The sequence below is a fragment of the Aquabacter spiritensis genome (assembly GCF_004346185.1).
GTDB classification, from domain to species: domain Bacteria; phylum Pseudomonadota; class Alphaproteobacteria; order Rhizobiales; family Xanthobacteraceae; genus Aquabacter; species Aquabacter spiritensis.
Map to the genome: position 1 here is coordinate 112,095 of NZ_SMAI01000010.1, position 56,655 is coordinate 168,749.

Below are 56,655 nucleotides of genomic sequence, written 5' to 3' on the forward strand. Positions count from 1 at the left end.
GCCGCCGAGAAAGCCACGGCTCGCACTGTAGAGGAGAGGAGAGAGGCCGGAATCGAGGTCCGCGGGGGTGATGCCGTCGGGGGCGAAGAAGGTGAGGTCGTCGGGCAGGTCGCCGAACAGCGTGAAGCCGTTCTGGATCAGGAAGAAGCCGACGCGCGCGCCGTCTTCGGGAATGCCGAGATCGACCTGCGTGCCCGGCGCCGCGGCATCAAGGGTGTTGTCGAAGGCGAGATGGACGTCGGAAATCGTGCCGTCCACCGTGATGCTGTAATAGCCGAGGATGTTGGCGAAGGCCGAGGTCGCCGAACTCAGCTCCATCGCATAGGTCACCGTGCCGTCGCCGGTCAGATAGGCCTGATTGGCGATCCCGTTGATGGCCGCGAGATCGACCGAGACCGCTTCTGAGAGGGTCGGCAGATAGGTCACGAACGACATCTGGGTGTGCGCGTCGGGGCCGGTACCGCGCGCCGCCGCCATGATGTCGCCGCCGCTGAAATCGCCGTTGAGCACGAGCGTGGTTCCGCCGATCTCGATCGTCGCCACCTCCGGCGTCGCTGCGAACAAGATGTTCGCACGCCCGACGAGGGCGTCGGCAATCTGGAGCGTGCTGGTCAAGGTGAAGCTGGTGACGACGTCGCCGTCGAGATCGGCGAGCAGGTCGCGCAGCGTGTCGTCGCCGGTGCCGAAATCGATGAGATCCGCGCCCGCGCCGCCGCTGATGACGTCGTCCCCGGCTCCGCCGAAGATCGTGTCGGCGCCGGCATTGGCGATGAGGAGGTTGCCGAGGTCGTTGCCGGTTATGGTGTCGTTGCCGCTGCCGGTGATCAGATTGCTGATCATGGACCGGGCGTCGCCCTCATAAAGCAGGGCATTATAGATGTTGCCCTGCGCCCGGTAGGCGAGAGTGCCTTGGGGGGCGGCATTGTTGAGGTCGGCGAGCTGGGCGTAGGAGAAGGTCAGCCAATAGCCCGGCCGAAGGTCGTTCACCTGATCGTCGCCGAAGGCGCTCAGATCGTAGGTCGTCAGCGCGCCCTGGGTCCAGACGGTGGAGAAGATCTTGCCGGTGGCCGAGGGTCCGGTGAAGGCGGCGGGCACGCCGTTGATGGATTGCTGGCCGGTCGCCGGGTCCCAGGTGTAAACCGCCTCGGTTCCGACTTTGCTGAAATCGGCACCGTAATAGGCCTGCAGCGCCGCGATATCGAACATCATGTAGCTCTGCGGCGCGGACCCGACCCAGGCCTCCGTCGCGCCGCCCGTGTCGGCACCGAAATAGCTCGCATAGGTCATGACCGAGAATTCGTTGTCGTTGAATTCCGGCGCGAGCGTGCCGTTATAGTCGGGATCGTGGCCGTGCTTCAGGCCGAAGGCATGCCCCATTTCATGGATGATCGTGTTGAAATGGTCGGTGCCGAAATAGCTGGCGGGCACATTGCCGTTGCCGCCGAGAAAGGTGTCGCCGGACATGCGGCTGTCGGTCGGGGCATAGGCGGCGCTGTTGGCCGGAAAATTCGATTCCGATCCGGTGTCGCTGTAGCGCGCGAAACGGAAGGCGGCATCGGCCGGTAGCGCCGAGTCGACCTCGCTGAAGGTCAGCGACGTGTAGGACGAGACCAGCCCGAACGCGCTGCGCACCGCGTCCTTCTGCTCCTCGGTGACCGGCGCGAAGGTGCTCACCAACGCCGGATCAGGATATCCGCCCTCGACACTGGTGTAATCGGTGGCCGAAGTGGCGAAGGCGAAGGGGATGACGCTCGCCGCCTCGGACCCGCCGAACACGGTGGTCCAGCGATTGTCCATCATCACGGAGCGGGTATTCGGGTCGAGGCCGGAGGAATCGAACGGCCCGCCATACAGGCCGCCTTTGGGGGTGGAATAGACCGCACCGCCGGAGGGTGCCGGCGTGTCGTCGACGTCGCTCATGGATGGTCCAGCTCCGCAACCGCCTGACATCGGCGTTGAATTCCACTCAAGACGGGAAAATTCCCCGCGCCGCAAGCAGTGTCAATGTGTGGGGGCGTGTGGAGGGCGAAAACAGACCGGCTGTGCCATATATGTAGAATCTATAGCTTGAGTATAAATGCTCTCTGGGTCCGGAAGTATTTTTTAGAGTGTTGAGATCGCTGATTGAAGGATCTCTCGGATCCGGGTTTTGACGCGAAGTCGGCAGGTATCCTGTGCGGGTCTACGTAATCCGGCCCGGCGCGGCTGCGCACTCCGGTCTCAGACCGGCAGCCGCAGCGTCGCGCGTAAGCCGCCCATCGGGCTTTCGGAGAGCAGGATGTCGCCGCCATGGGCGCGCGCTATGTCGCGGGCGATGGACAAGCCGAGGCCCGTGCCGCCGGCATCCTGGTTGCGCGCATCGTCGAGCCGCAGGAAGGGGCGGAACACCTCCTCGCGCATGTCGGGGGGAATTCCCGGCCCGTCATCGTCCACCGACACGAGCAGCCAGCGGGCATCGCGGGTCCCGATGATTTCGAGCGCACGGGCATAGCGCACGGCATTGCTGACCAGATTGCCGAGGCAGCGGCGCAGCGCATCCGACTTCACCTGAACCAGCGGCGGCCCCATGAAGCTCGCCGTCGCCGCGGCGCCGGAGCGTTCGGCATTGGCGCGAAGATCCTCGATCACCTGCGCCATGTCGGTGAGGGCGGCCTGCTCGCCGGGATCGCCGCGGGCGAAGGCGAGATAGGCTTCGAGCATGCCCTGCAATTCGTCCACGTCCTTGCGCAGGGCGTCGACTTCGGGCCCCTCCGGCAGGAAGGCGAGCTCCAGCCTGAAGCGGGTGAGGATGGTGCGCATGTCGTGGGAGACGCCCGCGAGCATGGTCGTGCGCTGCTCGATCTGCCGCTCGATCCGCCGCTTCATCTCAAGGAAGGCGACGGCCGCGCGCCGCACCTCGCGGGCCCCACGGGGACGGAAATTCTCGACGTCGCGGCCCTTGCCGAACGCTTCGGCCGCGTCGGCGAGATTCTCGATCGGCCGGATCTGGTTGCGCAGGAACAGGATGGCGACGGTGAGCAGGACCAGAGACGTGCCCACCATCCAGAGCAGGAAGATGTGCGAATTGGAGGCATAAGCGGAGTTGCGCGGAGCGAAGATGCGCAGCACCGCGTCGGACAGCTGGACCCGCACCTCGATGAGGTCGGAGCGGCCGACCGTGTCGATCCAGAACGGCTGCTTCACCCGCTCACCGATTTCCCCGGAAAGGAAGGTGTCGAGGATCGAGAAGAAGGGGCGCGATCCCGGTGCGGGCAGGGGACCCGGCGGCAGCACGTCGACCGCGAGATCGAGGTCCTGCCAGGCGATGCGCCGCAGCGCGGCCGCCTCCTTCTCCTGCGGCAAGACGGTGTAGAGCGACACCACCGCCCCGATGTCCCGGCTGATCGCCGCAGAAAGCCGGCGCGTCACCATATTGTAGTGGCGCTCCATGAAGACGAAGGCGACCACCGACTGAAGCAGCACCATCGGGACGACGATGATCAGCAGCGAGCGGGGATAGAGGCCCTTCGGGGTGATGCGGTTGAACCAGGCGCCGATCCGGCCGTTGAGGTCGACGAGGCGCGCCCCGAAGCTGCGCAGGCCGGCAAGGCTATGCGGCATGGTCACGGCGTCACCACCAGCCGGTAGCCGATCCCGCGCACGGTCTGGACATAAATGGGATTGGCCGGATCGCGCTCGATCTTGCGACGCAGGCGGTTGACCTGGACGTCCACCGCCCGCTCGCTGGCAGTGCCGTTGCCGGCGAGGGCCAAGCGGGGGACGGTGTCGCCCGGCGCCTCGGCGAGCGCGCGCAGCATGTCGCGCTCGCGCTCGGTGATGCGCACCGGGTCGCCGTTGCGCAGCAGCTCGCCGCGGCCGAGATGGAACAGGAATTCGCCGAACCGCACCTCTTCGATCGCCTTTTGCGCCGCCGGCTGGGCACGCTTCAGGATCGAGGCGACGCGCAGCAGCAGTTCGCGCGGCTCGAACGGCTTGCCGAGATAATCGTCGGCGCCGACTTCGAGCCCGGCAATGCGGTCCTCCGCCTCCGAGCGCGCGGTCAGCATTAGTATAGGCACCCCGGAGGTCCGCCGCAGCGCGCGGGCGAGGTCGAGCCCGCTTTCGCCGGGCATCATGACGTCGAGTACCAGGAGGTCGAACGACAGGCCGTCGAGCCGCCCGCGCGCTTCGGCCGCCGAGGCGGCCGTGGTAACGCGGTAGCCGTGCTCGGTGAGGAAGCGCGAGAGGAGCGAGCGGATTCGGTTGTCGTCGTCGACGACCAGGAGATGCGGCGCATCGTCGGCGAGAGGCGGGGCGGGGAGGGGCGCGGTCATTGGTCGGACTTCACGGGTTCAGCGGCTGCGCCGGTCGCGTTCGGCACGCTGGATCAGCCGCTCCACGCCGGCGCGATCCTCGGCGTCGATCATGGCGACAAGAAAGCGGCGCGCGGCCTCGCGCGCGCCGGCGCCGCACTCATCCAGGGCGCCTGCGATCCGCCGGCTCTGGAGGGCGACGAATTCATGCGCCAGGGCCTCGCCCCTGGGGGTGGGATAGAGCAGCCGCTGGCGCCGGTCGGACGGGCCAGCCCGGCTCTCGATGAAGCCCTGGTCAACCAGCTCCCGCAGCACTCGCCCGAGGCTCTGTTTGGTGATGCGCAGGATGTCGAGCAGATCGGTCACGCGCATGCCGGGGTGGCGGTTGACGAAATGCAGCACCCGATGGTGCGCCCGCCCGAATCCGAGCGGCGCCAGAATCTCGTCGGGATCGGCGACGAAATCGCGATAGGCGAAGAAGAAAAGTTCGATCAGTTCGACCAAAGGGGCGTCGGCCGACGCCGGGCGGGGCCCGGCCGGCTCGGGACGCAGCGTCGTCAAGGAAGGATTTACGTCAGCCATGTTGACTTTTTTCGGTCCGATCGTTACTCACATGGCCGTTGGCGCGAAAGGATCGGTCTCCGGGAGCCTATCGGGAGTTCGATCGTTGCGCGGCAGCGGGCTGTGCGTCATATCTCAGCCGTGAACCTATTCCGTAGCGGGCGCGACTGCAAAGGTGCGGTCGTCGTGGGGGACCAAGGGCCGCCTTGAAGACGGTCCCGAGAGGAGCGAAGACCATGAGTGGAGAGCCCTTCGACAAACGAGACGGCTGGATCTGGTACGACGGCGCATTGGTGCCGTGGCAGGATGCCAAGCTGCACGTGCTCTCCCACGGCCTGCATTATGCAAGCTGCGTGTTCGAAGGCGAGCGCGCCTATGGCGGCGAGATCTTCAAGTCCACCGCCCATTCCGAACGCCTGCGCTATTCCGCGGAACTGCTGGACTTCACCATCCCTTATTCGATCCAGGAGATCGACGCGGCCAAACGCCTGACCCTGGAGAAGAACGGCCTCGTCAACGCCTATGTGCGCCCGGTCGCGTGGCGCGGCAGCGAGATGATGGGCGTCTCCGCTCAGTCGAACCAGATCCATCTGGCGATCGGCGTGTGGGAATGGCCGAGCTATTTCGATCCCGCGCAGCGGCTGAAGGGCCTGCGGCTCGACCTCGCCGAATTCCGCCGGCCCGATCCCGCGACCATTCCGTGCAAGGCCAAGGCGGCGGGTCTCTACATGATCTGCACCATCTCCAAGCACAAGGCGGAACGCCGCGGCTATGCCGATGCGCTGATGCTCGACTATCGCGGCCTCGTCGCCGAATGCACGGGCGCCAACATCTTCTTCGTCAGGGATGGCGTGATCCATACCCCGACTCCCGACTGCTTCCTCGACGGCATCACCCGCCGCACGGTGATCGAGCTGGCGCGGCGCCACGGCATTGAGGTGGTGGAGCGGCAGATCCGGCCCGAGGAATTGTCCGACTTCTCGGAATGCTTCATTTCCGGCACCGCGGCCGAAGTCACCCCGGTCGGGGAAATCGCCGACTGGCGCTTCGCGCCGACCGGCATCACCCATCAGCTGATGGATGCCTACAGCCAGGAAGTGCAGCCCAAGAAGGCCGCGGCCTGACCGCGACGGGCCTCTCACCGGGCTGCGCCCGGCGACGGAGAGCCCCCTGCAGAGCCGGCGCTCGAGGCCTTGTGGTCTCGGAGCCGGCTTTGTTCAATTCGGCTCCCGCAGATGCCAGTCCGTGGCCACCTGGTAGAGATGGCCGACCTTCAGAAGGCTGGGCTCGGCGAGCGGGCGGCCGATGAGCTGGAACGATGTCGGCAGGCCGTTTCCGGTCACGCTGCACGGGATGTTGATCGCGGGAAGCCCGAGATAAGGCACCACCTTGGTGTCGCGGGCCGGCGCGACCACCGTGTCAAGATGGTCCTCTCCCCCGCTTCGCTATGGTCGCGGAAATCCGGGGCGCCGGAATTCCGTGAGCGGTGGGCATGAGAAGGTTGACCTTCGAAAACGCCGCAGCTGCGAACGAACGACATTGTTTCGGACGCTGACGAGTATTCGGTCGGTGTTCGTCACAATGGCGGTCGATGATAAAGCATGGGGCGACCTTCACCTGCGATGCAGGCGCCTTCCCCTTACCTGCACAGCCGGCGCATCTTTTCAACGTCGTCGGCGCCCGCCGGATTGTAGATCATCAGCTTGAGGTCCGGCCGGCCGTCGATCGCGAAGGATGAAAATTCGAAGGTGATCTCTCCCACCGCCGCATGGCGGATGGTCTTTGCGCCTTCCCCGGTCGTCCGCACGTCGATCTCCGCCCACATGCGCGTGAAGGCCGCGCTTTGGCCGGCGAGTTCGGCGATCAGGCCGGCCGCCCGCGCGTTCTCGCCGATGCGCGCGGTCTCCGCGCGAAAGGTCGCGACCAGAAACCGCGCCACGGCCTCCCAATCGCTTTGGGCGGCGCGCGTCGCTGGATCGAGAAACATCCGCCGCAGGATGTTCCGCTCCTCCGGTGCCAGCGCTTCGTAATCCGTGAGGGCGAGCCGCGCGGCGCGGTTCCAGCCGACAATGTCCCAAGTCGCGGTGGCGATGGTCGCGGGGATTGTCGGCATGGCGTCGAGAAGGCGCTGCAACCGCCCCGAGATTCCCGCGCGCGGCGTGGTGCGCGCCTTCGGCGGATGGCCGAGGCCGACCAGGAACAGATGCTCCCGTTCAGCTTCCGTCATCATGAGCGCGTCGGCGAGGCTGTCGAGCACGCGCGGCGACGGCGCGCCCCCGCGTCCCTGTTCCAGCCACGTATACCATGTCGTGCTGATACCGGCCCGCTGGGCCACTTCCTCGCGCCGCAGGCCCGGCGTCCGGCGCCGTCCCGCGAAACCGAGCGCGGCGGCATCGAGCCGCTGCCGCCGGTCCTTCAGGAACGCTCCGAGGCGCTGGCCGTCGTCTCCCCCATCCTGACTGTTGGTCATGATACCGGTATAACGTCTCATCTTTAATTAGATCGAAGGTGACCGATAGTCTCCGCATGGGCAAGACGGAGAACGGTCATGAAAGTGTTTGTCACCGGCGCGACGGGATTTGTCGGAACGGCCGTGACCCGGGATCTTCTCGCCCATGGGCACCACGTCCTGGGACTGGCCCGATCGGAGCGCAGCGCGGATCACCTGGCAAGAATGGGCGCGCAGGCCCTTCGCGGCGATCTCGAGGCGCCGGAAACGCTGCGCCGGGGTGCGGAATTGTCCGATGCGATCGTGCATACCGGTTTCATCCACGACTTCTCCCGCTTCGCCGCAGCCTGTGCGGTCGACCGATGCGCCATCGAGGCCCTCGGCGCCGCGATCGAAGGCACGAAGAAGCCCCTCGTCGTCACGGCGGGCGTCGCGCATCTCGATGCGGCCGGACCCGTCGCCGTCGAGACGGATCCGGGCCTCCCGCCGTCGGACAGGTATCCCCGCGCATCCGAGGCGGCGGCGCGGGCGCTCCGGGACCGCGGAATCGCGGCGAGTCTTCTGCGCCTGCCGCCGTCCGTCCACGGCAGGGGGGATCACGGTTTCGTCCCGATGCTGATCGACATGGCCCGGCAAAAGGGTCGATCGGCCTATATCGGTGACGGCGGCAATGCCTGGCCGGCGGTGCACGTGAACGACGCCGCCCGCGCTTTCCGGCACGTTGTCGCGCGGGGTGCGGACGCCGGAACCTTCCACGCGGTGGCCGAACAGGGCGTACCCTTCCGCCGGATCGCGGAAGCCATTGCGCGTGGCCTCGATCTGCCTTGCGTGTCGCTGTCCGACACGGAGGCCCGCGATCATTTCGGCTGGTTCTTCGGCTTCGCGTCCCTCGATCAGCCGACCTCCAGCGCTCGGACCCGGGCCACGCTCGGCTGGGCGCCCAGCGGTCCGGATCTTCTGAGCGACATCCGGGAGGCCGGCTATTTTTCGCCGGAGCGGGCGGATGCCGAAACACCGTAGTCGGACGTATGGCGTGCTAGGCAAGGCCCGGCGGCGAATTGAACGGGCGCGGGTCGCCACCGCGGGGGGATTGGCGACCCGCCGGATCAGGGAACGGGGGCGGTGTTCCCTGGTCCGATCTCGACCGGCGCGCTTCGACGGGGTTTCAGCGACGTCGAAGCACGCCGGCAACCCGCCGATCGGCGACCAGCAAGGCGATGGCGCTCAGGATGCTGGCGACGGGCACGATCAGCAGACCGAGCGCAAGGCCGCCGGGAATCTGCGCCGCGCGCGCCGCGTCGCTGATCATGCCGACGATCAAAGGTCCGAAGGCCGGGCCGAGGAGGCCGGAACCGATCATGACGAGGCTCGACGCCATCGCTTCCTTGCCGGTGCCGGCCACCAGATGCGCGGTGCCGAAGCCCCAGGGCAGCAAGAAGGCGAAGGACAGCATGCTTGGCACGAGCAGCATCACCGTCAACCATCCCATCGGGGCGAACAGAGCGCCGGTCGTCGTCACGCTGGCGACCAGGAAGACGAGGCCGGGCGGTCCGAGCAGGCGGCCGGTCCCGGATTGAACGGCGCGATCGAACATGCGCCCGCCGAGCAGCGTCCCGACGATGCCCATCAGGCCCTGCAGGAGGCCGAATGCCAATCCCGCTTCACCGGCGCTGAACCCATGGGTGCGAATGAGAAACGGCACCGCGAAGGCGTAGAATGGCGCTGCGGCGAAGCTGCTGGCGACCGCGCCGATGAACAGCCAGCGGAACGCCGGGGTGGCCAGAAGCTCCGCGCTCGACCGCAGAAACGAGTCGCTGCCGGCCGTGGGCCGTTTCAGCGGCGCGGTCGGTCCGATGACGAATATCGCCAACAGGCCGAGCACACCCCCGATGAGTCCCGCACCGATCAGCGCCGTGCGCCAGCCCAGTGCGTCGCTGATCGCGCCGCCGGCGGCAAATCCCGTCATGGTGCCGAGCGGGATGCCCATGGCAAAAAGTCCGATGGCGAGGCCGCGGCGCTCGGGTCTGATCTTTCGCGCGATAATGGCATGGGCCGAGGGGAGTCCGCCCGCCTCGCCGAACGCGACGCCGAACCGCGTGAAGGCCAGAACCAGGAAACTCGCGGCGAGGCCGCCTAGCGCCGTCATCGCGCTCCAGCCGAGAATGCACGCCGCAAGGACCAGCCGGGGCGAGCCGCGATCGGCGGCGCGGGCGAGCGGCAGGGACAGCAGCGTGTAGCAGACGGCGAACGCGACCCCCGTGAGCAGACCGATCTGCGTGTCGCTGAGTGAAAGCTCTGACTTTATCGCTTCGGCCATCACGAATGGCAATATTCGATCGACCTGCGAGATCGCACTCACCAAGAAAAGGACGAACAGGATGGCGAAAACATGCCATCCCTCCGCATATTCATTTTTTGATGTTGGGGTCGCATAAGGTTTCGCGATGGGAGCGTCTCTTGATTCAGCGGAAATATCTGCCATTCTATGCTGGCTCCTCACCGTGGTTGGCGCCATCAAGGTAGAAGGAGAGCCCCATGATCCGAATGCCCGATACCCCAATAAATTTGCCTAATTCTACAAATGACGCTAGGTCATCGGCCGAAGGCTGCCCGGTGCGTCGGCCTGGGCATCAGGCGGAGGGTCGCGTGTCGTCGGCGCTACTTGCAGCGGTCACCGATCACATCGAGGGACAGGGTGGCGGCCAGGGCCTGTTTCCGACACGGATCGACGCCGTTCACATCCTCCGCTCCTTCCAGGCCCGGTTGCCGATGCGCCAGATCTACCGGCCGTCGCTCTGCGTCGTGCTTCAGGGGGCGAAGGAAATCCTGTTCGGGGAGTCCACGCTTCGCTACGGCACGATGGAGTGTTTGGCCGTCGGCATGGCGCTGCCGGCGACCGGGCGGATCGTCGAGGCAAGCCCGGAGGCGCCCTATATCGGCGTCACCATCGAACTCGATGTGGCGATGCTGCGCGACGTGCTGCAACAGCTCGATACGCCGCCGAACCCGCCCGTCAGCCCGGGTCCCTGCCTGTTCGTGAGCCGGGTCGACGACCCCTTGGCCGATTGCGTCCTGCGCCTGCTCCGGATGTCCCAGACGCCGAACGCGATAGCGATCCTCTCTCCGTCGGTTATGCGCGAGATCTGCTACTGGCTGCTGACCAGCCCCGGTGGCGGCGAGCTCTGCAAGCTGGCTTTGCCGGACTCGAATGTCGAGCGGGTCGCCAAAGCCATCACTCTGCTGCACGCCAACTTCGCCCAGACACTGCGCGTGGAGCAAATGGCCGAGGCGGCGCGCATGAGCCCCTCTTCGTTCCATCAGCACTTCAAGGCGCTGACCTCGATGACGCCGCTTCAGTTTCAAAAACAGCTGCGTCTTCTCGAGGCGCGGCGCTTGATGCTGGCGGCCGCCGCCAGCGTGGCGGAGGCGGCCTATCAGGTCGGCTATGAGAGCGCCTCGCAATTCAGCCGGGAATATTCACGCATGTTCGGCGCCGCCCCGAAGCGCGACGTGATGAACCTGCATCGCCAGTACAGCGAATATATGAGCCGGAAGGTTCTGAGCGCTTAGAATCCGGCCCTGAGGAACCGACATGATCGCTCGATCCGTCGCGCGCGCATCCTGCGGTGGGCGCGCCGTCGGGAAGGTCCGGATCACGCGGATGCGCCTTGGAGGAACAGGCAAGTTTTATCCGGAAATCGGCATCGCCGTCAGCGCCCGACGCTCTAGCTTGAATGTCGCAAGCGAGGGAGACACGGCGTGGCACCGGCACCGGACACTGGAGATCAACGACCTCGCGGGAGCGCGGCGGTTTCACGGCGCACGGTCCTTCAGGCGTCCGCCCTCGGCATCTCGGCCGGACTGTTTGCGGGGGTCTGTGCGGCGCCGGCGCACGCGGCCGCTGCGGACGTACCCGAACGGACCGCGTCCACCATCCCGCCCCAGGCCGGCCGCCGGGTGCTCGTGACGGGCGGCAATGGCCACCCTCAGGATGACCGCAGCGGCTTGGGCTATCAGGATGCCCTGGCTCTGGCCCGCGCGGGCGCAGATGTGACCATCGCGTCGCGCAATGCGGCGCGGGGGCAGGAGGCCGTGCGGGCCATCCGCGCGGAAGTTCCCGGCGCCGCCGTGCGGTTCGAGACCTTGGATCTTGCGGATCAGACTTCGGTCCGCGCGTTCGCCGCCCGCATGCGCGCGTCCGGCCAAGGTTTGGACGTCCTGATCAACAATGCCGGCGTGATGGGCCGCGCCCGTCGCGAAGTGAGCGTCGACGGCTTCGAGCGGGTGCTCGCGACGAACACGCTCGGTCATTTTACGCTGACCGCTCTTCTGCTGCCGCTGTTGAAGAAGGCGCGCGACCCCCGGATCGTCTGGGTGGGAAGCCTGCGGACGTCCGACGCCCTTCCGTTCGACGATCTCCAGCTGGCGCGGAGCTACGCCTATACGGCCGCCTACGACAACAGCAAGCTCGCCAATCTCATGCTGGCCATCGAACTCGATCGACGAAGCACGGCCCGCGGCTGGGGCGTGTCCAGCCTCGCCGCGCATCCCGGCGTCGCGCGAACCAATCTCATCCCGGACGGTCCCGGCCTCGACAGTGCCGAAGGCTGGCGGTTCAGGTTCCTCCCCTTCTTCTTCCAGCCTGCGGCGCAGGGCGCCCTCCCGACGCTTTATGCGGCGACGGATCCGAAAGCCGTCTCCGGCGGGTATTACGGCCCGACCGGGTTGCTCGGATTGCGCGGTCCGCCGGGCGTGGCGATTCCCCCCGCCGCCGCTCGCGATCCGCGCGCGGCCGAGAGATTGTGGGCCGCCCTGGAGCGCCTGACCCAGGTGACGTTCGAATAGGGCAGTCCGCTCGAACGGCATCGCCGTCTGATTTTTAATATAATATAATCAATGACTTATAGGATTTTTACCGATCGTGTCATGCGACATGACCGGGTCAGGCTCTCGCCGCCCAACTGGAGACGATCATGACGCAGTGGACAGCCGACCTTATCCCCTCGCAGCGCGGCCGCTCGGCCGTCGTCACCGGGACCGGGGGGCTCGGATATGAGGATACGCTGGCCCTGGCGCGCGCCGGCGCAAACGTGGTGATTGCGGGGCGCAATCCCCGGAAGGGAGCCGAAGCGGTGGCCGCGATCGCGCAAGCCGTCCCCGGCGCGCAGGTCCGGTTCGGCGCGGTGGACCTCGCCGACCTCGCCTCCATCGCCGCCTTCGCCGAGCGTCTCGCGCAAGAGCAGGATCGCCTCGACATTCTGATCAACAATGCCGGCGTCATGACGCCGCCGAAGCGCCAGGAAACCCGCGACGGTTTCGAGCTGCAGTTCGGCACAAATTATCTCGGCCATTTCGCGCTCACCGCGCATCTGCTGCCGCTGCTGAAGAAGGGGCGCGATCCGCGTGTCGTGAATGTGGGGAGCGTGGCCGCGCGCGGCGGTGCCATCCATTTCGACGACCTTCAGGCCGAGCGGAGCTACAAGCCGTTCCCGGTCTATTGCCAGTCGAAACTGGCTTGCATCATGTTCGCCTTCGAGTTCAGCCGCCGCAGCAAGGCGGCGGGCTGGGGGGTCGCCGGCATCGCGGCGCATCCCGGCGTTACGCGCACCGATCTCATCGCAAACGGAGCGGGATGGTCGAGCTGGCCCGGGCGGGCGCGACGCTATTTGCCGTTCCTTTACCAGCCGGTATGGCAAGGCGCCTTGCCGACGCTGTTCGCCGCGACCGATCCGGCTGCGCGGGACGGTGCCCATTACGGACCCGACCGGCTCTGGGGAACGCGCGGCTACCCGACCGAGGAAGCGCCGCCCCCGCAGGCGCTGGACACCGCGGTGGCGATCCGCCTCTGGGAGACGTCCGAACACCTGGCCCATGTGCGGTTCGGGTAGGGCTGCGAGGTCCCGACCGCTCTCAGGCGCTGGTCGTGCCGCCGCCGGCCCGCTCGGGCCGATACCGCACGTGGTCGATGAGGGCGCGCAGCTTGGGGGCCAGATTCCGGCGGTTTGCGAAATACAGGAAAAATCCCTGGAATGGCGGCAGATAGTCCTCCATCAGCGGCACCAGCTCTCCCCGTGCGATAAAGGGCCTGAAGGTCTCCTCCATGCCGAAGGTGAGGCCACCCCCGGCACAGGCGGTCCGGACCATGATCCACATGTCGTTTGTCGTGATCCTGGGGTCGACCGCCACGTCGAAGGCGCGCCCGTCCGCCTCGAATTCCCAACGATAGGGCGCAACGTCCGGGGCGGGACGCCAGCCGATGCAGCAATGCCGCGACAGCTCCGAAGGGTGCGACGGCGTTCCGAAGCGCGCGAGGTAAGACGGCGCGGCGACGACGAGTTGACGCTGGTCGCCGGAGACCGGCACCGAGATCATGTCCTGCGCGATCACTTCGCCCAGCCGAACGCCCGCATCGAAGCCGCCCGCGACGATGTCGAATTCTTCATCCGTCACGGTGACGTCGACCTGCACGCCGGGATAAGCGTGCGCGAAGCTCGCCAGAAGCGGCCCCGAGATGAAGCGCTCGGCGATCGAGGACACGGCGAGGCGCAGCAGCCCCGTCGGCTGCCCGTCCCGATCCTGCGCGCTGCCCAAGGCCAGTTCGACTTCCGCGATGGCGGGTGCGACGCGCGCGTGCAGATGCAGGCCCGCCTCCGTCAGGCTGACGCTGCGCGTCGTCCGCTGAACCAGGGCGACGCCCATCCGGTCTTCCATGCGCCGGATGGCTTGGCTCACCGCCGACCGGGTCACGCCCAGCCGGTCGGCCGCACCGCGGAAGCTCTTCGCTTCGGCGACGGCGAGGAAGACGGATACGAGGTTCAGGTCGACGGTCATCGGGCTTCGCAATTCAACAATCCGGCTATTGTTCGGAGAAATGGATGCGGCTCAAATTGGTTCTGTTTCTAGTCGATAAAATACTTCTGAGTTGGATACATCAACGTCAATGACCTGCCGAGGTCTTCGTCGACACGTCATTTCTGCACCCGGGACGAGGGGCGTAGGCTCCGAGAGGGGCGGCCGGGCGGATCGCTGGATAGGCCGCCCGTGTCCCGGGGCCTGCCCGCCGCTCCGTCAAGCGCCGGACGGCGGTTCAACGCCGCGTCCCCCTTGCAATCGCGGCCGGTCCCCGCCATTTCGACGCTCGCACGCCAACGGAGACGTTCACGCTCGCCATGACCACCGAAAGCGCCGCCCCCGAATCCCAAGCCCCCGAATCCCAAGCCCCCGAATCCCGCTCCGAAGCCTCCGCTCCGAAGACCCACGCGTTCGAGGCCGACGTGGCCAAGCTGCTGCACCTGATGGTGCATTCGGTCTATTCGGACAAGGACGTGTTCCTGCGCGAACTGATCTCGAATGCGGCCGACGCCTGCGAGAAGCTGCGCTACGAGGCGATCGCCGATCCCGCTTTGCTCGCAGTGGATCCCCAGCCGCGCATCACCCTGACGCTCGACGCCGCGCAAAACCGGCTGAGCGTCGAGGACAATGGCATCGGCATGAGCGCGGACGAACTCGCCGAGGCGCTCGGCACCATCGCCCGCTCCGGCACCCGCGCCTTTATGGACCGGGTCGCGGCGGCGAGCGGCGAGGGCGCGCAACTGATCGGCCAGTTCGGCGTCGGTTTCTATTCGGCCTTCATGGTCGCGGGCCGGGTCGAAGTGGTGTCGCGGCGCGCGGGATCGGCCGCGGCGGCGCGCTGGTCGTCCGACGGGCAGGGCACCTACGAGATCGATGCGGTCGATCTTGACGCCGCGCCCGCCCGCGGGACCCGAGTCGTGCTCCATCTCCTCCCCGATGCGGCGCGCTATGCCGAGCGCGGCGTCGTCGAGCGGATCGTGCGCACCCAGTCCGGCCATGTGCCGGTGCCGATCGTGCTGCGCGAAACGCCGGAGGCCGAGCCGGAGGAGATCGCGGACGGCGCGGCCTTGTGGACCCGCCCCAAAGCGGAGATCGACGCCGACGCTTATACCGATTTCTATCACGGCCTGTCCGGCCAGTTCGACACGCCGGCCCTCACGCTGCACTACCGCGCCGAGGGACGGCAGGAATACAGCGTGCTCGCCTTCGTGCCCGGCATGAAGCCGTTCGATTTGCTCGACACGGGCCGAGACGGGCGGATGAAACTCTATGTCCGCCGGGTCTTCATCACCGACGACGCCGATCTGCTGCCGGCCTACCTGCGCTTCGTGCGCGGCCTGGTCGATTCCGCCGATCTCCCGCTCAACGTTTCGCGCGAGATGATCCAGGAAAGCCCCATGCTGGGCGCAATCCGCAAGGGCGTCACCGGCCGGGTGCTGGGCGAACTCGAGAAGTTGGCCGGGGCCGATGCACCCGCTTATGAGGCGGTCTGGGAGAATTTCGGTCCGGTCCTCAAGGAAGGCCTGTACGAGGACCGCGAGCGCCGGGAGAGCCTGCTCGGCCTCGCCCGCTTCCGGACCACGGCCTCGGGCGGCGGCTGGCGCGGGCTGAAGGACTATGTCGCCGACCTGAAGGAAAACCAGACCGCGATCTATTACGCGCTCGGCAGCGATCTCGAGCGGATCGCCGCCTCGCCTCAGATCGAAGGGTTCCGGGCCCGTGGCGTCGAGGTCCTGCTTCTGCCGGACCATGTGGACAGCTTCTGGGTCATGTCGGGGCTTGACTACCAGGGCAAGCCGTTCAAGTCCGTGACCCAGGGCGCCGCCGATCTCGGCCTGATCCCGCTGCCCGAGGGCGATGCCGCTGCCCCCGGCGCCGCGGCGAGCGCGGAGGTGACGGACTTCATCGAGTTCCTGAAGACCGAACTCGGTGCTTCGGTCGCCGATGTCCGCGCCTCGGACCGGCTCACCGAGAGCCCGGTCTGCCTGGTCGCGCCCGATCGCGGCATGGATCGCCAATTGGAGAAGATCCTGGCCGGCGCCGGCCGCCTGCCGCAGCGCGAGAAGCCGGTCCTGGAGATCAATCCCACCCACGACCTCGTGGTGCGGCTCGCCGGGCTCGGCGCGGAGGAGGCGGCGCTGCGCGCGGACGCCGCCTATCTGCTGCTGGACGAGGCCCGCATCCTCGATGCCGAGCCGCTGGAGGATCCGCGCGCCTTCTCCGCACGCCTCGCGCGCCTTCTCACCCGCGCGCTGGGTCCCGGCGGCGCCTGAGGGGCCGCCGTGAGGTCCGCGCCCGCCGGGCAGCGCGGACCTCACGCACGGTGCGAAAGTCACACCCGCCGCGGTGCGGGGCAGTGATACCGTTGCGCAGCGCTTTTCACAGGGCGCGCAAGAAATGTCATGCGCGGCGCTTTCTCACCCGCGCCGGGATCTGCTAAGGCCGAGGTCCCCGTCCGCGGAGCCGATGCTGCCGGACGCCTTGAGCTCGGGATCAGGAGAGGGGCCGTGTCGGACCAACCATCTCACCACGCGCACGACCATTCCGACGGCGCGGGCTGCCGCGACATTTCCCATCTCGTCGACGGCGTACGCCGCTTCCGGGCGCGCTTCTACGAAGAGGCACCGTCTTTGATGCGCCGCCTCGTGGACAAGGGCCAGGCGCCCGCCACTTTGATGATTTCGTGCTCGGATTCCCGCGTCGATCCGGCGATCCTTTCGGGTGCGAAGCCGGGCGAACTGTTCGTCGTGCGCAATGTCGCCAATCTCGTCCCGGCCTATCGCCCGGACGACGGACTGCACGGCACCGGCGCGGCGATCGAATATGCCGTCCGCGACCTGAAGGTCGACCACATCATCGTGCTCGGCCACGCCCATTGCGGGGGCATCAAGGCGATGCTCTCGACCGCCGGCGGCGAGCGCCCGCCGCGCGAATTCGTCGGCCCCTGGGTCGAGATGGCGCTGGATGCGAGCCGGCTCTATGTCACCGACGAGGGCGCCGAAGGCGGCAAGCGGGCAATGCCGCTCGACCGGCTGAAAGAGGTGCCGTTCCTCGCCGAGCGCGCCGCCATTCTCGGCTCGCTGGACAATCTCATGACCTATCCCTGGGTGCGCGAGCGCGTCGAGGCCGGCACGTTGGCGCTTCATGGCTGGTGGTTCGACCTCGACAGCGGCGATCTGTGGGCCACCGACGCCCCCGGCACGCCGCTTCTCCCCGTGACCTGAGAGGCCCCGGGGCGCGATGCGCAAACCCGAGACGCTGCTCTACGGCGTCGACGACCTGCCGCCGGCGCGGGTCGCCTTCATCGCCGCGCTCCAGCAGGTCGCATTCCTCGTGACGCTGCTCGGCGTCCCGGGGGTCGCGGCGATGCGGCTCGGCCTGACGCCGCAGGGCTTCTTCGACCTCTCCGCGACCACTTTGTTCTGCGCGGGAATCGCGCTGATCCTCCAGGGCTACGCCCGGTTCGGAGTCGGCGCCGGCCTGTTCTATCCCCTGCAATGCACCACCGCCGCCATTCCCGCTCTGGCTTATGCCGGCTCCTCCGGCCTGTCGCTGGGCCAGAGCTTCACCATGGTCGCGGTGGTCGGGCTCAGCCAGCTCGTGTGTTCCTTCGTCCTGGTCCGGCTGCGCGGCATCATCACCGTGGAAGCGGCGGGGCTGGCGGTCTTCCTCATCGGCGTCGGCCTCGGCCAGCAGGGACTGGTCCTGATCTTCGATGCCCCGCCCGGCTTCAACGACGCGATGGCGCACATCGCGATCGCGTTCCTCACTTTGACGACCCTGATCGTGCTGCACATCTATGTGCGCAACCGGGTGCGGCTGTTCACCAATCTTATCGGCCTGACGGTCGGCCTGGTGGTCACGGCGGCGGTCGGGCTGCTCGATCCGCACGAAATCGACCTCCTGGCGGCGGCGCCCTGGATCAGCTTCCCCCTGCCGCCTCTGTTCGGCTGGGATTTCCAGGCGGGCGCCATCATTCCCTTCGCCGTGACCGGGTTCGTCTTCGCCTTGACCTCGGTGGGGGTGCAGACCATCGCCCAGCGCAACAATGACCGCGATTTCAAGGCACCGGATCTGACCTCGATCAGCCGCGGCATCCGCGCCGAGGGGCTGGTCCATCTCCTGGCCGGCCTCATCAATGCGCTGCCGATGGTGGCGTCCGGCGGCGCCGTGGCGCTCGCGGCGGCCTCCGGCTGCACCGCGCGCCGGCTCGCCTTCTGGACCGGCGGCCTGCTCATCCTGTTCAGCTTCCTGCCCAAGATGATCGGCTTCTGGATCCTGCTGCCGAGTGCGGCGACCGGGGCGCTGTTCCTCTTCCTCGCCACCTTCACCACCGTCAACGGACTGCAATTGGTGGCGAGCCGGGTGCTCGATGCACGCAAGGTGGTCGCGATCGGCATGGGCTTCGTCACCGCCATCGCCTATGAGCCGCTGCACAACCTTCTCGAGGGGCGGATTCCCGAACTGCGCCTCGTCACCTTCTCCTCTTTCGCGGTTTCGATCCTCGTCACCATCGTCCTTCTCGCTTTGTTCCGGATCGGTGCGCGGCGCAGCGTGGTGCGGCGCTTTCCCGGCGGCGAGGCGTCGCACAACGAGGTGGCGGACTTCATTGAGGCGGAGGCCGGCCGGTGGGGCGCGCCGGTGGACGTCGTCCAGCGTGGCGCGCATGTGGCGTGGCAGGCGATCGAACTGATCGGCCGCGAATTCGTCGATCCCGCCCGTCCCGCGATCGAGGTCACGACCGGGTTCAACGACATCGTGTTCGACGTCATCGTGCGCTATGAGGGGACGGCGCTGGTGCCGCCCGCCGGGCCGCCGTCCGCCGAGGATCTGGTCGACAATCCCGATCTGGTCCACGCGCTGTCGGCCTATCTGATTTCGCGCCTGGCTCCGGACTTCCGGACCCAGCGCGCGGGAAGCATGTGGGAGCTGCATTTCCGCCTGCCGGTGTGAGCGGCATTGCCGGCCGCAGGCGGGCGGTCCACTGTCGATGAGGGGCGCGGGCCGTCGGCCGGCGAGGCCGCCGTGTCCCGCCAGGCTTGAACGAGGGGAGGGGCTGCGCGACCGTTCGGGAGCGGGCCCGGGGGGACCGATGCCGTACCGCGCCTATCACGACCTTGCCGCTTATAACGAATGGGCCAATGGCCGCCTCTACGAGGCCGCCGGCCGGCTGCCGGACGAGAGCTATCGGCGCGCCTGCGGGGCGTTCTTCGGTTCGGTGCACGGCACGCTGAACCATCTTCTCGTCGCCGACCGGATCTGGATGGACCGCTTCCAAGGATTGAACGTGCCGATGCCCCCGCTCGACTCCATCCTGTTCGAGGAGCCGTTTGCCCTGCGCTGCGCGCGCGCCGCAGAGGACACGCGGATCCGCGCCTTTGTCGAGACCCTGGATGCCGAGGCGCTCGCCGCCGAGATCGTCTACGCGACCAGTTCGGGGCGCGCCGTGCGCCAGAGCCTCGCCAGCGCGCTCGATCATTTCTTCAACCATCAGACCCATCATCGCGGCCAGATCCATTGTCTGCTGACCGTTCTGGCGGGCCGCGCGGCGGCGCCGTCGCTGGATCTCATCCAGTTCCAGCGGGAGCAGCCGGCCCACGCCTGAGCCGATGCGCGGTCCGCGTGCGATTCGCCGTCACATGACGTTGCGGCGCGGTGGCGCGGCGACGGGCGGGCCGGTATGAGGTCGGTCATGCACACGCCGGTCCCCCCGCAGAGCCGCCGGAGCAGCACCGCGATCGCGCTGCTGGTGGCCGGCGCTTTTTTCATGGAAAATCTCGACGGGACGGTGATCACCACCGCCATCCCGCAAATGGCGGTGAGCTTCGGCGTCGCGCCGATCGAGCTGAACATCGGCGTCAGCGCCTATCTGCTGACGCTCGGCGTCTTCATCCCGATCAGCGGCTGGGTCGCCGACCGGTTCGGGCCGCGCCGCGTCTTCGCCGCGGCGATCATCGTCTTCACATTGGCGTCGCTCTTGTGCGGTCTCGCCCAGAGCCTCACCGAATTCGTTCTTCTGCGCATTCTCCAGGGGGTGGGTGGGGCGCTGATGGTGCCGGTGGGGCGCTTCGTCGTGCTGCGCACCACGCCCAAGGAAAGGCTGATCTCGGCCATCGCCATGCTGACCTGGCCGGCTTTGGTGGCGCCGATCCTGGGGCCGCCGGTGGGCGGCTTCATCACCACCTATGCCACCTGGCGCTGGATCTTCTATCTCAATCTGCCGCTCGGAATGATCGGCCTCGTCGCGGCCTTGATCCTGATCCCGGGCGACCGCGCCGCGGTGTCGCGGCCATTCGACTGGCCCGGCTTCGTGTTTTGCGGTGGTGCCCTCTTCACTTTGCTGTGGACCGCCGAGGCGCTGGGCCAGCCGGACGTCGACTGGAGCGTCGCGGCGCTCACCGCCGGCGCCGGCCTGCTGCTGCTGGGGCTCGGCCTGCGCCATCTGGCGCGCGCGGCGCATCCGCTGGTCGATCTGTCCGCCGTCTCCCTGCCGACCTTCAGCGTCGCGGTGCGCGGCGGCTCGGCGTTCCGCGCCGCGATCGGCGCTGTGCCCTTTCTCCTGCCGCTGATGTTCCAGCTCGGCTTCGGGCTGGACGCCTTTCAGGCGGGCCTGCTGATGATGGCGGTGTTCGCCGGCAATCTCCTGATGAAGCCGGCGACGGTGCCGGTGCTGAAGCGGTTCGGCTTTCGCAGGGTTCTGTTGATCAACAGCCTCATCAATGCGGCGTCCCTGGCGGCCTGCGCCCTGTTCACGCCGCAGACGCCGACAGCGGTGATCGCGACCATTCTGTTCCTCGGCGGGTTGACGCGCTCGATGCAGTTCACCGCGCTGAACACCATCGCCTTCGCCGACGTGCCGGCCGAGCGGATGAGCGGCGCCAATACGCTGTTCTCGACCGCCTTCCAGATCGCCATGGGCCTCGGCGTCGCGCTCGGTGCGATCGCCATCCGCCTCGCCGAATGGGGCGCGGATCTGGCCGGGCTCGGCCAGGTGCCGGCGGTGTCCTATCGCGGCGCGTTCCTGGTGATCGCCTTGGTTTCGCTGTTCAGCGTCTATGACTGCCTGCGCCTGCCGAAGGACGCGGGCGACCATCTCTCGGCCAAGGCGACGAAATAACAGGAGGGGACCATGGATCTGGCAGGGCAGCGGGTGCTCGTCGTCGGCGGCAGTTCGGGTATCGGCTTCGGTGTCGCCGCGGCCGCCGCCGCGGCAGGGGCGGCGGTCACCATCGCCTCGCGCTCGGCCGAGAAGGTGGCGGGCGCGGTGGAGCGGCTCGGCGCGGGGACCGAGGGCGCGATCCTCGACACCGGAGACGAGGTGGGCATCGCCGATTTCTTCGCCGGCCGGGCGGCGTTCGACCATATCGTGGTGTCGGCTTCGCAGACCAAGGTGGCGGCGGTGCGGGATCTGGCTTTGGCCGATGCCTACCAGTCGATGAATTCCAAATTCTGGGGCACGTATCGCGTCGCCCGCGCCGCCAGGATCACCGATGGCGGCTCGCTGACCTTGGTCTCGGGCTTTCTCGCCATCCGGCCCCGCAAGGGCGCGGCGATCCAGGGCGCGATCAACGGCGCGCTCGAAGCCCTCGCCAAGGGCCTGGCGCTGGAATTCGCGCCGGTTCGGGTGAATTGCGTCTCGCCGGGCCTGGTCGCCACGGAGATGTTCGCGGGACTGGCGGACGATGCCCGCGCGGCGATGTTCGACAATGCCGCCGCGCGCCTGCCCGTCGGGCGGGTCGGCCTGCCGGCGGACATTGCGGTGCAGGTGCTCGCCTTCATGGCGAACCCCTACCAGTCCGGCAGCGTGGTCTATCTGGACGGTGGCGGGGCACTGGTGTGAAACGGCCGAGCTACAGCATGCGACTAAAGTATGATTGAAAGGTGCGGAACAAAGGTCTGTATATCCCCCCATCGAGATCGAGCGCCGGGCCAGGTTGAACTTCGTGTTCCCGCATCCTCGGCACCGAAGTCCCGAAGAGTGGATCCCAACCGGATGCCACCACGGCCGGTACAAGCCCAGCTGTGCGCCCCGCCCGTATAACGGGCGGGGCGTTCCGGTTTTTTAGACCCCGCACAAGTCGAACCCCGCACAAGGCGGCACGCCTGCGCCGTCTCCCTTTGACCGATCGCCGCATTGCGGGTGAACATCTGGGCGCGCGGCGGGTTCTGGTGCGAGCAGGAGATTGGCATGGCATATCCGTTCGATGGCTATGAGGTCGACGCCCGCATGCGGCCGCTCGCCGAAGCTTACCCGTTTGACCTCGATGCGGTTCTCTCGGCCGTGGTGGCGGTCGAGGCGACGATTCCCGACGATGCCTTCACCGCATCCATTCTGGGCGTGGAGCGGCTCGGCAACGGCACCGTGATCAGTGCGAGTGGTCTGGTTCTGACGATCGGCTATCTCGTCACCGAAGCGTCCGAGGTCGCGCTGACGATCAATGATGGGCGGCGGGTGCCCGCCCATGTGCTCGGGGTCGATTCGGTCACCGGCTTCGGACTGCTCCAGGCGCTGGATCCTCTCGGCGTTCCCGCCCTCGCGGTGGGCACCTCGCGCGGGATCGGGGCCGGGGATCCGGTTCTGCTGGCCGGGGCCGGCGGGCGGAGCCATGCCGCCGCCGGCGAGGTCCTCGCCCGCATGCCGTTCGCGGGCTATTGGGAATATCTGCTGGACGAGGCCCTGATCACCCAGCCGGCCCACCCCCATTGGAGCGGCGCGGCGCTGATCGGGCCGTCGGGCGAGCTGGCCGGCGTCGGTTCGCTGCGGCTGGAACGACAGACCGGGCGGGGCAGCGCGCCGATCAACATGTTCGTGCCCGCCGAGCTTCTGCCGCCGATTCTCGACGACCTCGCCAGCGGCCGTGCACCGTTTCCGCCGCGGCCTTGGCTCGGCGTCTTCGCGCAGGAGAACGGGGCGCACGTGCAGGTGATCGGTATCACGCCGCGCAGCCCCGCGGCGCGGGCGGAATTGCGCACCGGCGACCTGATCCTCGAACTGGCCGGCGTGCCGGTTCACGATCTCGCCGACTTCTATGGGGCGCTCTGGGCGCAGGGGCCGGCGGGAACGGTGATCCCGCTCCGGCTGCAACGCGAGGACGACGTGTTCGAGGTCGAGCTGCGCTCGGTGGACCGCGCGGCGCTGCTGCGGAAGCCGCGCTTCAACTGACGACAGGCCAAACAAGAAACGGGCGCCCGAAGGCGCCCGCTCGAAGCTCGATGTGCCGCCCGCTCGGTTCTCCCGCCCGACATTGCAGGCGGCGAACGCCCCGGAACATCAGCGGCGGAAACCGCCGCCGCCGTGGAAGCCGCCGAACCCGCCGCCGCCGCCGAAACGGTCGCCGCCGAAGGTCGAGCGCTGGGCCGAGAAGTCGCGCGCCTGACGTTCATTGTCGAGCTGGCTGCTGTCGAACGAGCGGTCGACCGGTTGCCAGCCGGAGCCCGTATTGCGGTTCCAGCCGGTATTGTCGTGCTGGTAGACGTTGCCGTCATGGTCGGCATAGACGTTGCCGTTGTTCCAGGCGACCGAATTGCCGGTGCGCTGGTTGGTGGCGACGCCCTTGCTGTCGACGTCGACCTGGCCGTTGGTGCGGCTGACCGACGTGGACGAGGCGTGGGCCGTTCCGGCGGTGGGGTTCGCGCCCGCCGACTGGCGGGTGGCATCGTAATTCCCGGTATAGGCATTGCCGGAGATCGACGCGCTCGAAGTGCCGCGCGCGCCGGTATAGGGATTGTACCGGGTATTGTCGCGGGCGGCGCCGTAATTGCCGGTATAGGGATTGAAGGCAGCGGCCGAGCGGCCGGCGAAGTCGGTGCCGCGCGCGGTGTTTCCGCTCCAGGCCCGGGTGCCCCAATCGGTCCCGGTCCAGGTGGTGCCCCAGGCATGGCTCACCGTGGCTGCCCCGCCCCAGCGGCCATAGATGTTGGCCTGGTTGACATTGACATAGCCCCAATGGCCGTAGGGCGCCGCGCCCCAATACGGCCCCCAGCCCGGGGTCACCGCCGCGCCCCAGGCCCAGCCGGCCGCGAAGCCGAAGCCGAAGCCGACCGCCGCGCCGAGCGAGAAGCCGGCGCCGTAGCCGTAGGTCGTCGGGCAGGGATACCAATAGGCCGCGCCGACATAGCCGACGCAATTGTAGCCGGTGCCGTAGACCACGGTGCCGCCGGGCGCGACCATCACGCCCATATAGCCCGGCGTGTAGCCCACCACGACCGCGTCGGGCTGGGTGCTGTAGACCCGCACATAGGTCACGTAATGCACCGGCGAGGCGACCGGGATCGTATAGATCACCGGCGGCACCTCGGCCGCGACGGCCCAGGGGCCGGACGGCGCGCGCGCCACGAACCAGACGCCGTTATTGACGACGTAATAGCTCGACGGCGACACCTGAATCACCGGCAGCGGCGTGTTGACCGCATATTTGAGCGGCGTGCCCGGGATGTCGGCGAATTGCGGCGCGCCGGCATAGCTGACCGTCGTGGTGGCGGAGCGCTTCACGGTCGAGGTCTGCGGGATGGTGGCGGCGATCGCCGCTTCCTTGGCCTGCGGCGTGCCGGCCACCGAGACCAGGACGTTGGCCTTGGGGTCGTGGGGCGAGATCTTGGCGAAATCCGCCGGCAGCGCGTCCGGGGCGACATAGGCCCACGGCCCGTTCATGCCCGCCGAGCGGAACCAGCGGCCGGAAATCAGCACGTAGAAATCGTTGTTGTTGGGATCCATGAACACGGCATGGTCGGCATTGCTCATGGTGAGCAGCGACGTGCCGGACACCGGCAGCATCTGCGGCTGGCCGTTGGTCTGCACCAGCTCGGTCGGCACGGTCGAGACCAGGATGGCCGGGGGCGGGGTGATCGGCTTGCCGTCCTGGGACAGCAGCGGATCCGGCGTGCCGGCCTTCGCGGCGGCCTTGCCGGCATTGACGAGCGCCTGCGTCGGCTGCGGCGTCACCAGCCACGGTCCGTTGAGATCCCGGCTCTCATACCAGGTGCCGGCCGCCTGCAGGTGATAGACACCGCCCGAATCCCGCAGGATCAGGGGGCGCGTATTGATCACGCGCTGGAAGCCGTTCGCGCCGTCGACCGGGCGCAGGGCCGGTTCGCCGGAAATCGGCACCAGAATGGTGAGGGTGTCGGTGAAAACGATCTTCGGCGGGCTGTTGTCGACCGGCTGGGTGCGCAGGGCGGCGATCTTCTGGTTGACCGCATAGCTCGCCTGGAGCTGGTCGAGCCGCACCGTCATGCCGTCCTTGGGCAGGCGCTGGTCGATCGTAGACTTGATCTCGGGCGCCTTTTCGGGCGCGGTCGCGACTTCGACCTTCTGCACCACGATCTGGTCGAGATGGACGAGGCCGGACGCCTTGTCGATGGTGGCGCGGGCGGCGAACTGGGCGAAGCCGTAGGTGGGCGCGCCGTTCTTCGGGCCGACCGCGAGGGCGGCGCGTCCGGTGATGCGATCGCCCTCCCAGGTCTCGATCTGCGGCTGATAGATTTCCAGCCGGTTGTCGCCGACATCGAAGTCGCGCGGCCAAGCGAGGCCCTGCGTGACGCCGGGTGCGGACTGCGCCGCCGGCGCCTGCTGGGCATAAGCATAATGGGGAAGCACGAGGCCGGACATCAGGAGCGCGACCAGCGCTCCCTTTCCCGCACTCCGGCTGCGGTCCAACAGGCCAGCGACATGCATGCGTGATCTCCCTTCGCCTCCCCAGGCTTGGGCGGGACCACTAGCACTTTTGTCCGCTTCCGTCAGCGCGGGCCTTTCCGGATGGAGGAATGTTAAGGCACTATTTGGCCCATCCCACGGCACGCGAGAGCAGTCGCCCATGAAAAGGGGGGCGAAGCAAACGCCGCGCCCCCCTCCTGACTCCTCTCGCCGATCAGCCGCGAGGCGAATCGTCACTCCGCCGCTGCGGCGCCCTGCGGCATCTTCTGCTGCTGAGCGGTCTCGGCGGCCTTCTCACGCGTCATGGCCTCGAGGGCGGCGCGCACCCCGGCGCCGTACTCCGGATGGACCTTGTCGAAATGGCCGAGCTGGCGCTCGGCGATCGCTTCGGGAATCCCCCACATCGCTTCGGCGAGGTTGCTGAAGAGCCGGGCGCGCTGGTCGGCGTCGAACAGTTCGAACAGAGCGCGCGGCTGGGAATAATCGTCATTGCCGATGCGATGGTTGTAGCGTTCCGCATCGCCGGAAATGGCGAGCGGCGGCTCGGCATAAGCGGGGTTCTCGACCGCCGCGCCGGAGACCGAATTCGGCTCGTAATACGCGTCGGTATTGCCCGTCATCTGCGGGAAGAACCGCATCGACCCGTCCTTGTGATAATGATGGACGGGGCAGCGCGCGGCATTGACCGGAAGGTGCTCGTAATGCGTGCCGAGCCGGTAGCGGTGGGCGTCGGCATAGGAGAAGATCCGCGCCTGGAGCATCTTGTCGGGCGAGAAGGAGATGCCCGGAACGATGTTCGACGGCGAGAACGCCGCCTGCTCGATTTCGTTGAAATAGTTTTCCGGGTTGCGGTTCAGCTCGAGGATGCCGACGTCGATCGGCGGATACTCGCTGTGCGGCCACACCTTGGTCAGGTCGAAGGGATTGTAGGAGGTCTTCTCCGCGTCCGCCTCCGGCATGACCTGGACCTGCATCTTCCATTTCGGGAAATTGCCGGTCTCGATGGACGAGAACAGGTCTTCCTGGGTGGATTCCCGGGTGCGGCCGACCACCTGGGTGGCCTCGCCATTGGTCCAGTGCTTGTGGCCCTGCAGGGTCTTGAAGTGGAACTTCACCCAGAACCGCTCGCCGGCCGCATTGATCAGCGAATAGGTGTGCGAGCCGTAGCCGTTCATATGCCGCACGTCGGTGGGCAGGCCGCGGTCGGAGAACAGGATGGTCACCTGGTGCAGGCTCTCGGGCGAGAGGGACCAGAAGTCCCACATCGCGGTGGGCGAGCGCAGGTTGGTCTTGGGGTGGCGCTTCTGGGTGTGGATGAAGTCCGGAAACTTATAGGGGTCGCGGACGAAGAAGACCGGGGTGTTGTTGCCGACGAGGTCCCAATTGCCCTCCTCGGTGTAGAATTTCAGCGCGAAGCCGCGCACGTCGCGCTCGGCGTCCGCCGCGCCGAGTTCGCCGGCCACGGTCGAGAAGCGCAGCAGCAGATCCGTGGTCTTGCCGACCTGCGAGAACACCTTCGCCTTGGTGTAGCGCGTGATGTCGCCGGTGATGGTGAGCGTGCCGAAGGCGCCCCAGCCCTTGGCGTGCACCACGCGCTCGGGAATGCGCTCCCGGTTCTGATGGGCGAGCTTCTCGATCAGCTGATAGTCCTGCATCAGGACCGGGCCGCGCGGGCCGGCGGTGATCGAATTCTGATTGTCGGAAATCGGATTTCCGGCGGTCGTGGTGAGTGTTGGCTTGGTCATCCGAGCGTCCCCTGTGCGCATGTCCCGGCGGTGCGCCGGGTTCCGGAGTGGTCGGCGCGCACTCTGGGCCGGCACGGCGATCAGCACAAATCAGTTTGCATAGGTTCTAGGATAAGATTATCTGATCGATATGCTCTCAACTCGCCAACTGCGCTATTTCGAGGCCCTGGCCCGGCACCGTCATTTCGGCCGGGCGTCCGAGGAATGCGCCGTCACGCAGCCGGCTTTGTCGATGCAGATCCGCGACATGGAGGCCTATCTCGGCGCCGAGCTGGTCGAGCGTGGGCGCAGCGGTGTGCGGCTCACGGTCGCGGGCGAGGAAGCGGCGTCGCGCGCCCGGGCGGTGCTCGCCTCGATCGCCGATCTGGAGCGGGCGATCCGCGCCCGCGGGCGGCTGCTGGAAGGCCGGCTGCGGCTCGGCGTCATTCCCTCGGTGGCGCCCTATCTGCTGCCCCGCCTCCTGCCGGAGGTGAGCCGGGCGCATCCCGGCCTCGAACTCGCCTTGCGCGAGACCCAGACCGAGCAATTGGTGGCCGAACTCGCCAATGGCAGCCTCGATCTGCTGATCCTGAGCCTGCCCATCGAACATCCCGCGCTCGATTGCATCGCGCTGTTCGACGATGCGTTCCTCCTCGCTCTGCCGCAGCAAGGCGGGCCGCGCCCCGGCGCGCTCGCCTCGCCCGACCAGCTCGCGCCGGAGGACCTGCTTCTGCTCGAGGACGGCCATTGTTTCCGCGATCAGGCGCTGCAGGTGTGCGGGGCGATGGACCAGCGCCGCCTGCGCCGGTTCGGCGCGACCAGCCTGTCGACTTTGGTCCAGCTCGTCGCCAATGCCCAGGGCATCACCCTGCTGCCGGAAATGTTCGTGCATTCGGAGGGCGGCACCATTCCCCGGGTCCGGCTGATGCGGTTTCCCGACCCGCAGCCCAAGCGCACGATCGGCCTCGTCTGGCGCAGGACCCTGCCGTTCGCGGACGATATCGAGGCGTTCGGCGAGATGGTGCGGGCGTGCCGCCCCCGTGCCGCCGACATGGTGTAACATCGTGCCGCCAAGAAGACGGAGGCAGCCCGCATGGACAGTTTGCTACCGGTGGCGTCGGATCTCGGCGCGCGGCTGAAGGCGCGGGGCGAGACGGTGGCCGTGGTCGAATCCTCGGCCGGCGGGCTGATTTCGGCGGCGCTGCTGGTGCAGCCGGGGGCTTCGGCCTTCTATGTCGGCGGTGCCGTGTCCTACACCCGGGCCGCGCGCGAGGGGCTGCTCGGCATCACGCCGGAGGAGCTGGAGGGGCTGCGCGGGGCGAGCGAGCCCTATGCCCTGCTTCTGGCGCGGCGGCTGCGCGAGCGCCTCGGCGCGACCTGGGGCCTCGCCGAGACCGGCGCCGCCGGCCCGTCCGGAAATCGTTACGGCGATGCGCCCGGCCATGGCTGCTTCGCCATTTCCGGTCCGATCGAAATGACCCGCACCCTGGAGACCGGCTCGGCCGACCGGGCGCGGAACATGCGCGCCTTCGCCGACGCCGCGCTCCAATTGCTGCGCCAGTCGCTCTGACGGGTCGGCTGCGCGCGATCTCGCAAGGCGGCGCACGCCTTCGTCTTGCCACCCGTCCCGTTCGCGGCTAGAGCCGCAGTCTCAGGCGCCGGGCGACCCGCGAGGTCGGCTCCGCCAGGATTTTCGGCACGGGTGCGATGCCGCGCCGGTCGGGCGCAGCGTCCTGCGCGCGAGGTCGCCGCGACGACGGAAGGGACGCCATGGCGCAGGACGGGCTCAATTATCGCGATGCGGGGGTCGATATCGATGCCGGCAACCGGCTCGTCGACCTCATCAAGCCACTGGTGAAGGCCACGCTGCGCCCCGGCGCGGACGCCGAAATCGGCGGCTTCGGCGGCATCTTCGATCTGAAGCGCGCCGGCTTTACCGATCCGCTCCTGGTCGCCACCACCGACGGCGTCGGCACCAAGCTGAAAATCGCCATCGAGACCGGCGAGCACGACACGATCGGTATCGACCTCGTCGCCATGTGCGTCAACGACCTCGTGGTTCAGGGCGCCGAGCCGCTGTTCTTTCTCGATTATTTCGCCACCGGCCGGCTCTCGCCGGAAGTTGGCGCGCGGATCGTCGGCGGCATCGCCGCCGCCTGCCGCGAGGCCGGCTGCGCGCTGGTCGGCGGCGAGACGGCCGAGATGCCGGGCATGTACCAGGACGGCGACTACGATCTCGCCGGCTTCTCGGTGGGCGCGGTGGAGCGCGACCGGCTGCTGCCGCGGTCGGATGTCGCTGCAGGCGACGTGATCCTCGGCCTCGCCTCGTCGGGCGTGCATTCCAATGGCTATTCGCTGGTCCGCCGGGTGGCGGAGCGCGCCGGCCTGTCCTGGGCGGATCCCGCGCCCTTCGCGCCCGACCTTTCGCTCGGCACCGCTCTTTTGACGCCGACGCGGCTTTATGTGCGCAGCGTCCTCGGCGTGATCCGCGCCACCGGCGCGGTGAAGGCGCTCGCCCACATCACCGGCGGCGGCATCACGGAAAATCTCCCCCGCGTCCTGCCGAAGACGCTTCAGGCCCGAATCGACCTCGACACTCTCATCGTGCCCCCGGTGTTCCGCTGGCTGGCGTCAGCGGGCGGCGTCGCGCCGGAGGAGATGCTGCGCGCCTTCAATTGTGGGATCGGCATGGCCGTCGTGGTGCCGGCGGAGGCCGCCGAACGGGTCGCCGACGCCTTCGCCCAGGCGGGCGAGACGGTGGTGCGGCTCGGTGCGGTCGAACCGGCCGAAGGCGGCCCTCGCGTGATCTATGCCGGCCGACTCGGCCTCTGATCGCCGCCGGAACCCGCAAAAGCGTTGATTGTCGGCACAAGTCTTTGTGTTCGCGGCGGAATGCGGTTTAGATGGGGAGACGCTGGTTGCGCGCATAGGTTGGGTCGGGCTGGGGCATATGAAAAAACGGACGGCGATCCTCATTTCGGGGCGCGGATCGAACATGTCGGCGCTGATCAAAGCGGCGCAGGCGGCGGATTTCCCTGCCGAAATTTCTCTCGTGGTGTCGAATCGGCCGGACGCCGCCGGGCTCGCTGTGGCGAAGGCGGCGGGCATCCGGACCATGATCCACAATCATCGGGATTTCGCCGATCGGATCGCCTTCGACGCCTCGCTCGACGCCCATCTGCGGATCGAGAACATCGACATCATCTGCCTCGCAGGTTTCATGCGGCTGCTCACGCCCTGGCTGGTGGAGCGCTGGCGCAACCGCATGATCAACGTGCATCCCTCGCTGCTGCCGAGCTTTCCCGGCCTCGACACCCATGCGCGCGCGCTCGAAGCGGGGGTGCGGTTCCACGGCTGCACGGTGCATTTCGTGCGGCCGGAAATGGATAGCGGGCCGATCATCCTGCAGTCGGTCGTGCCGGTTCAGTTCGAAGACACGCCCGACATTCTCGCCGCCCGCGTGCTGCGGCAGGAGCATGCGCTCTATCCCGCCGCGCTCGGCCTCCTCGCCGGCGGGCGGCTGAGCATCGAGGCCGAACGGGTGCGGATCGAGGGCGCGCGGATGCCCGCCGAGATCCTGGTCGCGCCCCGCTTCTGACCCGCCTGCGCCTCAGACCGGGGCGGACACCTTCGTCAGCCGCACCCGGTTGTCGTGGAACGCCGCGCCGCCGACCGGCGCGACCGGATCGGCGCCGGTGAGGGTGTTGATCCCGCACCCGCCGGCATGCGCCCGGTTGGGCTTGATCTGCTCCGAGACGACCACCCCGCGCCGCAGGCCCTCGAACGGGCGCGCCTGGAGCAGGACCCGGCCGCGCGGATTCTCCACCGCCACCCAGTCGCCCGCGGCGAGACCGAGCGCCGCCGCGTCGTCGGGATGGATCAGCAGCGACGGGGGGCCCTCGCGCTGCGCCGAGGTCGGCGTCTCCGTGAAGGTCGAGTTGAGGAAGTTCCGCGCCGGCGCGGTCACAAGCCGGAACGGATGTTCCTCCGTCGCGGCCTCGATCACCGCCCAATGGTCCGGCAAGGACGGCATGTCGTCGACCGGTCCGAACTTGGCGGGGGCGGGATAGGCGATGTTCGGCCAGTCCACCTTCAGCCGGAATCGCTTGTCCTTGTGGCCGAAGCCGGTGAGGAAATGCGCCGTGGCGAAGTCCGGCGCGACGTCCAGGAACCGCGCCTCTTCCAGCTCCGCGAGCGAGCCGCGGCCGGACTCCGCCAGCGTGCGGTCGATGATGGCGCGGGCCGAGAGGTGGAAGCCGGGATGTTCGGCGCCGAGCCGCGCTGCGAGTGCGCACACCACCTCATGGTTCGAGCGGCATTCGCCCGGCGGCTCGACCAGTTTGGGGCCGAGCAGGAGATGGGGATGCCCGCCGGCCTGATAGAGATCGTCATGCTCGGTAAACATCGTGGCCGGCAGGACGATGTCGGCCTGGCGCGCGGTCTCGGTAAGAAAATGCTCGTGCACCGCGACGAACAGGTCCTCACGCGCGAAGCCGCGTTTGACCGCCGACTGGTCGGGGGCGACGCTGAGCGGATTGGTGTTCTGGATCAGCAGCGCGTCGACCGGCGGGCCGCCCCACAGGGCCTCCGCATCGCCGCACAGGATCGCGCCGATGCGCGACTGGTCGAGTTCGCGCACGGTGGGATCGCGCAGATCGAGGCCCTCGATCAGCGTCTTGCGCAGGCGGTAGAGGCCGGAGGTCGAATGGAACGCGCCGCCGCCCTCGTGCTGCCAGGCGCCGGACACCACCGGAATCGAGGCGACGGCGTGCATGTTGACCGCGCCGTTCCGGCTGCGGCTGAGGCCGTAGCCGATCCGGAAATAGCTGCGCGGCGTCGTGCCGACATGTGCGGCGAAGGCTTCGATCTCGTCCACCCCGAGGCCGGTGATGGCGGAGGCCCAAATGGGGTCCCGGTCGCGCAGATGCGCCTCCAGCGCCTCCGCGTCGTTAGCGTAGCGCGCGAGATAGGCGCGGTCGGCGTGGCCGTCGCGGAACAGCACGTGCATCACCGCACAGGCGAGGGCGCCGTCGGTCCCGGGGCGCAGCAGGAGGGGAATGTCCGCCTGCTCCATGGTCGGCGTGCGGTAGACGTCGACGACCGCGATCTTGGCGCCGCGCTCCTTCCGCGCCCGAATGGCATGGGTCATCACATTGACCTGGGTCGAGACGGCATTCGTGCCCCAAATGACGACGAGGTCCGAAGCCGCCATCTCGCGCGGATCGGCGCCGGTCAGCCGGCCGGTGCCGGCGAGATAGCCGCTCCAGGCTGGATTGACGCAGATGGAGGAGAAGAAGCGCGAATAGCGCTTGGCGTGGGTGAGCCGGTTGATGCCATCGCGCATCAGCAGGCCCATCGTGCCGGCATAAAAATAGGGCCAGACCGATTCCGGCCCGTGGCGCCGCGCGGCGGCGTCGAACGCCGCGGCGATGCGGTCGAGCGCGTCGTCCCAGGAGATCGGCGCGAACTGGCCCGAGCCCTTTGGCCCGGTCCGGACGAGCGGCTGCGTCAGCCGGTCGGGATGGTGCGCCCGCTCGGCATAGCGCGCGACCTTCGCGCAGATCACGCCCGCCGTATAGGAATTGTCCGCGGCGCCCCGCACGCGGCCGATGCGGCCGTCCGCGCCCACTTCGACCTCCAGGGCGCAGGTGGAGGGGCAATCGTGCGGACAGGCCGAGGCGCGGATCGGGACGTGTTTGGTCATGGCGGCTCCTTGCCCCTTATAGAGCCGCATTCGACAAAATAAAAAAGCCGAACCGGGCAGGGCGCCCGGTCCGGCTTGTCGCCGCGGCCATGCCCGATCGGGGCATGGCCGCTTCTTTACGCTTGGGGCGGGCCGTCACGCCTCCTGGTGGGCGCGATTCCGGCTGCGGAGGATGAGGCCGAGTCCGACCACGATGACCGCACCGATCACGCTCGCCACATAATGCGGCAGGGCGGCGGGCTTGATGCCGATGGGCGAGTCCGCGTCCGCCTGGACCAGCGCGGGGTCGAGACCTTGCATGTACTGCATGGAGATCACGTCGCCGACCACCATCTCGCCGGCGATCCAGCCGAGCAGGGCCGCGCCCGCCCAGATCATGATCGGGAAGCGGGTGAGCAGCGCCATGACCAGCTGCGAGCCGGCGATGATCAGCGGAATGGTCAGCAGCAGGCCGAAGATGAACAGTTCGGGATGGCCGCGCGAGGCGGCGGCGATCGCGACCACATTGTCGAGGCTCATCACGGCGTCGGCGACGGCGATGGTGCGCACCGCCTTCCACAGGCTGTCCGAGGCTTCGACCTCATGCGCGTCCCCGGAATTGTCGGTGATCAGCTTGACCGCGATCCAGAGCAGCAGCAGGCCGCCCGCGACCTTCAGGAAGGGGACGCCCAGCAGATAGGAGACCACCAGAGCGAACAGGATGCGCAGGCCGACCGCCGCGCCGGCGCCCAGCAGGATGCCCCATTTGCGCTGCTTTTCCGGCAAGGAGCGGCAGGCGAGCGCGATGACCACCGCATTGTCGCCGGACAGGAGCAGATCGATCCAGATGATCTGCATCAGCGAGAGCCAGAATGTGGGAGAGTCGAAATCCATCGCGATCCTCGTCTTTTTCGCGCTCTTTGGAAGGTATCGTCCGTATCGTAACGTAAATCGAACTATTCCGTTGCGTGATTACCTATGGGAAGTCGTGACGCAAAGGAAAGGGGGCGAATTCGCCCCCTTTGGAACCAGAGATCAGGCCTTGGAGTGCTTCGCTTTGCGGACGCGCCCGACGCCATAGGCGACGCCGATGACCAGAAGCGCGCAGATCGCGGCGACCGGCAGATCGAGGTGATGCGCTGCCTCCTCGCCGCCGAGCCGCTCGATGACCGCGACGTCCGACACCAGCATCTCGCCGGCCACCCAGCCGAGGAGGGCGGCGCCGGCCCAGACCAGGAGCGGGAAGCGGTCGAGCAGCGACATGACCAAGGACGAGCCGGCCACGATCAGCGGGATCGAGATGGCGAGGCCGAGGACCAGAAGCAGCCAGTTGCCGTTCGCGACCGCGGCCACGGCGACGACATTGTCGAGGCTCATCACGATATCGGCGACCGCCACCGTGCCGACCGCCTTCCACAGATTGTCGCTCGCTTCGACCGCGTCGTCGGCCTCTTCGCCCGGCAAAGCGAGATCGACCGCGATCCACATCAGGGCGAGCGAGCCCACCAGCTTCAGCCAGGGCAGAGCAAGCAAAGTCGCGACGATGCCGGTGAACAGGATGCGCAGCGCGACCGCCACGCCGGCGCCCATGACGATGCCCCATTTGCGGGCCTTGTCGGGCAGCGACCGGCACGCCATGGCGATCACCACGGCATTGTCGCCGGAGAGCAGAATATTGATCCAGATGATTTGCAGCAGCGCGAACCAGAGCGCAGGGGAGTCAAACGACATCGGTCCCTATCCTTGCACCACGATTTCCATCCCGGCATTCTGCGTCTGGTGCGCCGTATTATGAATGCCTCGCGGAAGCTAATCGACGGCTCGGTGTCTCACAACCAAAACCGGACACGCCGCCGTGAAAAAAGATGCTGCGCCGCGGTCCTTTGGCACGGCGCAGCGCGTGATGCCGCCCGCGCCGTGCCGGAGTGCGTCAGCCGACGATTTCGTTGCCCGAAAAGAACTGGGCGATCTCGATCTTGGCGTTCTCGGCGCTGTCGGAGCCGTGCACCGAATTGGCCTCGATCGACTCGGCGAACAGCTTGCGGAGCGTGCCCTCGGCCGCATTGGCCGGGTTGGTCGCGCCCATGACTTCGCGATACGCGGCGACCGCATTCTCGCCTTCGAGCACCTGGACCACGACCGGGCCGGAGGTCATGAAGGCGACGAGGTCGCCGAAGAAGGGCCGCTCGCGGTGGACGCCGTAGAAGGCTTCGGCCTCGGCGCGGGTCATCGCGATCCGCTTCTGGGCCACGATGCGCAGACCGGCCTTCTCGATGACCGCGTTGACCGCGCCCGTCAGATTCCGGCGTGTCGCGTCGGGTTTGATGATCGAGAATGTGCGCTCGATCGCCATGCTCACCGTCCTGTAAATTTGGAGTGTGGGATGCCGCCGCGCCAACGCGGCCGCGCGGCTCCTTAGCAGCGATGGCCGGAGACGGCAAGGGAAGCGCCCATCGCCCGGCCTTGCCGGCTGGTCACGCCTTGGCCGCTTCCTCGAACACCTGCACCAGCCGGGTCATGAAGGGCTCGTCGGTCTGGTCGACGCGCAGCGGCGTCACCGAGATGCGTCCCTCATCCAGCGCGCGCAGGTCGGAGCCCGGAACGGTCGCGGAGATGCGCCGCTCGAAGGCGATCCAGAAATAAGGATTGTTGCGCCCGTCGCGCCGCGCCTCGATGCGCATCAGGTTCTGGTCGCGTTTGCCCTGGGCGGTGACGGCGATGCCCGCGACCTCCTGGGGCGGCCGGTCGGGGAAGTTCACATTGATGACGATGCCCTTGGGCACGCCTTCCTTCAAAAGGGTGCGCACGACGTCCGGCCCGTAGGTCTCGGCGGTGTCGTAGCTCGGCGCCTCGCGCGTCGTCGGCCCGAACGCCTGGGACAAGGCGACCGAGGGGATGCCGAGGATCGTGCCCTCGATCGCGCCCGCCACGGTGCCGGAATAGCTGACGTCCTCGGCGATGTTCTGGCCGCGATTGACGCCGGACAGGATCAGATCCGGCGGGGCGTCGAGGATGTGGCGCACCGCCATGATCACGCAATCGGTCGGCGTGCCCTTCACGGCGAAGCGGCGCGGCGCGATCTCGCGCAGCCGGAGCGGGTCCGAGAGCGACAGCGAATGCGCGACCCCCGATTGATCGAACTCGGGCGCAACGACCCAGACGTCGTCCGACAAAGCTTCGGCGATCCGGATGCAGGCGTCGAGGCCGGGGGAATGGATGCCGTCGTCGTTCGTCACCAGGATGCGCATGATCGGTCCTTCTGTCTGTCGCGCCGGACGGGCGCCCGTCCGGGGCGGGGAGGAACGGGCCGTGTGGCCTATCCCGCCTTCGCGATCGTCGTGATGCCGCCCATATACGGCTGCAAGGCGTCCGGCACGATGACGGAGCCGTCGGCCTGCTGATAGGTCTCCAGCACCGCGACCAGGGCGCGCCCGACCGCGACCCCCGAGCCGTTCAGCGTATGGACGAAGCGCGGCGCGCCCGGTTTGCCGGCGGCGTCCTTGGGCCGGTAGCGGGCATTCATGCGCCGCGCCTGGAAGTCGCCGCACACCGAGCAGGAGGAGATTTCCCGATAGGCGTTCTGGCCCGGCAGCCAGACCTCGATGTCGTAGGTCTTCTGGGAGGCGAAGCCCATGTCGCCGGTGCAGAGCGTCACGACGCGATAATGCAGGTCCAGCGCCTTCAGCACCGCCTCGGCGCAGCCGAGCATGCGCTCGTGCTCCGCCAGCGCCTGCTCCGGCGTGGTGATCGAGACCAGCTCCACCTTGGTGAACTGGTGCTGCCGGATCATCCCCCGCGTGTCGCGGCCGGCCGACCCCGCTTCGGCGCGGAAGCAGGGGGTGCAGGCGGTATAGCGCAGCGGGAGCTCGTCCTCGGCGAGGATCGCGCCGCTCACCAGGTTGGTCAAAGGGACTTCGGCGGTCGGGATGAGCCAGAAGTCCCCCGGTCCGGCGAAGAACTGATCCTCGCGAAACTTCGGCAATTGCGCCGTACCGAACATCGCCTCGTCCCGCACCATCAGCGGCGGGTTGACTTCGGTATAGCCGTGCTCGGTCCCGGTATGCCGGTCGAGGAAGAACTGGCCGAGCGCCCGCTCCAGCCGGGCCAGCGGTCCCTTATTGACCACGAAGCGCGCGCCGGAGAGCTTGGCGGCGGTCTCGAAATCCATCAGGCCGAGAGCCTCGCCGATCTCGAAATGCTGGCGGGGCGCGAAGTCGTAGGCGCGCTTCTGTCCGACCACCCGCACTTCGACATTGTCGTGCTCGTCCTTGCCGTCCGGCACCTCGGCGAGGGGGACGTTGGGGATTGCGGCGAGTTCGGCCTGGAGCTTGGCCTCGACCGCCTTCACCTGGGCTTCGAGAGCCGGCACGTCGGTCTTGAGCTTCGCGACCTCGTCCATGAGGGCGGCGGCCTTGGCCTCGTCCTTGGCGGCCTTGGCCTGGCCGATCTCCTTGGAGGCGGCATTGCGGCGGGCGAGCAGGGTTTCCAGCGTGGTCAGCGCGGCGCGGCGCTCTTCGTCCAGCGCGAGCAGCGTGTCGCGCAGCGCGGCGGCCTCCGCCTGCGGGACCTGGCGGCGCACCAGCGCCCGGACCAGGCCCTCGGGCTCGTCGCGAATCCATTTGATGTCGTGCATGCGACCCGCTCCGGTGGAGCGGCGGCCTTGCCGGGAGGAGGGGACGGCCGCCGTCCGAAAATCGAGGACAGGGGCGCCCGCCGCCGCGTCAGGGTGCGGAGGATGCCGCCTCGCGGGCCTTCTCCTCCGCTGCCCGGCGCCGCTCGACGATGCGCACCAGATAGACCGAGACCTCGTAGAGAAGGAGCGTCGGGATCGCAAGGGAGAGCTGGGAGATCACGTCCGGCGGGGTGAGCACGGCGGCCACCACGAACACCGCGACGATGGCATAGCGGCGCGCCTTGCGGAGCTGGTCGGAGGTCAGAACCCCGATCCGCGCCAGCAGCGTCAGGATCACCGGAAGCTGGAAGGTGACGCCGAAGGCGAGAATCAGCGTGGTGATGAGCGAGAGATATTCCGACACCCGCGGCAGCAGCGAAATCTCCGCCTGCCCGTCGCCGCCGATCTGCTGCATGTTGAGGAAGTAGCTCATGGCGAGCGGCATGGCGATGAAATAGACGAAGCCCGCGCCGAGAAGGAAGCAGAACGGGGTCGCTACGAGATAAGGCAGGAAGGCCTGCCGCTCGTGCCGGTAGAGGCCGGGCGCGACGAACATGTAGACCTGCGTCGCGACGATCGGAAACGACAGGAAGGCCGCCCCGAACATGCCGAGCTTGATCTGGGTAAACAGGAATTCCTGCGGCGCGGTATAGATCAGCTTCACGGTGGTCGCGAAGCCGGAGGCGAATTCATACGGCCAGAGCAGGATGTTGTAGATCGGCTTCGCCAGCATGAAGCACAGGAAGAAGGCAATCAGGAAGGCGATCACCGACTTGATGAGCCGCGAGCGCAGCTCGATCAAATGATCCATCAAAGGCGCCTTGGAGGCGTCGATTTCGTCCTCGCTCATGCCGAAGATCCACCGGTCTTGGGCGTGTCGTGCGCCGGTGCCGGCGTTTCGGCCGGCGCAAGGGGGGCATTCTGGGGCGCGTCCTGGCGGATGTCCTGGCGGATGTCCTGGGGCGCGATGAGGGGCTCTGCCGCCGGCGCGGGCAAAGGCACCAGCGGTTCGGCGACGACCGGGGTCGTTGGCGTCGCATTCGCGGGTGCCGGCATCGCTCCGGCCGGATGCTCGGCCCCGGCCTCGCCAGCGGACGGATCGCTGGGCGCGGCATCTGCCGATCCGGCGGAGACAGCCGCCGCCGTCGCCGCGCCGGCCGCCGCCGGGGCGGTCGCACTCTCCACCGTCGCGCGGATTTCCTCGCGGATCGAGCGCAGCGGATCGAGAACGTCCATGCCGGGGAAGCTCTTCTTCACGCTGTCGCCCGCGCCTTCGGCGATGCTGCCGATCTCTTTGCGCATCTCCGACAGCTCGGCTTCCCTAAGGGCATCCTGAAACTGCCCCTGGAACTCGCCCGCCATGCGGCGCAGCTTCCCCAGGGTCTTGCCGACGGTGCGCAGCACCGAGGGCAATTCCTTCGGACCGATGACGATCAGCGCTACGATGCCGATCAGCATCAGCTCAGACCAGCCGATGTCGAACATGACGGCTTATTGCCGGCGGACGTGCCGCCGCCCCTCCTCGCAGGATGCCGCGATCAGACCGGCTTCTTCTCGGCCTCGGTGGTGCTCGAAACCTGGTGCGGAATGTTGCGTGGCGTCTCGGGGGCCGAAGACGGCGCAGTCGCCGTGTCGTCGTCCGCCATGCCCTTCTTGAAGGACTTGATGCCCTTGGCCACGTCGCCCATCAGGTCGGAGATCTTGCCGCGACCGAACAGGAGGAGCACCACGGCCAGCACCACGACCCAGTGCCAGATGCTCATCGAACCCATCACTCACCCTCCGTGAGAGTCCCGTGCGGACGGCGCCGCCGGGATGTTGTGTTGGCCCGCCCCGGGATGTCTCCCGCAGGCGCGCGCTTCGAACGGCGACACTAGGACCCGGACAAGGCGAAAACAAGGACTTCCCCGGCGTCGATCGCGAGGTGCACGTCGGTCCCCGCGCCGACACCTTCCCCTAGGCGAAGCCGTGCCGCAAGCGGGGCGTCGAGCCCCTCGACCGCGACCAGGAGCAGGTCGACCTCGCCGAGAAAGCGCCGTTCGATCACCCGGCCCGGCAGCCCGCCGCCTGCACGGGTCAGGCGAATTCCCTGCGGCCGCAACGCGGCGACGGCCTCGCCGTCCGGCAGACCGGGAGCCGGAAAGCGGCCGATCGGCGTGTCGGCGACGCCGTTCGCGACCCGCGCGGGGCATTCGTTCAATTCACAGAAGAAGCGCGCGACCCCGAGATCGGCGGGCGCGCGATAGAGCTGCTCCGGCGTGCCGAGCTGGACCAGCCGCCCGGCCCGCAGCAAGGCGATGCGGTCGGCGAGGCGCATCGCCTCCTCCGGATCGTGGGTGACCAGCATGGCGGTCGCCCGCACGTCGCGCAGCAAAGCGTGGGTGTCCGTGCGGACCTGGTCGCGCAGCCGCCGATCGAGGCCGGAGAAGGGTTCGTCGAGCAGCAGGATGCCGGGACGCGGGGCGAGCGCGCGGGCGAGCGCGACGCGCTGCTGCTGCCCGCCGGACAATTCATGGGGATAAGCGTCCGCGGATCCGGCGAGGTCGACCCGTTCGATCGCGCGGCGCGCCTCGGCCGCCGCGGCGGCGCGCGGCAGGCCGGCGAGCCCGAACATCACGTTTTGGAGAACGGTGAGGTGGGGGAACAAAGCATAGTCCTGGAACACCAGCCCGACGCCGCGCCGCTCCGGCGGCACGAAGGCGTTTGGGCCGGCGACCTCCCGTCCGTCGATCAGGACGCGGCCCCGATCGGGCGTCTGGATGCCGGCGGCGAGGCGCAGCAAGGTGGTCTTGCCGCAGCCGGACGGGCCGAGCAGGCACATCACCTCTCCCGGCCGCACTTCGAGGGTGACGCCGCGCACCGCCTCGACCGCGCCGAAGGCGAGGTGGACGTCCTCGAAACCGAGGCTCTTGGCAAAGCTGACGGGGGCATGCTGGCGCACGATCGACCTCACGGGGCGTCCTCGTCCGCGTCCGGGGCGTCGGGCTCCGGCGTCAGGATGAGGTCGAGCAATTCCGGCTCCAGCGGCTCCTCGTCGTCGCGCAGCCGGTCGTCGTCCGAGGGCAGGGGAATGGCGAAGCCCGAGGGCACCCGCGGATCGAGCAGTCCGGCGCCCTTCATTTCCTCGATCCCCGGCAAATCGTGCACCGCGTCGAGTCCGAAATGCACCAAAAAGGCCGGCGTCGTGCCATAGGTGACCGGCCGTCCCGGCGCCCGGCGCCGGCCGCGCAGCCGGACCCAGCCGGTTTCCAGCAGCACGTCGAGCGTCCCCTTGGAGGTCGAGACGCCGCGGATCTCCTCGATCTCGGCGCGCGTCACCGGCTGGTGATAGGCGATGATGGCCAGCACTTCGGTCGCGGCGCGCGACAGCTTGCGCAGTTCCGGCGCCCCGGCCCCGGCCACCTCGGCGAGGTCGGGGGCGGTGCGCAGCATCCAGCCGCCGGCCACCCGCACGACGTTCACGCCGCGCCGGGCATAATCGGCGGCGAGCACGTCCATCAAAGCGGGAATGTCCGTGTCCTTGCCGAGATGCGCCGCCAGCGTGCCGGGATCGACCGGGAGCGCCGAGCCGAACAGCAGCGCCTCCGCGATGCGCAGGTCGCGCACCAGAGCGGCTTCCCGCTCGTCCAGCGGGCGGACGTCGAACAGGTCGATGCGCGGCGCGGCGCGGGTCATAGCAGCTTCGCTTCGGTCGGGCGCGCCCGCACCCAGAGCGGGCCGAACGGTGCGTCCTGGCGGATGTCGAGCTGGCCCTCGCGCACCATTTCGAGGGAGGCCGAGAAGCTCGAGGCGAGCGCCGTCGCGCGCTGCTCGGGGGAGGCGAGGAAATCGGCCAGGAAATCGTCGAGCCGCAGCCAGTCTCCGAGCGCCGTGCCGAGCAGCCGCTCCAGCCGCGCCCGCGCCTCGGCGAGCGACCAGACCGCCCGGGTCTTCAGCGTGACCGAGGACAGCGCCTGCCTCTGGCGCTGTCCGGCATAAGCGGCGAGGAGATCGTAGAGGCTCGCATCATAGACCACCCGGTCGGGGGCGCCCGGCGCGGTCTCGGGCACTTTGCGGGGGAAGACGTCGACCCCCAGCCGGGTGCGCGACATCAGGCGGGCGGCCGCCTGACGGATGCGTTCCAGATGCCGCAGCCGGCGGGCGAAGGCGTCCGCCATCTCCTCCGCGCTCGGCCCCTCCTCGGCGGGCGGCGGCGGCAGGAGCAGGCGCGACTTCAGATAAGCGAGCCAGGCGGCCATCACGAGATAATCGGCGGCGAGCTCGAGCCGCACTTTGCGCACCGCCTCGATGAAGGCGAGATACTGGTCGGCGAGCGCGAGGATCGAAAGGCGCGTCAGATCCACCTTCTGGGTGCGGGCGAGGGCGAGCAGCAGATCGAGCGGGCCCTCGAACCCCTCGATATCGACCATGAAGGCCTCGTCCCCGGCGGTGCGCGGCGGATCCTCGGAAAAATCGTCTCCGGGGGACGTGCTCATGGTCAGGCGGGCTTGTCGACGCGGGTCGCAAGCTCCCGCCGCATTGCGTCGAGGTCGAGCGCCGCCGGCGCAATGCGGGCGCCGAGCGCGGAGGCGGCGCGGGTTGCGGCGCGGCCGTCGAGCAGCGGCGCCTCGGCGGCGACCGGGATCATCTCGTCCATCCGTCCGTTGCAGTGGAGCAGCATGTCGCAGCCGGCGGCGAGCGCCGCGGCCGCCCGCTCCGCCACCGTGCCGGCGAGTGCGCCCATCGAGAGATCGTCGCTCATCACCAGGCCGGAGAAACCGATGAAGCCGCGCACCACCTCGTCCATGACGATGCGGGAGGTGGTCGCGGGATGGTCGGGATCGATCGCCGCATAGACCACATGGGCGGTCATGGCGAGCGGCAGGTCGGCGAGCGGGCGGAAAGCGGCGAAATCGGTCCGCTCCAGCACGTCGCGCGGCGCCTCGACCCGGGGCAGCCGCTCGTGGCTGTCCACCGGGGCGCGGCCATGGCCGGGAATATGCTTGAGCACGGGCAGCACGCCGCCTTCGAGCAGGCCTTCCGCAGCGGCGCGGGCGAGCGCCGCGACCACGTCCGGCGTGTCGCCATACGCGCGGTTGCCGATGATGCCGTGACCCTCCGGCAGGCGCAGATCGGCGACCGGCAGGCAGTCGACGTCGATGCCGAGTTCGGCGAGGTCGGCGGCGATCAGCCGGGAATTGAGCCGGGTCGCGGCCAGCGCGCCCGCGGGATCCTCGCCATAGAGCCGGCCGAACACCTCGGCGGGGGGATATTCGCGCCAATGCGGCGGGCGCAGGCGCTGCACCCGGCCCCCCTCTTGGTCGATCAGCACCGGCGCGCGCCAGCCGAGCACCGCGCGCGCCTCCTCGACGAGGGCTTTGACCTGTTGCGGCGTCTGCACGTTGCGCGCGAACAGGATCAGCCCCCAGGGCGCCGCCTCCTTCAGAAAGGCGCGTTCCTGATCGAGCAGTTCGGGGCCGGCGAGGCCGGTGATGAAGGCGCGCACACGCATGGTTCGGGCGTATCGGCGCCCTTGCGCGGCGTCAAGCGGCAAACCCCGCGCCCTCGCGGCGATTGTCGCGGTGGCCCTGGCGGCGTAAGCTCCGGCGGTCCCGCTCCCGGCCCATCCGGGCCGACGCTCTTCAAATTCTGCGAGGTCGATCATGGATCGCCGCCCTCTCGGCCGTTCCGGCCTCACCGTGTCGGCGCTCGGCCTCGGCTGCATGGGCATGTCGGAATTCTACGGCCCCAGCGACGACGACGCCTCGCTGGCGACCCTGGAGGCCGCGCTCGACGCCGGAATCACCTTCTTCGACAGTTCCGACATGTATGGCTGGGGCCATAACGAGACGCTGATCGGCCGCTTCCTGAAAGGCCGGCGCGACAAGGTGGTGCTGGCGACCAAGTTCGGCGTGGTGCGCGGGCCGAACGGCGAATGGCTCGGCATCGACGGCAGGCCGGACCATGTGCGCGCCGCCTGCGAGGCGAGCCTCACGCGCCTCGGCGTCGAGGTGATCGACGTCTATTACCAGCACCGCGTCGACCCCAAGACGCCGATCGAGGACACGGTCGGCGCGATGGCCCGTCTCGTGGACGAGGGCAAGGTGCGCGCGCTGGGTCTGTCGGAATGCGCGGTGGAGACCTTCCAGCGGGCCAATGCGGTCCACCCGATCGCGGCGGTGCAGAGTGAATATTCGCTGTGGAGCCGCGACCCCGAGGCCGGGATGCTGGCGGCGGTGCGGGCGGCGGGGGCGGCCTTCGTCGCCTATAGTCCGCTCGGCCGCGCCTTCCTGACCGGTACCGTCTCGGGCCCGGACGCGCTCGCGCCGACCGACTTCCGGCGCAACAATCCCCGCTTTCAGGGCGAAGCGCTGGAGACCAACCGCAAGCTCGCCGTGGCGCTCGGGGAGATCGCCGCCGCCAAGGGCGTGACCGCGGCGCAGCTCGCCCTCGCCTGGCTGCTGAACAAGAATGCCGACGTGATCCCGATCCCCGGCACCCGGCGCATCCGTTATATCCACGAGAATGTCGCCGCCGCCGGGATCACGTTGTCGGCGCAGGAAATCGCCGATCTCGACGCGCTGTTCCCACCCGAGGCGGTGGCGGGCACGCGCTATCCCGAGGCCGCCATGGCCGCGCTGAACCGGTAGACGTGGCGGCTTCCGGCGAAAGCATCTGTCGCTGCGCGGAACGGCCCTTTAGTCTCCCGCACACGGCCGCGGCGCCTGATCGGATCGCGGATTTCGGGGCAAAGACGTGGGGTGGGGCATGCGGAGCAACGCGGCGGAGGTTCTGGTCGTGGGGGCGGGGCCGGTGGGGCTCGCGCTCGCCGCGGAATTGGCGCGGCACGGCGTCGGGGTGCGGATCGTCGAGGCGCGGGCGGCGCCGCTGCCCTTCTGCCGTGCCATCGGCGTCACCCCGCGCACGCTCGAAATCTATGAGGACATGGGCGTCGCCCGGGCCATGATCGAGGCCGGGCTGTGGCTGACCGGCACCCGGACCCAGATGCCCGGCATGCCGCCGCACGATGCCATGACCGACCTGTCCGATCTGCCTTATGCCGCCCTCGGCGTCCCGCAGGGCGAGACCGAACGGGTGCTGGCCGCGCATCTCGCGCGGTTCGGCGGATCGGTCGAGCGCGGCGTGCGGCTCGTGTCCTTCACCCAGGCGGACGGGGGTGTGAGCGTCGACCTCGACGGCCCGAGGGGCGCCGAGGTGGCGCAGGTCCGCTATCTCGTCGGCTGCGACGGCGCCCATTCCGTGGTGCGTCATCTGCTCGACATTCCGTTCGAGGGCGAAGCCTTCCCGATGCCCTTCATGCTGGGCGACGTCCATCTCGCCTGGCCGGAGGGCGCCGAGCTGCCGCGGGGGGTGGCGCTGCGCGCGCTGCGGCTGCGCGGCGCGGACGAGGCGCCGGACATGTTCATCGCCATCCCGCTGCCCGAGCGCGGGCGCTACCGCGTCTCCATGCTCGCGCCGGGCGATTTCGCCGCGCCGGCGGGCGAAGATGTCGTGCATGGGATTCAGTCCGAGCGGCTCGGACCCGCTCTGGCCGACATCCAGGCGACGGCCGACCGCGTGATGGACGCCCCGCCCGTGGTCTCCGATCTGCGCTGGTCGTCGCAATACCGCATCTCCATGCGGCTGGCGGCGCGCTACCGGGTCGGCGACGTCTTCATCGCCGGCGACGCCGCCCACATTCATCCCCCGACCGGCGGCCAGGGAATGAATACCGGCATCCAGGACGCCTATAATCTCGCCTGGAAGCTCGCTTTGGTCCTCAAGGGCGTGGCGGGTCCGGCCATGCTCGACAGTTACGAGGCGGAGCGCCTGCCGGAAGCGGAGCGGGTGATCGCCCGGACCGTGGAGGAGAGCATGGCGCTCGGCCGCGAGCGCCGCCCGCCCGACCGCCTCGCCCATACCCAGATCAAAGTCGACTATCGCGGCTCGCCGATCATTGCGCCCGCCACGGAAGAGGCCGGCCTCCAGCCGGGCGATCGCGCGCCCGACGCCGCCGGTCTGCGGCGCAGGGGGGTGGGGTTCCCGCTGCGCCTGTTCGACCTGCTGCGCGGCACCGCCCACGTTCTCCTGCGCCCGGTGGCGGATGCCGGCGATCTCGCCGCAATCGAGGCCGAGGCCGGACTTCTCGCGGGGCTCGGCCTGGACCTGCGGGTGGTCGCGGTGGCGCCGGCCGGGGCGGACCTCGACGACCCCTATGGCGTGACCTTGGTGGAGGACGCCGCGGGTAGCTTCGCCGCGTCCTATGGCGGGGCGGCCTGGCTGGTGCGGCCGGACGGCTATGTCGCCTGGCGCGGCGCCGCCGCGGACGCGCTCGGCCCGGCTCTCCCCCGCCTGCTCGGCCACGACGCCTGAGCGGGTCTCATTCCGCGAACACCCGGTCGCGGCTCTTGCGCAAGGCCGGAAGGATTGCCGCGACCAGCACCGCCAGCGCGATCAGCAGCAGGGCGGCGCTGATCGGCCGCTCCAGCACGCCGATCAGGCTGCCGCGCGTCATCAGCAGCGCGCGGCGCAGATTGTCCTCGATCAGCTTGCCGAGAACGAAGCCGAGCAGCAGCGGCGCCGGCTCGAAGCCGAGCTTGATCAGGCTGTAGCCGACCAGCGCGAAGCCGGCCGTCATCACCACGTCGAGCGGGCTGTTATTGATCGAATAGATGCCGATGCAGGAGAAGACGAGGATGGTGGGGAAGAGCAGCCGGTAGGGCACCCGCAGCAGCCGGACCCAGAGCCCGATCAAAGGCAGATTGATGACCAGCAGCATCAGATTGCCGACCCACATCGAGGTGATCATGCCCCAGAACAGATCGGGGTTCCGGGTCATCACCTGCGGGCCGGGAATGATGCCCTGGATGGTCATCGCGCCGACCATCAGCGCCATCACCGCATTGGGCGGCACGCCGAGGGTCAGAAGCGGGATGAAGGAGGTCTGCGCGCCGGCATTGTTGGCGCTTTCCGGCCCGGCCACGCCTTCGATCGCGCCGCGCCCGAAACGGCCCGGCTGGCGCGCCAGCTTCTTTTCCATGGAATAAGAGGCGAACGGCCCGAGCACCGCGCCGTTTCCGGGCAGGATGCCGAGCAGGGCGCCGATGAAGGTGCCGCGCACCACCGGCATCGCCGATTGCCGCAATTCGGCGGGCGAGGGCAGGAGCCGGCCGATCGGCTTCGACACGAGGTCGCGCTTCTCGTCGATCCCGAGATTCCGCAGCACCTCGGCAAAGCCGAAGATTCCCATGGCGAGCACGGCGAAATCGATGCCGTCGGCGAGCGGCGGGAAGCCGAAGGTGAGCCGCTCCTCGCCGGTTTCGAGGTCGGTCCCGACCGTCGACAGGAGCAGGCCGAGGAAGATCATCGCCATCGCCTTTGAGAGCGCGCCGTGCGCCAGCACGACGGCGAAGACCAGGCCCATGACCATGAGCGAGAAATATTCCGCCGGCCCGAACATCAGCGCCATGCGGGTGAGCGGCAGAGCGAGCGCGGCGATCACCAGAGTCGCGACGCAGCCGGCGAAGAAGGAGCCGAGCGCGGCGATGCCGAGCGCAGACCCGGCGCGCCCCTGCTTGGCCATCTCATGGCCGTCGATCGCGGTGACGACGGAGGTCGCCTCGCCGGGAATATTGACCAGAATCGCGGTCGTCGAGCCGCCATATTGGGCGCCGTAATAGATCCCGGCGAGCATGATGAGCGCCCCGGTCGGCTCCAGGCCGAACGTGATGGGCAGCAGCATGGTGATGGTGGCGATCGGCCCCACCCCCGGCAGCACGCCGATCAGCGTGCCGACCAGGCATCCGGTGAAGCACAGGAAGATGTTGACCGGCAGCGGCACCACGCCGATCCCGGGAATGGCGACGTCGACGAGATGGAGGACGGCGGCAAAGCCCGTGCCGAGATTGCTGAGGATCTCCATCACCCCTCACAGATAGACGATGCCGGGGATGATCAGCGCCGGCACCGGCAGCTGCAGCACATATTTGAACAGGCCGACGCTGAGCAGGGTGACGGCGATCGCGAACACCACCAGTTCGCCGAACCGCGTGTCGGGGGCCGCGGCGCCGGAAATCAGCGCGAGCAGCGGGCCGGACACCAGCAGGCCGGCGGAGCGCACCGTCAAGGCGAAGGCGATCACCCCGCCGATCACGAAGACCGGCCCGCGCAGGCCGCTCCGGTCGAGCCAGGTCGAGCGCCGCACGCACAGCACCGCGAGCGCCACCATCACCACGAGATAAAGCAGGCAGAAGACGAAGGCCGCCGGGGGCAGGCCGATCACGGCGCCGCCGGGAAGCAGGCTTCCTGCCGCCGCCGCCGCCGCGATCAAGGCGGCGATGAGCAGGACCGCGCTGAAATCGGCGAGGCGCACCGGCATTCCGTCCTGGACCACAGCGCTGGCGCAGAGGAAAAGGCCGAAGGCGGCGAGGCACAAAGTGAGGACGCGCGGCACCAGTCCCGGACCCATGACGAACAGAGTGCCCATCTCCAGACCCGCGGACGCGATCCAGGCGAGGCCGGCGAACCCCAGCAGGACCAGCCCGGCGGCGAGGTTCTGAGGGTCGCGCACCGCGGCGCGCGACGATCTCGGTCGGGGAGGGCGATGCGTCATGCCGCAAGCTCCGGCTTCAGGCGTTCGAGAACGGGCCGGTCCGCGGCGCCGGGACGGCGGCGCGGACCGGAGCGCGGGGAGACGGCCGTGCGGGCGCCGCCTATTGCTGCTGGACGGCGGCCTCGGCCTTCACCAGAGCCGCCCATTTCTCGATTTCCGTGCCGACATATTTTTTGAATTCGTCGGAGGAGGTGCCCGTCAGCTCGTAGCCGAGCCCCTTCAGCTTGGCGCTCGTCTCCGGCTCCTTCAGGATTTCGACGAAGGCGGTGTTGAGCTTCTGGACCAGATCGGGGGCCATGCCCGCCGGGCCGAAAAAGCCCCACCAATTGACCATTTCGTAGCCCGGCAGGCCGGATTCGGCCATGGTCGGGATGTTGGGCAGGTTCGAGGCGCGCACCTTGGAGGTCACGGCGAGGCCGCGCAGCTGGCCGGCATCGACCGGCGCGGCGGCGGTGGGGGCCGAGCAGAACATATAGGGCAGCTGGCCGCCGAGAACCTGGGGCAGGGCCGGCGCCTCGCCCGGGAACGGCACGGCCACCGGGTTGATCTTGGCCATATTGTTGAAGAACATCGCCGCCATGAACGAGCCGTCGCCGCGCCCGCCGGTGGCGAAGCTCACCTCCTTCGGCCGCGCCTTGATATAAGCGATCAGCTCCTGGACGGTCTTGGGCGGGAAGGCCGGATTGGTGATCAGCACCAGCGGCGACCACGCGACCAGCGAGATCGGCGTGAAATCCTTCAGCGGGTCGTAGCCCAGATTGGGGTAGAGCGCCGGGGCGACCGCATGGGTGGTCTGGGTGGCGATCTGCAGCGTGCGTCCGTCCGGCGCCGCCTTGGCGACGTAGCGCGAGCCGATCTGGCCGGTGGCGCCGGCCTTGTTCTCGATGATGACCTGGGTGCCGAGCTTGTCCGCGAGCCGCGCGCCGATGATGCGGGCGAGCGTGTCGGTGGTCCCGCCGGCCGCATAGGCGACGACGATCGAGATCGGCTGCTCGGCGCGCGCCGCCGGCGCTGCAATCGCAAGCGTCAGTGCCGCAAGGCCCGCGGCCACGGTTCGCAGAAACATGGCGTCTTCTCCCTGGGTGTTTTGATGAACCGTCTTCGGCGTGACGCGTCGCGGTTCTTTGGGCGGAGCTTAGGGGGGGCAGGGAGCGGATCAAATACCGATTGCGAATCCGGTATGCAGTTTCGTTATCCTACCCCCAGTCAACTATTATGCTGCGCGATGTTCCTTCCGGCGGTTCGCTTGCTCAATCGGCGAACGGGTCGGCCGGCGCGCCGGTTGCGAGTTCCACCACCACGGTCTTGGTCTGGGTATATTCGTGGAGGACTTCCAGCCCGTTCTCGCGGCCGATCCCGCTCATCTTGTAGCCGCCATAGGGCAGCATCCAATGCACCGGGCGGAACGTGTTGACCGAGACGAGCCCGGCCTCGATGCGGTGCGCGACGCGGTGGGCGCGGGAGACGTCCGAGGTCCACAGCCCACCCACCAAGCCATAATCCGTGTCGTTGGCGAGCGCGACGGCATGGTCCTCGTCGTCGAACGGCATCACCGCCGCGACCGGGCCGAACACCTCCTCCTGGGCGAGGCGGGAGGTGTTCTCGACATCGACGAACACGGTCGGCTCGATGAAATAGCCGCGCGGCTGGTGCGGCGGCCGTCGGCCGCCGGAAAGAACATGGCCGCCCGCCTCGCGCCCGAGCGCGATATAGCGCTCGGTCTTGGCCAGCTGCTCGGCCGAGGTCTGCGGGCCGATATGGGTTTTGGGGTCGAGCGGATCGCCGGTCCGGATGCGCTGCGCGCGCTCCGCCATGCGTTCTGCGAAGGCCCGCGCCAACGGGCGCTCGACGAAGATCCGCGAGCCCGCCGAACAGGATTGGCCGGTGGAGCGGAAGGCGCTGTGCAGCGCGACCGTGAGCGCCTTCTCGATGTCGGCGTCCGCGAACACGATGTAAGGCGACTTGCCGCCGCATTCGAAGGTGCAGCGCTTCAGCGTCGCCGCCCCCGCCTGCATGATCTTCTGCGCGGTGCGGTGATCGCCGGTGAACGACACCTTGGCGACCCCCTTATGGGCGACCAGAGCCGCACCCGCGATCTCGCCGAACCCCGGCACGACATTCACGACGCCGGCGGGGAAGCCGGCTTCCGCGACCAAAGCGGCGAGGGCGAGGAGGCTCGCGGGGGTCTGCTCCGCCGGCTTCAGGACCAGCGTATTGCCGGCCGCCAGCGCCGGACCGAGTTTCCAGGAGCAGAGCGAAATGGGGGAATTCCACGGCAGGATCGCCGCCACGACGCCGACCGGCTCGCGCCGGGTATAAGCCAGCGCATCGGGCCGGAACGGGATCTGCGCGCCGTTGATCTTGTCCGCCGCGCCGGCGAAGAAGGTGATCCAGTCTGCGGCGCGGGCGATTTCGCTTTTGGTGTCGCGCAGCGGCTTGCCATTGTCGCGGCTCTCGATCTCGGCGAGCGCGGCCGCGTCCCGCCGCATCAGAGCCGCGAGGCGCAGCATCAGTTCGCCGCGCTGGCTCGGGGTGAGCCGGCTCCAGGGACCGTGCAGGGCGGCCCGCGCCGCCGCGACGGCGTCGTCGACATCCGCCGCGTCCGCCTCCGCGACCTCGGCCCACACCTCTTCGGTCGCGGGATCGATCGAGCGGATCCGCCGGCCGGAGCGCGGCGCCACCCATTCGCCGCCGATGAACAGTGTGTCGAAGCGGCGCAGCGCGGTGGCGGGGCGGGGCGACTCGGAGGTCAGGGCCATGGCTCAGACCGCCTCCGCCACCGGCCGCCGCGCCGCTTCGGCCGCGATCCGGCGGAACAATGCGTCGACCGGCGCGCTCTCGGCGGTCTGCGTCAGCGCCGCGCCGACCGCGCGGGCCTCCGGGCCGAACAGCCAGGAGGCGTTGCGGGCGAACTTGTCGAGCACATCGTCCGGGGTGAGCGCCGCCTCGGGCGAGCCGGGATGAAAGCGCACGTGGCGGCGGTAGAGCTTGCCTTTGGCGGTGACTTCCAGGATCGCCGGGCAGTGCTGGGGATAATCCGAATCGGGATCCTCGGAGGACACGACCAGGGCCGCGATCCGCCGCACCACCGGGTCGGACAGGCGCTCGACGCGGAACGATTCGACGTCGACATCGCCGTGCACCAGGGTCGTCGCGACGCCGTAGGGCAGGCTGAAGCGCGCCTCGTGGGGATGGCTCGGCGCCAGTTTGCGGTCCTTCGGCTCGGTGACCAAAGTCAGGCCCGGCTCGGCCAATTGGCAGGAAATGCGCTCGATCGCGTCGAGCCCGACCCCGTCGGCGCGCAGCTCGGCGCGGATCTGCTTGCCGCCCTCGATGAAGGCGTGCAGCAACTGACAGCAGGGATAGGGCTTGTAGGCGGTCTCCGGCGTGTACCAGCGGCTGCCGAGGCCCTCCGCCGCGATCGCGAAATCGAGCGCGCCGGTGATCGGCGTAAGGAAGCAGGAGAAGAAGCCGAACTTGCCCTCGAACACCGAGGCCGGACCGGTGATGCCGGCGCGCGCGAGATCGAGGGCGAGGATGCCGGAATGTGCCCCCCAGCCGCCATGCAGGATCTTGGAGGTCGAGCCGGTCCGCGTCGCCTCCTGGATGCCGGCGGCGAAGGTGCCGACGATGCCGAGCGCGTCGACGATCTCGGCCGGCGTCGCCTTCAGGAGGGAGCCGATCGCCGCCACGGTGCCGAACCCGCCGAGCAGCGAGGAGGTGTGGTAGCCACGCTCCAGAAACCGGTCGCCGGCGACGAAGCCGAGGCGGATCATGACCTCATAGCCGACCGTGACGGCGGTGATCGCGTCGGCGAGGTCGAGGCCGTTGGCCTGCGCCACCGCGAGCACGGCCGGGGTGACGGTCGAGCCGGGGCGCGCCAGCGAGGAGCCGTGCTTGTCGTCCATTTCGAGCGCCTGGGCGAGCGCGCCGTTGAGCAGCGCCGCCATTTCCGGGCGCACGCTGGATCCGATGCCGATGACGCTGGCGCCCGGGCCCGCCCATTGCCGTGCCAGCTTCGCCGCCGCCTGGCCGCTCTCCTCGCGCGGGCTCGCCCCGGCGATGCACACCCCGATCGAATCGACCATGTGCCAGAGCGCGGCGGTGCGGACTTCCGCCGGGATGCGGTCGAAGCTGAGGCCCGACGCGAAATCGGCGAGCGTGTGGGCGAGCATGCGCTCGGATGTCGGCTGTCCCATGGTCCCTGTCCCTTCGGAAATGCGAGAAAGCCTCCCCCGCGGACGGGGGAGGGGGCGGCCCGTCAGCGCACCTTCTGCAGGGCTGCGCCGAGCGTGCCGGCCGGAGCCGCCTGGGTCTCCAGCGTCGAGACGATGGCTTCCACCTCGGCGACCGCCGCGGCGGTGAGGCGACGGCCCGCGAGGTCGCGGAACTTCGCCTTCAGCGTCTCGTCCGAAAGCGGGTTTTTCCAATGGCCGGAGCGGTAGGTCTGGGCATGGGTGAAGCGTTCGCCCGATTTGGTCGTCACGGTCACCCGCACCGCCCGCATTTCATGCGGCCCGAGCGCGTCGAGGTCGGGCGCGACCACCACTTCGACGCGGTTGGCGAGATCGAGGATCTTCGGATCGCGCAGCTTGTCGTCGCTATATTGGTCGACGAAGGCGTTGCCCTCCAGCAGCGTCACCGCGGCGGTATAGGGCAGGTTCATCTGCGCCGTGATGGTCTCCGCCGGAACATAGGGCCAGCCGCAATGGCGGTGCACCATTTCGGTGGTCTCGACCAAAACCCCGGCGACGTCCTCGCCCGTCACGCCGTGCGTCTCCCGGATCGCACGCAGCGCGTCGACCGAGGTCTGGCTGGAGGCGAGCGAGGAATAGCGCTTGAAGCCGTTGTGGCGCATCTCGAACGCGGTGCCGAGCCCGTTGGTGGCATAGCTGAGATCGTATTGCGCGGCATAGGTCGAGCAGAAGCCGCCATAAGGCGCTTCGAGCACGTTGCGCACGCCGGTCAGGCCTTCCTTCGCGCACATGGCGGCGAGGATGCCGTTCTGCGCCGCCTTGCCGGAATGGAAGCGCTTGGCCATCGCGCCATATTGCGAGGCCATCAGGCCGGCGGCCTGCGAGCCGGCGAGGCCGAGCGCGCTGACGAACTGATCCACGTCGAGGCCCAGCAGCTTGCCGATCGCGGCGGCGGAGGCGAAGGTCGAGGTCAGGCCGCAGGGGTGGAAGCCGCGCGTGAAGGCATGCGGCGACACGGTATTGCCGATGCGGGTGCCGCATTCGTAGCCGACCACGGTGGCGAGGATCAGGTCCTTGCCGTCGAACGGGCCGAAGGCCTCGGCGACCGCGAGCACCGCGGGCACGACGCCGGCGCCGTAATGCGACATCGACTGGTCGTGGCAATCATCCAGCTCGAAGCCTTGCGCGGCGGTGCCGTTGATCAAGGCGGCGCCGGTCGGGTCGGCGCGCAGCGGCATGCCGAAGGCGCTCGCGCTGCCGGCCTGGCCGAGCTTTTCCACGACGCGGGCGACGGCGAGCGTCCACGGCTTGTCCGAGCCGAAGATCGAGCAGCCGAGGCTGTCGAGGATGCATTGCTTGGCATTGACCACGAGGTCCGCCGGAAGGTCCTCGTAGCGCAGACCGACGGAGAATTCGGCCAGAGCGCGGGTGGGGGAGGTAACGGTCGGGTCGACGGCGACGTTCATCGAAACTGCTCCTTGGATCGTTAGCGGGCGGTGCGCCGGCCGGCGGCCGGCGGCGGCCTCAGCCGAATTTGCGGGCGGCGACCGGTGCGTCCGTGCTCCGGCCGAGAGCGAAGAGGGCCGCGCTGCGGCCCGCGAGCCGGCCGAACACCGCCCCGGAAGTCAGGCCCGAGGCGCCGGGATAGTTGAAGTAGAAGATGCCGCCGACCATCTCGCCGGCCGCGAACAGGCCGCCGATCGGCGCCTGTGCCGTGTTCACCACCTGCGCGGAATTGGTCACGCGCACCCCGCCGAAGGTGAAGGTGACGCCGCAGGTCACGGCATAGGCCTCGTAAGGCGGCGTATCGATCTTGCACGCCCAGTTCGAGCGCGGCACCGGCAGGCCCGGGGCGCCGCGCCCGTCCTTGACGTTGGGATTGAACGGCACGTCGTCCTGCACCGCCGCGTTGAAGGCGGCCAGCGTCTGGAGGAACTGGGCCTTGTCGACCTCTTCGATCTTGTCGGCGAGGGCTTCGAGCGTGTCGGCGGTGAATTTGGTGACGTTGCGGGCGCGGTATTCGTCGCGCAGCAGGTGGCGGGTCTTGGCGTCGTAGATCTGCCAGGCCACCTGCCCGGGCTGGGCCAGCACCGCCTGGCCGTATTTGGCATAGGTGTAGTTGCGGAAGTCCGCGCCCTCGTCGATGAAGCGGTGGCCGTCTTTGTTGACCACCACGGCGAAGGGGTAGGAGTGGCGCTGATATTGCGGCGTCACGTTGAGGTCGCCGAAATCGCTGGCATAGCGCTCCCAGGCGGTGGCGTGGCAGCCGGACCAGTGGCCGCAGGGCTGGGCGCCGATCTTCAGCGCCATGTCGAGGCCGTCCCCGGTGTTGAAGCGGGTGCCGCGCACCTTGGCGAGGTCCCAACCCGGTCCGAGATAGCGGGCGCGCCATTCGGCGTTCGCCTCGAACCCGCCGCAGGCGAGGATCACCGCGCCGCCGCGCAGCGTATGGCTCGCCCCCTCATACTGGAGGACGACGCCCTGCACGCCGGCATCGTCGTGCACCAGCTCGCGCACCCAGGCCTCGTAGAGAATGTCCACGCCCTTCTTCTCGGCGGCGGCATAGAGCGCGTCGACGAGGCCCGGCCCGCCCGAGGCGACGACCATGGTCGCGCCGCCCCAGAATTTGAACCGTCCGTCGACCTTGAACGCCTGCCGGCCGAAATTCGGCATGAAGCGCACGCCCTGGTCGCGCATCCACAGCATGGTGGCCTTGCTGTTGCGCACCAGGATCTCGCACAGGTCCGGATCGGTCCGATACTGGGTGATCCGGGCCATGTCGTCGAAGAAATCATCCTCGGTATAGCTGCCGAAATCCGCGCTCTCGACCTCGGCGTCGGTCAGGTCCGGGGCGAAGGCGCGGATGTCGTCCGCGCCCTCATAGACCACCCGCATCAGGCCGTCGGTATAGGCCGAATTGCCGCCCCGCTCGGCGTGGGGCGCGCGCTCCAGCATCAGCACGCTGGCGCCCTGTTCGCGCGCCGACAAGGCCGCGCACAGAGCCGCATTGCCCCCGCCGACCACGATCACGTCATACCGTTTGCTGGAAAACTCTGTCATGGAGCGCGACTCCTGTGCGCAGGGGTCTTGCCGCCCCCGCTCCGTCCACGCGCCGAGCATTAGTCCGCAGCCAGTATGCACGCACAGAATAAGACGTTATCCTAGCATGCGAGAAAAACATGCAGGGGTCCGATGAAACTGCAGCAGCTCCGGTACGTCCTGGAAATCGTCCGTCAGAACAATCACTTGTCCGCGGCGGCCGAGGCCCTGCACACGTCCCAGCCGGGGGTGAGTCGCCAGGTCCAGCTCCTGGAGGCGGAACTCGGCTTCGAGATCTTCCTGCGCACCCGCAACCGCATCATCGGTCCGACCGAGCCGGGCCGTCAGGTGCTGGAGATCGCCAAGCGCGTGGTCACCGACATGGCGGCGCTGCGGGCGCTGAAGGACGACGTCTCCTCCGGCGCGCAGGGCACGCTGACCATCGGCACCACCCACACCCAGGCGCGCTACGTTCTGCCGCGCGTGATCGAGGAGTTCGTTACCAGCCATCCGGACGTGCAGCTCGAACTGCGGCAGGGCAATCCGGAGGACATCTGCACCATGGTCGATTCCGGCGAGGCGGACCTCGCGATCGGCACCGACACGATCAATGCTTTGCCCAATCTGGTGAAGCTGCCCTGCTTTTCGCTGCCGCGCTCGGTGGTGGCGCGCAAGGACCACCCCATCCTCGGCGCTGAACATCTGACCCTGGAGGCGATCGCCCGCTATCCCATCATCTCCTACGACCAACGCTATAGCGGGCGCTGGCGGGTGATGAACGCCTTCACCAAAGCGGGGCTGGAACCCAAGATCCTACTTTCGGCGATCGATGCCGATGTCTGCAAGACCTATATCGAGCTCGGTCTCGGCATCGGGGTGCTGACCAACATCACCTATAATCCCGCCCGCGACGCCGAACTCGGCGCGCGCGATGCGAGCCACC

49 protein-coding genes (2 of these 49 running past the window's edge) are annotated in these 56,655 nt (G+C 68.4%); 19 read left to right on the plus strand and 30 right to left on the minus strand.

Features of this window, described 5'->3' with window-relative positions:
- The 4 genes from EDC64_RS15695 to EDC64_RS15710 all read right to left on the minus strand — a co-directional run.
- Window positions 1–1,920: the 5' portion of a DUF4114 domain-containing protein gene (locus EDC64_RS15695; protein ID WP_165933794.1), read on the minus strand. It extends 189 nt beyond the left edge of the window; only the first 1,920 of its 2,109 coding nucleotides appear in the window; its start codon is at window positions 1,918–1,920; the stop codon falls past the left edge of the window.
- Between the two features lie 300 nt (window positions 1,921–2,220).
- The gene (locus EDC64_RS15700; RefSeq protein WP_132033207.1) at window positions 2,221–3,600 is read right to left on the minus strand and encodes an ATP-binding protein; all 1,380 of its coding nucleotides are present in this window, start codon (window positions 3,598–3,600) and stop codon (window positions 2,221–2,223) included.
- A 2-nt stretch (window positions 3,601–3,602) separates the two neighbouring features.
- Window positions 3,603–4,313 (minus strand): response regulator, encoded by a 711-nt coding sequence (locus EDC64_RS15705; protein WP_132033040.1) that lies wholly within the window; start codon window positions 4,311–4,313, stop codon window positions 3,603–3,605.
- Between the two features lie 18 nt (window positions 4,314–4,331).
- Window positions 4,332–4,874 (minus strand): MarR family winged helix-turn-helix transcriptional regulator, encoded by a 543-nt coding sequence (locus EDC64_RS15710; protein WP_132033042.1) that lies wholly within the window; start codon window positions 4,872–4,874, stop codon window positions 4,332–4,334.
- A 215-nt stretch (window positions 4,875–5,089) separates the two neighbouring features.
- Here EDC64_RS15710 and EDC64_RS15715 point away from each other — a divergent pair, with 215 nt between their 5' ends.
- Window positions 5,090–5,977, plus strand: a complete 888-nt coding sequence (locus EDC64_RS15715) for a branched-chain amino acid aminotransferase (RefSeq protein WP_132033044.1) — start codon at window positions 5,090–5,092, stop codon at window positions 5,975–5,977.
- Window positions 5,978–6,070: 93 nt separating this feature from the next.
- On the opposite strand, the gene EDC64_RS15720 is transcribed toward EDC64_RS15715, so the two are convergent.
- Together EDC64_RS15720 and EDC64_RS15725 are read right to left on the minus strand one after the other, a co-directional pair.
- Window positions 6,071–6,268, minus strand: a complete 198-nt coding sequence (locus tag EDC64_RS15720) for a hypothetical protein (RefSeq protein WP_132033046.1) — start codon at window positions 6,266–6,268, stop codon at window positions 6,071–6,073.
- 224 nt (window positions 6,269–6,492) lie between these two features.
- The gene (locus EDC64_RS15725; RefSeq protein ID WP_245504730.1) at window positions 6,493–7,344 is read right to left on the minus strand and encodes a helix-turn-helix transcriptional regulator; all 852 of its coding nucleotides are present in this window, start codon (window positions 7,342–7,344) and stop codon (window positions 6,493–6,495) included.
- A 57-nt stretch (window positions 7,345–7,401) separates the two neighbouring features.
- On the opposite strand from EDC64_RS15725, the gene EDC64_RS15730 reads away from it, so the two are divergent.
- Window positions 7,402–8,322 (plus strand): SDR family oxidoreductase, encoded by a 921-nt coding sequence (locus tag EDC64_RS15730; RefSeq protein ID WP_132033048.1) that lies wholly within the window; start codon window positions 7,402–7,404, stop codon window positions 8,320–8,322.
- A gap of 145 nt (window positions 8,323–8,467) precedes the next feature.
- On the opposite strand, the gene EDC64_RS15735 is transcribed toward EDC64_RS15730, so the two are convergent.
- Window positions 8,468–9,817, minus strand: a complete 1,350-nt coding sequence (locus EDC64_RS15735; RefSeq protein WP_338023410.1) for an MFS transporter — start codon at window positions 9,815–9,817, stop codon at window positions 8,468–8,470.
- Between the two features lie 131 nt (window positions 9,818–9,948).
- Here EDC64_RS15735 and EDC64_RS15740 point away from each other — a divergent pair, with 131 nt between their 5' ends.
- The 3 genes from EDC64_RS15740 to EDC64_RS15750 all read left to right on the plus strand — a co-directional run bounded on the left by EDC64_RS15740 (window position 9,949) and on the right by EDC64_RS15750 (window position 13,190).
- A complete protein-coding gene (locus EDC64_RS15740) occupies window positions 9,949–10,872 on the plus strand; it encodes an AraC family transcriptional regulator (RefSeq protein WP_207916115.1) in 924 nt (307 codons plus the stop codon).
- A 393-nt stretch (window positions 10,873–11,265) separates the two neighbouring features.
- Window positions 11,266–12,147: an SDR family NAD(P)-dependent oxidoreductase gene (locus tag EDC64_RS15745; RefSeq protein ID WP_245504740.1), complete on the plus strand. Its 882-nt coding sequence runs from the start codon at window positions 11,266–11,268 to the stop codon at window positions 12,145–12,147.
- Window positions 12,148–12,275: 128 nt separating this feature from the next.
- Window positions 12,276–13,190, plus strand: a complete 915-nt coding sequence (locus EDC64_RS15750) for an SDR family oxidoreductase (protein ID WP_132033054.1) — start codon at window positions 12,276–12,278, stop codon at window positions 13,188–13,190.
- A gap of 22 nt (window positions 13,191–13,212) precedes the next feature.
- On the opposite strand, the gene EDC64_RS15755 is transcribed toward EDC64_RS15750, so the two are convergent.
- Window positions 13,213–14,133 carry a LysR family transcriptional regulator gene (locus EDC64_RS15755; RefSeq protein ID WP_132033056.1) on the minus strand — a complete coding sequence of 307 codons (921 nt, stop codon included), beginning with the start codon at window positions 14,131–14,133 and terminating at the stop codon, window positions 13,213–13,215.
- Between the two features lie 338 nt (window positions 14,134–14,471).
- Here EDC64_RS15755 and htpG point away from each other — a divergent pair, with 338 nt between their 5' ends.
- The 7 genes from htpG (at window position 14,472) to EDC64_RS15790 (ending at window position 23,317) form a co-directional block, all read left to right on the plus strand.
- Window positions 14,472–16,427 carry a molecular chaperone HtpG gene (htpG, locus tag EDC64_RS15760; protein ID WP_132033058.1) on the plus strand — a complete coding sequence of 652 codons (1,956 nt, stop codon included), beginning with the start codon at window positions 14,472–14,474 and terminating at the stop codon, window positions 16,425–16,427.
- Between the two features lie 234 nt (window positions 16,428–16,661).
- A complete protein-coding gene (locus tag EDC64_RS15765) occupies window positions 16,662–17,378 on the plus strand; it encodes a carbonic anhydrase (protein WP_207916111.1) in 717 nt (238 codons plus the stop codon).
- A 16-nt stretch (window positions 17,379–17,394) separates the two neighbouring features.
- Window positions 17,395–19,107, plus strand: a complete 1,713-nt coding sequence (locus EDC64_RS15770) for a solute carrier family 23 protein (RefSeq protein WP_132033060.1) — start codon at window positions 17,395–17,397, stop codon at window positions 19,105–19,107.
- Window positions 19,108–19,246: 139 nt separating this feature from the next.
- The gene (locus EDC64_RS15775; RefSeq protein ID WP_132033062.1) at window positions 19,247–19,759 is read left to right on the plus strand and encodes a DinB family protein; all 513 of its coding nucleotides are present in this window, start codon (window positions 19,247–19,249) and stop codon (window positions 19,757–19,759) included.
- Window positions 19,760–19,846: 87 nt separating this feature from the next.
- Window positions 19,847–21,271: an MFS transporter gene (locus EDC64_RS15780; protein ID WP_132033064.1), complete on the plus strand. Its 1,425-nt coding sequence runs from the start codon at window positions 19,847–19,849 to the stop codon at window positions 21,269–21,271.
- Between the two features lie 12 nt (window positions 21,272–21,283).
- Entirely contained in the window at window positions 21,284–21,994 is a 711-nt protein-coding gene (locus EDC64_RS15785) for an SDR family oxidoreductase (RefSeq protein WP_132033066.1), read from the plus strand.
- Window positions 21,995–22,342: 348 nt separating this feature from the next.
- Entirely contained in the window at window positions 22,343–23,317 is a 975-nt protein-coding gene (locus tag EDC64_RS15790; RefSeq protein ID WP_132033068.1) for a S1C family serine protease, read from the plus strand.
- 108 nt (window positions 23,318–23,425) lie between these two features.
- On the opposite strand, the gene EDC64_RS15795 is transcribed toward EDC64_RS15790, so the two are convergent.
- Window positions 23,426–25,828, minus strand: a complete 2,403-nt coding sequence (locus EDC64_RS15795) for a carbohydrate-binding family V/XII (protein ID WP_132033070.1) — start codon at window positions 25,826–25,828, stop codon at window positions 23,426–23,428.
- Window positions 25,829–26,040: 212 nt separating this feature from the next.
- A complete protein-coding gene (locus EDC64_RS15800) occupies window positions 26,041–27,552 on the minus strand; it encodes a catalase (RefSeq protein WP_132033072.1) in 1,512 nt (503 codons plus the stop codon).
- A 130-nt stretch (window positions 27,553–27,682) separates the two neighbouring features.
- Here EDC64_RS15800 and EDC64_RS15805 point away from each other — a divergent pair, with 130 nt between their 5' ends.
- The 4 genes from EDC64_RS15805 (at window position 27,683) to purN (ending at window position 31,129) form a co-directional block, all read left to right on the plus strand.
- On the plus strand, window positions 27,683–28,591 hold the full coding sequence (locus EDC64_RS15805; RefSeq protein ID WP_132033074.1) for a hydrogen peroxide-inducible genes activator: 909 nt from the start codon (window positions 27,683–27,685) through the stop codon (window positions 28,589–28,591).
- A gap of 33 nt (window positions 28,592–28,624) precedes the next feature.
- Window positions 28,625–29,101: a CinA family protein gene (locus tag EDC64_RS15810; protein WP_132033076.1), complete on the plus strand. Its 477-nt coding sequence runs from the start codon at window positions 28,625–28,627 to the stop codon at window positions 29,099–29,101.
- Window positions 29,102–29,301: 200 nt separating this feature from the next.
- A complete protein-coding gene (purM, locus tag EDC64_RS15815; protein ID WP_132033078.1) occupies window positions 29,302–30,363 on the plus strand; it encodes a phosphoribosylformylglycinamidine cyclo-ligase in 1,062 nt (353 codons plus the stop codon).
- 163 nt (window positions 30,364–30,526) lie between these two features.
- Complete coding sequence (purN, locus tag EDC64_RS15820) at window positions 30,527–31,129, plus strand: phosphoribosylglycinamide formyltransferase (protein ID WP_245504731.1); 603 nt, start codon at window positions 30,527–30,529, stop codon at window positions 31,127–31,129.
- 12 nt (window positions 31,130–31,141) lie between these two features.
- Here purN and EDC64_RS15825 read toward each other — a convergent pair whose 3' ends face one another.
- The 13 genes from EDC64_RS15825 to nagZ form a co-directional block, all read right to left on the minus strand.
- Window positions 31,142–33,235 carry a molybdopterin-dependent oxidoreductase gene (locus tag EDC64_RS15825; RefSeq protein ID WP_132033082.1) on the minus strand — a complete coding sequence of 698 codons (2,094 nt, stop codon included), beginning with the start codon at window positions 33,233–33,235 and terminating at the stop codon, window positions 31,142–31,144.
- Window positions 33,236–33,370: 135 nt separating this feature from the next.
- A complete protein-coding gene (locus EDC64_RS15830; RefSeq protein WP_132033084.1) occupies window positions 33,371–34,108 on the minus strand; it encodes a TerC family protein in 738 nt (245 codons plus the stop codon).
- Between the two features lie 141 nt (window positions 34,109–34,249).
- Complete coding sequence (locus EDC64_RS15835; RefSeq protein ID WP_132033086.1) at window positions 34,250–34,945, minus strand: TerC family protein; 696 nt, start codon at window positions 34,943–34,945, stop codon at window positions 34,250–34,252.
- A gap of 199 nt (window positions 34,946–35,144) precedes the next feature.
- Window positions 35,145–35,567, minus strand: coding sequence for a nucleoside-diphosphate kinase (gene ndk, locus EDC64_RS15840; protein ID WP_132033088.1), 423 nt, complete (start codon window positions 35,565–35,567; stop codon window positions 35,145–35,147).
- 121 nt (window positions 35,568–35,688) lie between these two features.
- On the minus strand, window positions 35,689–36,462 hold the full coding sequence (surE, locus tag EDC64_RS15845) for a 5'/3'-nucleotidase SurE (protein WP_132033090.1): 774 nt from the start codon (window positions 36,460–36,462) through the stop codon (window positions 35,689–35,691).
- 68 nt (window positions 36,463–36,530) lie between these two features.
- On the minus strand, window positions 36,531–37,847 hold the full coding sequence (gene serS, locus EDC64_RS15850) for a serine--tRNA ligase (protein ID WP_132033092.1): 1,317 nt from the start codon (window positions 37,845–37,847) through the stop codon (window positions 36,531–36,533).
- Window positions 37,848–37,935: 88 nt separating this feature from the next.
- A complete protein-coding gene (gene tatC / locus EDC64_RS15855; RefSeq protein WP_132033094.1) occupies window positions 37,936–38,736 on the minus strand; it encodes a twin-arginine translocase subunit TatC in 801 nt (266 codons plus the stop codon).
- Window positions 38,733–39,371 (minus strand): Sec-independent protein translocase protein TatB, encoded by a 639-nt coding sequence (gene tatB / locus EDC64_RS15860; RefSeq protein ID WP_132033096.1) that lies wholly within the window; start codon window positions 39,369–39,371, stop codon window positions 38,733–38,735. Before tatB ends, tatC begins: the two co-directional genes overlap by 4 nt.
- A gap of 53 nt (window positions 39,372–39,424) precedes the next feature.
- Window positions 39,425–39,658 carry a twin-arginine translocase TatA/TatE family subunit gene (locus tag EDC64_RS15865; RefSeq protein ID WP_132033098.1) on the minus strand — a complete coding sequence of 78 codons (234 nt, stop codon included), beginning with the start codon at window positions 39,656–39,658 and terminating at the stop codon, window positions 39,425–39,427.
- 101 nt (window positions 39,659–39,759) lie between these two features.
- A complete protein-coding gene (locus tag EDC64_RS15870; protein WP_245504732.1) occupies window positions 39,760–40,839 on the minus strand; it encodes an ABC transporter ATP-binding protein in 1,080 nt (359 codons plus the stop codon).
- Window positions 40,836–41,561, minus strand: a complete 726-nt coding sequence (gene scpB / locus EDC64_RS15875) for an SMC-Scp complex subunit ScpB (RefSeq protein WP_132033100.1) — start codon at window positions 41,559–41,561, stop codon at window positions 40,836–40,838. The genes EDC64_RS15870 and scpB overlap by 4 nt, the downstream gene beginning before the upstream one ends.
- Window positions 41,558–42,361, minus strand: a complete 804-nt coding sequence (locus EDC64_RS15880) for a segregation and condensation protein A (RefSeq protein WP_132033102.1) — start codon at window positions 42,359–42,361, stop codon at window positions 41,558–41,560. The genes scpB and EDC64_RS15880 overlap by 4 nt, the downstream gene beginning before the upstream one ends.
- A 2-nt stretch (window positions 42,362–42,363) precedes the next feature.
- The gene (gene nagZ, locus EDC64_RS15885) at window positions 42,364–43,377 is read right to left on the minus strand and encodes a beta-N-acetylhexosaminidase (RefSeq protein ID WP_132033104.1); all 1,014 of its coding nucleotides are present in this window, start codon (window positions 43,375–43,377) and stop codon (window positions 42,364–42,366) included.
- Between the two features lie 151 nt (window positions 43,378–43,528).
- Here nagZ and EDC64_RS15890 point away from each other — a divergent pair, with 151 nt between their 5' ends.
- Together EDC64_RS15890 and EDC64_RS15895 are read left to right on the plus strand one after the other, a co-directional pair.
- Window positions 43,529–44,515 carry an aldo/keto reductase gene (locus tag EDC64_RS15890; RefSeq protein ID WP_132033106.1) on the plus strand — a complete coding sequence of 329 codons (987 nt, stop codon included), beginning with the start codon at window positions 43,529–43,531 and terminating at the stop codon, window positions 44,513–44,515.
- A 118-nt stretch (window positions 44,516–44,633) separates the two neighbouring features.
- Complete coding sequence (locus tag EDC64_RS15895) at window positions 44,634–46,238, plus strand: FAD-dependent monooxygenase (protein WP_132033108.1); 1,605 nt, start codon at window positions 44,634–44,636, stop codon at window positions 46,236–46,238.
- Between the two features lie 7 nt (window positions 46,239–46,245).
- Here EDC64_RS15895 and EDC64_RS15900 read toward each other — a convergent pair whose 3' ends face one another.
- The 7 genes from EDC64_RS15900 to tcuA form a co-directional block, all read right to left on the minus strand.
- The gene (locus tag EDC64_RS15900; protein ID WP_420808964.1) at window positions 46,246–47,790 is read right to left on the minus strand and encodes a tripartite tricarboxylate transporter permease; all 1,545 of its coding nucleotides are present in this window, start codon (window positions 47,788–47,790) and stop codon (window positions 46,246–46,248) included.
- Window positions 47,791–47,793: 3 nt separating this feature from the next.
- Entirely contained in the window at window positions 47,794–48,477 is a 684-nt protein-coding gene (locus EDC64_RS15905; RefSeq protein ID WP_132033112.1) for a hypothetical protein, read from the minus strand.
- Between the two features lie 100 nt (window positions 48,478–48,577).
- Entirely contained in the window at window positions 48,578–49,543 is a 966-nt protein-coding gene (locus tag EDC64_RS15910; RefSeq protein WP_132033114.1) for a tripartite tricarboxylate transporter substrate binding protein, read from the minus strand.
- A gap of 184 nt (window positions 49,544–49,727) precedes the next feature.
- A complete protein-coding gene (locus tag EDC64_RS15915; protein WP_132033116.1) occupies window positions 49,728–51,236 on the minus strand; it encodes an aldehyde dehydrogenase family protein in 1,509 nt (502 codons plus the stop codon).
- A 3-nt stretch (window positions 51,237–51,239) separates the two neighbouring features.
- Window positions 51,240–52,676, minus strand: coding sequence for an MmgE/PrpD family protein (locus EDC64_RS15920; protein ID WP_132033118.1), 1,437 nt, complete (start codon window positions 52,674–52,676; stop codon window positions 51,240–51,242).
- A 62-nt stretch (window positions 52,677–52,738) separates the two neighbouring features.
- Window positions 52,739–54,139, minus strand: a complete 1,401-nt coding sequence (locus tag EDC64_RS15925) for an MmgE/PrpD family protein (RefSeq protein ID WP_132033120.1) — start codon at window positions 54,137–54,139, stop codon at window positions 52,739–52,741.
- Between the two features lie 58 nt (window positions 54,140–54,197).
- Window positions 54,198–55,733, minus strand: coding sequence for an FAD-dependent tricarballylate dehydrogenase TcuA (gene tcuA / locus EDC64_RS15930; protein WP_132033122.1), 1,536 nt, complete (start codon window positions 55,731–55,733; stop codon window positions 54,198–54,200).
- 132 nt (window positions 55,734–55,865) lie between these two features.
- Between tcuA and EDC64_RS15935 the strand changes: the two genes are divergently transcribed.
- A protein-coding gene (locus tag EDC64_RS15935; protein ID WP_132033124.1) for a LysR substrate-binding domain-containing protein crosses the window boundary here: on the plus strand, window positions 55,866–56,655 show its 5' portion. Its footprint extends 143 nt past the window's final position; only the first 790 of its 933 coding nucleotides appear in the window; its start codon is at window positions 55,866–55,868; its stop codon lies off the right edge, out of view.

Bases quoted from the DNA above. Each gene is read 5' to 3' on its own strand.
- tatB (WP_132033096.1), bottom strand. From the start codon at position 39,371: ATGTTCGACATCGGCTGGTCTGAGCTGATGCTGATCGGCATCGTAGCG.
- EDC64_RS15925 (WP_132033120.1), bottom strand. From the start codon at position 54,139: ATGAACGTCGCCGTCGACCCGACCGTTACCTCCCCCACCCGCGCTCTG.
- EDC64_RS15890 (WP_132033106.1), top strand. From the start codon at position 43,529: ATGGATCGCCGCCCTCTCGGCCGTTCCGGCCTCACCGTGTCGGCGCTC.
- EDC64_RS15895 (WP_132033108.1), top strand. From the start codon at position 44,634: ATGCGGAGCAACGCGGCGGAGGTTCTGGTCGTGGGGGCGGGGCCGGTG.
- EDC64_RS15920 (WP_132033118.1), bottom strand. From the start codon at position 52,676: ATGGGACAGCCGACATCCGAGCGCATGCTCGCCCACACGCTCGCCGAT.
- EDC64_RS15905 (WP_132033112.1), bottom strand. From the start codon at position 48,477: ATGACGCATCGCCCTCCCCGACCGAGATCGTCGCGCGCCGCGGTGCGC.
- EDC64_RS15780 (WP_132033064.1), top strand. From the start codon at position 19,847: ATGCACACGCCGGTCCCCCCGCAGAGCCGCCGGAGCAGCACCGCGATC.
- serS (WP_132033092.1), bottom strand. From the start codon at position 37,847: ATGCACGACATCAAATGGATTCGCGACGAGCCCGAGGGCCTGGTCCGG.
- EDC64_RS15775 (WP_132033062.1), top strand. From the start codon at position 19,247: ATGCCGTACCGCGCCTATCACGACCTTGCCGCTTATAACGAATGGGCC.
- EDC64_RS15865 (WP_132033098.1), bottom strand. From the start codon at position 39,658: ATGGGTTCGATGAGCATCTGGCACTGGGTCGTGGTGCTGGCCGTGGTG.
- EDC64_RS15705 (WP_132033040.1), bottom strand. From the start codon at position 4,313: ATGACCGCGCCCCTCCCCGCCCCGCCTCTCGCCGACGATGCGCCGCAT.
- EDC64_RS15830 (WP_132033084.1), bottom strand. From the start codon at position 34,108: ATGGATTTCGACTCTCCCACATTCTGGCTCTCGCTGATGCAGATCATC.
- EDC64_RS15880 (WP_132033102.1), bottom strand. From the start codon at position 42,361: ATGAGCACGTCCCCCGGAGACGATTTTTCCGAGGATCCGCCGCGCACC.
- EDC64_RS15730 (WP_132033048.1), top strand. From the start codon at position 7,402: ATGAAAGTGTTTGTCACCGGCGCGACGGGATTTGTCGGAACGGCCGTG.
- nagZ (WP_132033104.1), bottom strand. From the start codon at position 43,377: ATGCGTGTGCGCGCCTTCATCACCGGCCTCGCCGGCCCCGAACTGCTC.
- EDC64_RS15915 (WP_132033116.1), bottom strand. From the start codon at position 51,236: ATGGCCCTGACCTCCGAGTCGCCCCGCCCCGCCACCGCGCTGCGCCGC.
- EDC64_RS15770 (WP_132033060.1), top strand. From the start codon at position 17,395: ATGCGCAAACCCGAGACGCTGCTCTACGGCGTCGACGACCTGCCGCCG.
- purN (WP_245504731.1), top strand. From the start codon at position 30,527: ATGTCGGCGCTGATCAAAGCGGCGCAGGCGGCGGATTTCCCTGCCGAA.
- scpB (WP_132033100.1), bottom strand. From the start codon at position 41,561: ATGACCCGCGCCGCGCCGCGCATCGACCTGTTCGACGTCCGCCCGCTG.
- surE (WP_132033090.1), bottom strand. From the start codon at position 36,462: ATGCGCATCCTGGTGACGAACGACGACGGCATCCATTCCCCCGGCCTC.
- EDC64_RS15835 (WP_132033086.1), bottom strand. From the start codon at position 34,945: ATGTCGTTTGACTCCCCTGCGCTCTGGTTCGCGCTGCTGCAAATCATC.
- EDC64_RS15805 (WP_132033074.1), top strand. From the start codon at position 27,683: ATGCTCTCAACTCGCCAACTGCGCTATTTCGAGGCCCTGGCCCGGCAC.
- EDC64_RS15710 (WP_132033042.1), bottom strand. From the start codon at position 4,874: ATGGCTGACGTAAATCCTTCCTTGACGACGCTGCGTCCCGAGCCGGCC.
- EDC64_RS15800 (WP_132033072.1), bottom strand. From the start codon at position 27,552: ATGACCAAGCCAACACTCACCACGACCGCCGGAAATCCGATTTCCGAC.
- EDC64_RS15910 (WP_132033114.1), bottom strand. From the start codon at position 49,543: ATGTTTCTGCGAACCGTGGCCGCGGGCCTTGCGGCACTGACGCTTGCG.
- EDC64_RS15825 (WP_132033082.1), bottom strand. From the start codon at position 33,235: ATGACCAAACACGTCCCGATCCGCGCCTCGGCCTGTCCGCACGATTGC.
- purM (WP_132033078.1), top strand. From the start codon at position 29,302: ATGGCGCAGGACGGGCTCAATTATCGCGATGCGGGGGTCGATATCGAT.
- EDC64_RS15795 (WP_132033070.1), bottom strand. From the start codon at position 25,828: ATGCATGTCGCTGGCCTGTTGGACCGCAGCCGGAGTGCGGGAAAGGGA.
- EDC64_RS15810 (WP_132033076.1), top strand. From the start codon at position 28,625: ATGGACAGTTTGCTACCGGTGGCGTCGGATCTCGGCGCGCGGCTGAAG.
- htpG (WP_132033058.1), top strand. From the start codon at position 14,472: ATGACCACCGAAAGCGCCGCCCCCGAATCCCAAGCCCCCGAATCCCAA.
- tatC (WP_132033094.1), bottom strand. From the start codon at position 38,736: ATGAGCGAGGACGAAATCGACGCCTCCAAGGCGCCTTTGATGGATCAT.
- EDC64_RS15755 (WP_132033056.1), bottom strand. From the start codon at position 14,133: ATGACCGTCGACCTGAACCTCGTATCCGTCTTCCTCGCCGTCGCCGAA.
- EDC64_RS15715 (WP_132033044.1), top strand. From the start codon at position 5,090: ATGAGTGGAGAGCCCTTCGACAAACGAGACGGCTGGATCTGGTACGAC.
- ndk (WP_132033088.1), bottom strand. From the start codon at position 35,567: ATGGCGATCGAGCGCACATTCTCGATCATCAAACCCGACGCGACACGC.
- EDC64_RS15725 (WP_245504730.1), bottom strand. From the start codon at position 7,344: ATGAGACGTTATACCGGTATCATGACCAACAGTCAGGATGGGGGAGAC.
- EDC64_RS15790 (WP_132033068.1), top strand. From the start codon at position 22,343: ATGGCATATCCGTTCGATGGCTATGAGGTCGACGCCCGCATGCGGCCG.
- EDC64_RS15785 (WP_132033066.1), top strand. From the start codon at position 21,284: ATGGATCTGGCAGGGCAGCGGGTGCTCGTCGTCGGCGGCAGTTCGGGT.
- EDC64_RS15735 (WP_338023410.1), bottom strand. From the start codon at position 9,817: ATGGCGCCAACCACGGTGAGGAGCCAGCATAGAATGGCAGATATTTCC.
- tcuA (WP_132033122.1), bottom strand. From the start codon at position 55,733: ATGACAGAGTTTTCCAGCAAACGGTATGACGTGATCGTGGTCGGCGGG.
- EDC64_RS15700 (WP_132033207.1), bottom strand. From the start codon at position 3,600: ATGCCGCATAGCCTTGCCGGCCTGCGCAGCTTCGGGGCGCGCCTCGTC.
- EDC64_RS15750 (WP_132033054.1), top strand. From the start codon at position 12,276: ATGACGCAGTGGACAGCCGACCTTATCCCCTCGCAGCGCGGCCGCTCG.